Genomic DNA, 57,671 nt, shown 5'->3' with positions numbered 1-57,671 from the left:
TATCGACAGCTGCCGTGTTGGGCCGCTCGGAATAGGTGAACACGTGCAGATACGAAATCGGTAGTTCGTTCAAAAACGTGTACGTGTCCAGAAAGGCATCGTTTGTTTCGCCGGGATGCCCCACAATCACGTCGACACCGATGCAGGCGTCGGGCATCAACGACTTGATTTTGGCTACCCGGTCGGCATATAGTTCGCGTTTGTAGCGTCGACGCATCAGGCCCAGCACCTGGTTAGACCCCGATTGCAACGGTATGTGGAAGTGCGGCACAAACCGCTTCGACTGCGCCACAAACTCGATGATCTCGTCGGTGAGCAGGTTGGGCTCGATGCTCGAAATACGGAATCGGTCGATACCCTCAACCTCGTCCAGCGCCCGGACCAAGTCCAGAAACGTAGCCTGCCGCTGGCCGTCGATCAAGCCGAAATCACCGATGTTGACGCCCGTCAGCACGATTTCCTTGACGTTACGATCGGCAATTTCTCGCGCCATCTGCACAACGTTTGCTACCGTATCAGAGCGGCTTTTGCCCCGTGCCAGCGGTATCGTACAGTAGGCGCAGGGGTAGTCACAGCCGTCCTGTACTTTCAGGAATGTGCGTGTCCGGTCGTTGAGCGAGTAACTAGCGTGGTAGTCGATGGCGTGTTCGATGGGCGAGTTGAACACCTGCGCGGGCTGTCCGCTCGGTACCTTCGTAAAGGTCGGCATCAGCTCATGCAGCCGGAATTTCTCCGACGCCCCCAGCACCGCATCGACGCCCGGAATCTCCGAAATTTCCTGCGGTTTCAACTGTGCGTAGCAGCCCAGAATAGCTACGTATCCATCTGGATTAATTTTCTGCGCTTCCCTGACAATCTTCCGGCATTTTTTGTCGGCATTGTCGGTAACGGAGCAGGTGTTGATGATGAAGACGTCGGGCCGCTGATTGAACTCTACCCGCTCGAAACCCTGCTGTTCCATGAGTCGGGCCAGCGTTGAGGTTTCGGAGAAGTTGAGTTTGCAGCCGAGTGTATAGAAAGCTACTTTTTTCACGATCGATGGTACTGTCTGGCAAAAGTACAAAAAATAGCGGTGACGGGTTCCGCCGGTGAGGTAGGGTACCCGAGCGGTTTGGTAGTCAGCCCGGTAGGGGACAGTATGGCCGACAGCAACGATTTAACGCTCCGAAAAAGAGCGCAGAGAGTCTTTGTAGCGGCAAATTGCTGAAAAACAGGCTGAGTAGAAATACTAGCTGCTGTCGAGTTAAAATACGGTAAATTAAGGTATATTACGAATTAAAATTATAATTTTTCCGTAAAATCAGTAGTAAATAGGGCAATTGGTCAAAACCACCTTTATTAATTCTGTTATTGCCGCTTATATTTGTCGGACATTCTATTGTGTAGCCCAATTAAAAAATAATCCACCTGTACTCATGGCAAAGTCGAAGCTGGAATACATTTGGCTTGATGGTTATAAGCCCACTCAAAGCCTCCGTTCGAAGACGAAAATTGAAGACGATTTCTCCGGTGATCTGGACGATTGCCCTATGTGGTCGTTTGACGGTTCATCGACCGAACAGGCACCGGGTGGCTCGTCAGACTGTCTGCTGAAGCCTGTTTTCATCTGCCCCGATCCCCAGCGTAAAAACGGTTTCCTCGTTATGTGCGAAGTGCTGAACGCTGACGGTACGGCGCACGAATCGAACGGCCGGGCAACAATTCAGGACGACGATAACGATTTCTGGTTTGGTTTCGAACAGGAGTACTTCCTGTGGGATATGGCTATCAACAAGCCACTGGGCTTCCCGGCTGAAGGCTTCCCAACGCGCGGTCAGGGACCATACTACTGCTCGGTTGGTGCGCAGAACGCCTATGGCCGTTACATTGTAGAAGAGCACCTCGACGCTTGCCTGGAAGCAGGTCTGAACGTAGAAGGTATCAACGCCGAAGTAGCTACGGGTCAGTGGGAGTTCCAGATTTTCGCTAAAGGCGCACAGTCGGCCGGCGACCAAATCTGGGTAGCCCGCTATCTGCTGGAGCGCATCGGTGAGAAATATAACGTATCGATCAACTGGCATTGCAAGCCCCTGGGCGACACCGACTGGAACGGCTCGGGTATGCACGCTAACTTCTCGAATACAGCTCTGCGTACCGCAGGCAACAAGGCCACGTACGACACGATCTGCGCATCGTTCGGTCGCACGCCGGAAGTTATCAAAGAATGTATCGACGTGTACGGTGCCGACAATGAGATGCGTCTGACGGGTAAGCACGAAACCCAGTCGATCACGCAGTTCTCGTATGGTGTTTCTGACCGCGGTGCTTCGATCCGTATTCCTATCGCTACGGTAGAACGCGGCTGGAAAGGCTGGCTGGAAGATCGCCGTCCGAACTCGGCTGCTGATCCATACAAAGTAGCGGCTGTTATCATCAAGACCGTTAAGTCGGCCGAGGTGATGCAGGAAGCTTAGTCGAACCGGCTATCATAGAGAAGCCCGGCCCCGCAAGGAGCCGGGCTTTTTTCGTTGTGCCGTTGGAAAAGCGGTGGCCGGTCGCGTAAGTTTGAGCACATATTGTTCCGATACCCACCCCGCACACGTATACCATGTCTAACTTTCGTTTTAAGGCGCTTGAAATTGCACAGAGCCGCCAGGCTGTTACCGTAACGCCACCCTCTGAGCGGGTTGGCGATTTTTTTGGTACCAATACGTTCAACAGTGAAGTAATGCGCGGACTGCTGTCGCCCGAAGCGTATTTAAAGGTTACCGAAGCCATCTACACCAATGGCCCCATCGATCGCACGATTGCCGATGAAGTAGCCGGGGCCATGAAATCGTGGGCCGTGTCGAAAGGAGCAACGCACTATACGCACTGGTTTCAGCCGCTGACGGGTGAAACCGCCGAAAAGCACGATGCGTTCTTCGACATCTCGGCCGACGGCAAGGCGATGGAAAAATTCAAGGGTAGCGCGCTGGTGCAGCAGGAGCCCGATGCATCGTCGTTTCCGAATGGGGGGTTGCGCAACACGTTTGAAGCGCGCGGCTACACCGGCTGGGACCCTAGTTCGCCCGCTTTTCTGATGGACAACGGCGCGGGTGGTAAAACGCTCTGCATTCCGTCGGTCTTCATCAGCTATACCGGAGAAGCGCTCGATTATAAAACACCGCTGCTCAAATCGCTTAATGCCCTCGACCGGGCCGCGACGGCTGTTTGCCAGTACTTCGACCGCAGCATCACAAAGGTGACGCCGACGCTGGGGCCGGAGCAGGAATATTTCGTCGTCGACCGGGCGCTGTTCTACGCCCGCCCCGATCTGGTACTGACAGGTCGCACCGTATTCGGGCACCAACCCGCACGTGGCCAACAGCTGGACGACCATTACTTCGGCTCTATTCCGCCCCGCATCAACGCGTTCATGGTCGATTTTGAGTTTGAATCGATGAAGCTGGGCATGCCCGTCCGGACGCGGCACAACGAAGTAGCACCGGGGCAGTTTGAGGTAGCGCCGACGTTTGAAGAAGTAAACCTGGCCGTCGACCATAATGCGCTGCTGATGGACCTGATGGAAAAGGTAGCCGAGAAGCACAACCTGAAAGTGCTGTTTCACGAAAAGCCGTTTGCCGGTATCAACGGTAGTGGGAAGCACAACAACTGGTCGATGGGTACCAACACGGGCGTTAACCTGCTGGCCCCAACGAGCAAACCCAAAGAGATTCTGCGCTTCCTGACGTTTCTGGTCAACGTAATCAAAGCCGTGCATGACAACGCCGATCTGTTGCGGGCTACGATCGCGTCGGCGGGGAACGAATACCGGCTGGGGCCAACGAAGCGCCACCGGCTATTGTGTCGATTTTCCTAGGCGAAACGCTGACCAAGACGCTGGAAGACCTCGAAATCAAAAACGAAATCTCGATCAGCAAAGGCGACAACGTGTACTACAAGCTGGGCCTGAACCGGATTCCGAACCTGCTGCGCGACAATACCGATCGCAACCGTACATCGCCTTTCGCGTTTACGGGTAACAAGTTTGAGTTTCGGGCGGTGGGTAGTTCGGCCAATTCGGCTTCCACGATGACGGTGTTGAACGGTATCGTGGCCGATCAGCTCAGCAAGTTCAAAGGTGATCTGGATGCGCGAATTGGGCGGGGCGAAAAAAAGGAACTCGCCATCGTCGACATCCTGAAAGCCTACTACTCCGACAGCAAGCGGATTCTTTTCGAAGGAAATGGCTACTCCGACGAATGGGTGGCGGAAGCCGAAGCGCGCGGCCTGAGCAACGTTGCGTCAACGCCTGACGCGCTGAAGGTGTACGTGAAACCCGAGTCGACAGCCTTGTTTGAGCGGACCGGCATCATGAACCACGCCGAGGTGGAGTCGCGCTACGAGATTGAACTGGAGAAATACATCAAAAACGTACAGATCGAGTCGCGGGTGATGGGTGATCTGGCCATGAATCACGTGGTATCGACGGCGTTGAAATACCAACACAAACTCGCGGAAACGGCCCGGAACCTGATTGAACTGAGTATGACGGCCGAAGCCGAGCCGATTAAGGATATTCTACGCGAAATTTCGGCCCGGGTAATCGCCATCAAAAAGCAAACGGAGTCGATGATCGACGCCCGCAAACGCGCCAACAACGTGGTCGACACTACCGAACGGGCCCGGCTGTACGCGACCGAAGTAAAAGATCATTTCGATACGATTCGCTACGAAGTCGACAAGCTGGAACAGATTGTCGATGATGAAGACTGGCCGCTGGTAAAATACCGGGAACTGTTGTTTGTGAAGTAAGTAAACCGGGCAGGATGCCGGAATTGTGAGTCGAGTGTAAACAAAACGGGGCTTCCCTGTATTTTTAAACCATGGCAAATTATAAAAACGAGGGATTTGATCCCGAAGAAGTTAACGCACTCAAAGAAGAGTGTCAGGCGGCAGGCAAGTCGTTTATCTACGTGGAAGACGACGACCTTGAGGTGCTGGAGTCAGGTGAGTGCGTGCACATTCAGTTTCCGGGTCAGTACCAGGGTCAGGAAGTGATCTATGACGCGCTGATGTATACGCTGCGGTTGCATCACAGCAGCCTCGTTTATGAAATGGCGGTTGAGGAAGTACAGAAAACGTACCCTGATTACATTCCGCCCGAAGAGCGCGAAGCTGGCTACAAAATCGCACCCGACCGCGAAGAGGAAGCCGAAACGGCGCTGACCGAAATCATCGGTGAGATCGAAGACACAGAAACCGTTAAAGTGCAGGAGCACATTGAAACGGATACCGATTCAGATTACGGCATCGCACTGGATGTGTGCCTGAACGCGGAAGATATTACGGATGAAGTTATCGAAAACTTTATTCGCCAGTTCAAAGCTAACTCGCTGTCGCTCGATACCACACTTTACTCGTTTACGAGTGAAGATGATGAATAAAGTGTATGAATACTGGTTTTTGCTTTATAGTTTGTAGTTTTCGGCGACAACTCCAGAACTACAAACTATAAGCGTTAACCACTATGCCATCGTTTACGGGTACCAATACATACGTAGCAACACATGAGTTAAGTATTGCCGTCAACGCAGCGATTGAGTTACAAAAGCCGCTCTTAATCAAGGGAGAACCAGGCACCGGTAAGACGTTGCTGGCCTTTGAAATCGCGCAGGCTCTTGGTAAAACGCTTTATACCTGGCACGTCAAATCAACAACAACGGCGCAGCAGGGGCTCTATGAATACGATGCTGTCTCGCGCCTGCGCGACTCCCAGCTGGCCACTGGCGGTAGCGAAGAAGCTAATCGGGTTACTGACCTCGCCAACTACATCCGGAAAGGAAAAATCTGGGACGCTTTTGAGGCCGATCAACAGGTTGTGCTGCTGATCGACGAAATTGACAAGGCTGATATCGAGTTTCCCAACGATCTGCTTCAGGAACTCGACCGGATGGAATTTTACTGCTACGAATTGCAGCGAACGATTTCGGCCCGACACCGGCCCATCGTAATAATCACGTCGAACAACGAAAAAGAACTGCCCGACGCCTTTCTGCGCCGTTGTTTCTTTCACTTCATCCGCTTTCCCGACCGGGCCACGATGCACCGCATTGTAGCGGTACACTACCCCAAGCTTTCGCACGAGCTGATGCTGCGGTCGGTATCAGTGTTTTACAGTATTCGTGACATCAAAGCGCTCCGCAAAAAACCATCGACCAGTGAACTGATCGACTGGATACGGTTGCTACTGGCGTCCGGCGTTACGGAAGAAGATCTGGTCGATTTAGACGCGCTCAATGAAATGCCTCCGTATATGGGAGCGTTACTAAAAAACGAACAGGATACCAATTTGATGCTTGCGCTAAAACATAAGGGTAATCGGCCTTATTGATTGGCATTCTGGCAAGTGTTTTGTGGTTTTTTCGCAGGTCGTTTGCTGTACTGAGCGACTGCCCGATAACCCAGACGAGCCATGTTTCTAGATTTTTTTCTGCTATTGCGGCAGCATGCCATTCCGGTCACCGTACCGGAATACCTGACGTTGCTGGCTGCGTTACGGAGCGACGTCGGCGGTAGTAGTATCGACGGATTCTATGCGCTTAGTAAAACGATACTGGTCAAACATGAGCAGCAACTTGACCTGTTCGACCGGCTGTTCGAGCAGTACATAAATCAGCGGGATGCCGGGTTATCGGCCCCCGTGCCCGTTGCTCCCCCCGACTGGTTTACGCAGCTTTTCGACAGGTCGGCCAACCCGGACGATCTGGCGGCTGTCGATGCAGCTGGCGGGTCGGAGGCACTCTGGACCCTGCTACGCGATCAGCTGGAGCGCCCGCCTGTCGAACGGCTGAACGGTGCGGGCGATAACGACGGCGACTTAAAGTCGGGGCAAGGCGATAAGCCCGACGAACAGGGGGCATCCAACAAGCAGGAGGGGGCGTTGAAGGTTTGGGAAAACCGCGACTACCGCAACCTGGACGATGGCCTGGAACTGAACACGCGCAACCTGAAAATGGCCCTGCGCCAATTGCGCATCCTGACCCGTGAAGGTGCCAAATCTGAACTCGACATCAACAGCACCATCAGCCAGACAAGTCGCAACGCGGGCATGCTCGATATTCGGATGCAGCCCGTGCGGCAGAACCGCGTGAAAGTGTTACTGCTGCTCGACGTAGGCGGATCAATGGACGATCATATCGAATTGTGCTCTCACCTGTTTTCGGCGGCCCGCTACCAGTTTCAGCAGCTGGAGTTTTTTTACTTCCACAACTGTGTCTACGAAACGCTCTGGCGGGACAACACCCGTCGGCGCGAGCGCGTACCGACCTATGAAGTGCTGCACAAATACAACCGCGATTACAAAGTGATCTTCGTAGGCGACGCCAGCATGTCGCCCTACGAACTGACGTCGCCGAAGGGTAGCGTCGAACATTACAACGAAGAAGCCGGGCTGGTGTGGCTCGAACGATTTCGGCAGCAGTACCCCAGTCTGGTGTGGCTGAACCCGGCCACGGCTGGTCACTGGCGGTATTCGCAGAGTATTCAACTCATTCGCGACTGGTCGGGCAACCGGATGTTTCCGCTGACGCTCAATGGGCTCGAACAGGCCATGAAAAGCCTGAAAAACCCGAAAGTGGTGTTTGACGAATAACGGATTAATTCTCCGGTACGTACCAGAACGGGATGGTGATGATGGGCGTTTCTGCGGTCGCAGAATCGGGTTGTATACCGATCTTCAGCAGGTTTTTGCCTGTTTTGAGGTTCGTTGGTATCAACACCGTTTGCCAGCCCTGTTGCTGCTTCGTTCCTATCTGAGCAAACAGCAGGTCGGGTTTTTGGTACAACGAGTCGTTGAGGTCAATCCGCACAAATCGGCTGATCTGGTTGATACTCCACTCGGTTTGCAGGCGTCTTCGCTCGTCACGGGGCAGCGCGTCGTCCCACTCAGGCTTCGGTGACAGCCGGGTCAGCAGGGTGTCCAACGCCTTCGGATACGCAACGTACAGCCGGATAAACGGCTCGCGAATCACGTCCGACTGAATGGATGCCGCGTCGATATACGCGTCCTCGGCTCGTTGATCGTTGTAATCATTCGCGTTTACGGCATGACCAACAACGTGGTTTGGAAACAGATGGCGCAGGTTGGGTGAAATAGCATGCCCGTAAATACGGTCTGCATTGGCAATCAGCTCGACAGTTAGTAGCAGCATGAAGCCTACAAACATGACAAGGGTCATCTGTCCCAATCTTTTCTTCGGCAGATTAGTCCGGAACGTATTCAGAATGAACGCAGAGGGTTTGGATGTCCCCAGCGAAATAAGCTTTGGCAGCGAATTCAGCCGGTCGTGCATCGCATCGACGCGTGGATTCGCTCTGATCTTCGGTAAGCTCGATACAATAGCAGTAACCACGAATAGGCCCGCCAGTGCAAAGAGTACAACCCGGACGACTGGCCAGTACGCATCTGGAATTATAGGTCGCAGCCCAAAATAAAACAGGAAAAGCAGCATGTAAATAAGCGCGATCCCCAGCATGAAGGAGACAAAAAGAAAAGAGACGGCGAAGACGATATTACAGCGCTGATCCAGGCGTAGAATGTAAGCATTGAGCGGCCCCAGCTCAGCCGCCATCCGATCCTTTGCGCTTTTGGTACTGAACGGAAGCTGATCGTACTGAATGCCGCCGGGGTATACCGCCAGCAAACCAACCAGACTCACCCAGAAAGCGCGCATGACGAAGTTGGTCAGAAACGCCAGAAACAGCACATAACACATGCCTTTCATCAGGCTGTAGGCCAGACCCGGCAGGATGACCGCAACACCTGCGGTTTGGGTCATCAGGTTGTACCGTATGTAATCGAGTCCTTCATCCATCAGGTCAGGCAATTGAAGGACCGTAAACATAGCGGCCCCCGAAATTACCAGTTCGAGGTTCCAGCTCTGGGCGGTTAGCTCCCGTAATTTTTGTTCGTGTTCGTCAGAAAGTGGTGTAACGGATAGAGGTTGTTGAGACATAAATTGGAGGAAGGGAACGAGCGGGAGGTATGGCGACGTGATTCGGTCAACTGGCTATTCTCCGGCAGAATACGGTGGGTAATTGTTGGTTACAGACCGTAGCCGGGCGGTTGAAGTTGCTGGTGTGAACCGAAACGCTCACTTTTGCGAACCTATGCATTTATTTTATCAACCCCGCGTAGACCCGGCAGCGTCTGTTCTTTTTTTGCCCGAGGATGAATCGCGCCATGCCGCCAAGACGCTTCGCCTGAACAATGGCGACCCCATAACTGTCACCGATGGGCAAGGAAACGCCTATTCTGCCGTTATTACTGCGACTGATCCGCGTCGGTGTGCGTTCCGGGTTTTGTCTGTCGAGTCTGCAATGCCCCGCCCGTTTTCGGTGCGGGTTTGTGTAGCGCCGACCAAAAGTCCGGATCGCATCGAATGGTTCGTGGAAAAGGCAGTGGAGGTCGGCATCGAGCGGATCAGTTTCTTTTTTGGGCAGCACTCCGAACGTCGTCATCTCAAACTCGACCGGCTTGAGAAGATTGCCGTAGCCGCCATGAAGCAGTCGTTACAAACCTACCTGCCGCAACTCGACGAACCCGTCTCGTTTGGCGAACTGCTGAAAACTGTAGGGGAGGCCCAGCGGTTTATCGCCCATCTGCCCGACAATGAACCACCGGTTGGTCTGGCCAAAACCGCTACACCGGGCGGGCAGTATGCCGTGCTGATCGGCCCAGAAGGTGATTTTTCAACGAACGAAATTCAGCAGGCACTGAACGCCGGTTTTCGGATGGCAACGCTGGGCAACACCCGGCTCCGCACCGAAACTGCCGCGTTGACCGCCTGCCAGTACCTCAACTTTCTGAATCAATGAAACGGATTCTGTTAACCCTGCTCGGACTGACTGCCGCACTGAACCTGTCGATGGGGCAGCAGTATGCTTATAAAATTGCCAAGCTGAAGTACAACGGCGGGGGCGACTGGTACGCCAACAAAACCTCGCTGCCGAACCTGATCAAGTTTGCCAATGCCAACCTGCGGATGAATATTTTTCCGGAGGAAGACATTGTCGAACCCGGCAGCCCCGACCTGTTCAGCTATCCGTTTGTGCACATGACGGGCCACGGCAACGTTAATTTCAGCGATGCCGACGTGCGAAACATGCGCCGGTATCTGCTGTCGGGTGGGTTTCTGCATGTCGACGATAATTACGGGATGGACAAATTCATCCGGCGGGAGATGAAGAAAGTATTTCCTGAACTGAACTTCGTCGAGCTGCCGTTCAACCACCCCGTTTATCAGCAGCGGTTCAAGTTTGCGAATGGGTTGCCCAAAGTACATGAGCACGATGGCAAAGCTCCACAGGGGTTTGGTCTGATTTATCAGGGGCGGCTGGTCTGCTTTTACAGCTACGAATGTGATTTGGGGAACGGCTGGGAAGATCAGAGCGTTTATAATGATCCAGAGCCGGTACGTCAGCAGGCCCTTCGCATGGGAGCTAACCTGCTACAATACGCCACGACGGTCGATTAAGCCGTCCGCAAAACAACGACGTAAGCGCCTGGATTAGCTGATTGATGGCAAACCCAGCAATGACCTGTGTTTTGTTTTTCGCTGATTAATAACATCAGTATTATTTTTAGGAACAAGTCTAAATAGCCTAAAATTACGTTAGTTTTGTAGGAGTATTCATAGTTGCTCCGTGCTTAGCCACTATAACCAATTGTTCTCGTGATTTACGTTTTAATCGCCTTTGTTGCTCACTGGTATCTGTCGTTGTTCTGCCAGACATTCTTCCTGCACCGCTACTCGGCGCACAAGATGTTTTCGATGAGCAAATTCTGGGAACGCTTCTTTTACGCCCTGACGTACGTATCGCAGGGATCGTCGTACCTAAGCCCTCGGGCGTACGCCGTGTTGCACCGGATGCACCACGCCTTCAGCGATACCGAGCGTGATCCACACTCGCCCCACCACACGAAAAACATCTTCACGATGATGTGGAAGACGAAAGATATTTACAACGCGGTACTGCACCGCCGGCAGCCCGTCGAGCGGCAGTTCGATCGTAACTACCCCGAATGGTCGTTCATCGAAAAGGTGGGTGATTCGTGGTTTTCGCGCGCTGGCTGGTTGGTTGTCTATAGTCTGTTCTACGTTTTTGCGTTTATTTATCTGGACATGCACTGGGCGTTTTTCTTCCTGTTGCCGGTTCACTTCGTGATGGGACCTGTTCACGGCGCAATTATCAACTGGAGCGGTCACAAATACGGCTACTCGAACTTCGACAATCAGGATCAGTCGAAAAACTCGCTGATTCTGGACGTGGTGATGATGGGTGAGCTGTTCCAGAACAACCACCACAAGCGCCCCAACGCGGCCAACTTCGGCGCGAAGTGGTTCGAATTCGATCCAACCTATCCGGTTATCACGCTGTTGCACAAGCTGCACATCGTCCGGCTACGTCCGTCGGCTGAAGCCAAGAAAGCCCAACAGGAAGTCGGTCATGATCGCCGGGTAGATGAGAAAGTCGAAGCGTAACCGCTGATTATATTCTTCAAAAAGGGGTGCCTGATACAATCAGGCACCCCTTTTTCTTGAACCGTGATTTTTTTGATTAGTTGATTTCGCTGATTGCACGAAGAAAATCATAGTCTGTCTGTGTAATCAGACTGTTCTGAACTGTGATTTATGTGATTAGTTGATTTCTCTGATTACAAAAGAAAAATCACAGTCTGTCAGCGTAATCAGAAGAATCACGGTTCAAGATTGTCTGAACTGTGATTCGACTGATTGTTTGATTGCCCTGATTCAAAAAGAAAATCATAGTCTATCAGCGTAATCACACGAATCATAGTTCGAAAAATCACAACAGCACCTTTGCTATATCCTGCCACGATTTTACGCGTTTGAACTCGTTGTCGTCGCGGTTGTGGAGCGCGTCGAAGAGCAGGCCGTCGCCCTGAAACGTGCGGAGGTTGCGGGGGAGGTCGTCAATCAGGTAATCGGTGTTCAGAACGCTCTTGTCGCCTAAGAACACGTAGTTGCGCCATGAAATAGCGGGGAAATGTTCCTGGAGCCAGTCCCACTTCTCGCGGAGTGAGTTCGGGAATTCTTGGGCAGCTGTCGCGATAAAGATGTCGTATTTCGTCATTAGGTCGGCGATGACGTCCTGTGCGCCTTCCATCACGGGAATATCACGGAAGAACCCGACTTCGTAAACCCGGTTGGAGATAGCTGCGTACTCGTTCTCGTCGAATAGTTCGTGAAACGATTTTTCTTTCAGTTCGTCCAGCGTGTAGCGGGGTGTTTCGCCTTCCAGATACAGACGAATAAACTTGGCGTGCGTATCCGCCATTACGTCGTCCATATCAATGGCAATGCGTTGTTTCATATTGTAACGTATGCTTTTGTAATGAGTAGTGATTAGTCTTGAACTGTGATTCTTCTGATTACGCTGATGGACTGTGATTCTTCTTTTTAAAATCAGCGAAATCAACTAATCAAATAATCACAGTACAGACAATCTTGAACTGTGATTATTTGATGGACTATGTTTTTTTTTGAAATCAGCGAAATCAAATAATCAGCGTCAATCACAGTTCAAGACAATCAGAACGACTCGGGGTTAAATTGCTCCAGATAGTCAGCGACACGGCGGACGAACTGACCACCCAGCGATCCATCGACCACGCGGTGATCGTAGGAGTGCGACAGGAACATCAATTGCCGGATGCCGATGAAGTCGCCCTGTGGCGTTTCGATGACTGCTGGTTTTTTGACGATAGCACCGAACGCCATGATGGCCACCTGTGGCTGCACGATGATCGGCGTGCCCATCAGGTTGCCGAACGTGCCGATGTTCGAGATTGTGTAAGTGCCGCCCGCCAGGTCGTCGGCGGTGAGCTTGTTCTCCCGGGCACGCTTGGTTAGGTCGTTGACTTTCTTGGTCAGGCCGAGCAAGTTGTACTGGGCAGCGTCGTGAATAACCGGAACGATCAGATTGCCACTCGGCAGTGCTACCGCTAGGCCGATGTTAATCGCTTTCTTGACCCGGATGCTGTCTCCTTCCACCGACACATTTATCATCGGGAAATCGCGGATCGCCCTTACCACTGCATCGACCAGAATTGGTGTGTAGGTGATGTTTTCGCCCGTCTGTTTCTTGAAGGACTCTTTCACCCGGTTGCGCCATTCGACAACGTTGGTCAGGTCGGCCTCGACAAACGAACTGACGTGGGGCGACGTCTGCTTCGACTCAACCATCCGCTGCGCAATCATCTTCCGCATCCGGTCCATCTGAATCAGGTCACTTTGCCCGTTTACCGAGCCGTTGATGGCGGGTGCCGGGGTGGGAGGTACAGACGGCGTTGCAGGTTTGGGGGCCGGGGCCGACGCTGGTGCGGTCACGGGGCGGGACCTTCGGCGCGGTCGAGGACATACGCGAGAATGTCCTTTTTCGTCAGGCGGTTCTCCGCGCCCGATCCCGGAATGCGGTCCAGCTCGTCGCGCGATACATTCTCCTCTTTGGCGATGTTCAACACAAGCGGGGAGTAGAACCGGTCGACAAAAGCTGGGGTGTCGCCGGCGAGTTGGGTAGGCGATACCGCCACGGCCTTTTCGGTGGTTGCCGGGCGGCTGCTCATCGATGAGATGCTGGCTTCCATCTCCCGCGCCGATTCGGTCACCTCCTCGTTTTCGGCCTGATTTACCTGTTCTGCTGCGGGCTGTGTAGGCTCTGGACCGTTGTCTAGTTCAGGCCGGGCAACATCGCCCACACCAACCGGACTTTGATCCGGCGACTCGGGTTGATCGGTGGGCGCGGGTTTGTCGACGGCAGCGCCTTCCGTTACTTCAATACGAGCGATGGGCGCACCCACTGCCACGACATCGCCATTGCTGACGAGCAGCTCACGCAGTATGCCATTGGCCGATGCCGGTACTTCCGTATCAACCTTGTCCGTTGCCACTTCCAGTACTGATTCGTCGATTTCAAGACGGTCGCCGGGCTGTTTGAGCCACGAAATGACCGTGCATTCCATAATGCTTTCGCCCATCTTGGGCATTACCATTTCAATGAGCATGGTTCATAGTTTAAGGGTTAAGGCTTAACGTTCAGCGTTTAAGGGCATCAATCAACCTTAAACCATAAACACTAAACCTTGAACTAGCCAGCCAACTGCTCGCGCAGGAGGTTCAGCAGGTATGTTGTCGTTAACTGGATATTCTGGTCGCGGTACTGCCCCAGCGTCAGCAGTCGTGTGCGGGTTTCGGTCGGTGTAGCAACGGCAATCCATACCGTACCAACGGGTTTGTCGGGTGTGCCGCCGTCGGGTCCGGCAATACCGCTCGTCGCGATGCCCACATCAGTGTTCAGTGCTTTTCGTACGCCCTCGGCCATTTGTCGGATAGTGTCTTCACTGACCGCACCGACCGTTGCCAGCGTGTCGGCCGACACACCTAGCTGCGCGATTTTGACATCGTTACTGTAGCTGACTACGCTCCCCGTGAAGTAAGCCGATGAACCCGGTACACTTGTGAGCCGGGCCGATACCGCCCCGCCCGTGCAGCTTTCGGCTGCGCTCAACGTCCAGCCTTTGGCTTTCAGCATCCGCCCGGCAATTGACTCAAGCGTGTCATCGTCATAGCCGTACACATACTGGGCAATGATGGGCAGCACACCGGCTACCTGCTGATCGAGTTCGCGGGTGAGCAGTGCGTCGTCGGTGCCGGTAGCCGTCAGGCGGAGCCGTACCCCGCCAAAACTGGGCAGATAGGCCAGTCTGATGTGGGGGGGCAGGGCGTCTTCCCAGTCTTCAATGCGCTCGGCCAGGAACGACTCGCCGATGCCCGCCGTCAGGATCATTTTGTGCTTGATGATCGGCGGGTTGAAGTGTTCGTGCAGTTTGGGCAGGAAGCGGTGCGTCATCAGACTTTTCATCTCAAACGGCACGCCCGGCAGCGAAATATAGACCCGCCCCTCATGCTCGAACCACATGCCGGGGGCCGTTCCCCAATCGTTCTGAATATACACCGCGTTGGCTGGCAGATCGGCCTGCCCCCGGTTTAGATCGGTCATCGGACGGCCGCGTTTCTCGAAGAAACCCGTCACGACGGCCAGTGCCGTTTCGTTGCGAACCAGGCCGACACCAAAGTAATCGCAGAGCGTTTTTTTCGTGATGTCGTCCTTCGTAGGCCCCAGCCCCCCCGTAATAATAATGACGTCAGCCCGGCCGTGTGCTTCGTGGAGAACGTCAAGAATGGCCTGCGCCTGATCGCCGACCGATGATTTGCGAACGACCCGAATGCCGATGTTGGTGAGTTCAGTACCAATCCATTGGGTATTCGTATCGGTAATCTGACCAAAGAGAATTTCGTCACCAATGGTAACTACTTCGGCCCTGATGGAGTTGCTCATAGTACGGATGTTGCCACAGTTGGCCGGTAAAAGGCGTTCTGTCAGCATAAAAACAGATTAAACGTTTCGCCGGTTAGGCGGTCAAAAGTACGTAAAACACGCAAGTACATGAACAAGATGATTTGTCTGGCGGTTTGCCTGACCCCGCTTTTTGTAACGCCCGCATTGGCGCAGGACTCCTCGAAAACGCAGCCCGCCAAGCGCGGTATACTTGGACAGATACTCGATCAGGTGACGGGCGGCAGCACGGCCTCTATCAGTGGGCTGAGTGCCAGTGAAATTGCGTCGGGGCTGAAACAGGCGCTGGAAATCGGGGCCAGCAATGGCTCGGCGCAGGCGTCGGCGACAGACGGTTTTTTCAAGAACTCACTGATTAAAATTGCCTTCCCCCCCGACGCGCAGAAGGTGGCGGCCCGGCTCCGGCAGATTGGCCTGGGGCCCCAGGTTGATAAGTTTGAACTGTCGCTGAACCGGGCAGCCGAAGATGCCGCCAAAAAAGCCAAACCTGTGTTCGTGAAAGCCATCACGTCGATGAGCATTCAGGACGCTGTGGGTATTCTGCGCGGTTCCGATACGGCTGCAACGGCTTACCTGCGCCGGACATCGGGGCAGGAACTGGTAGCCCAGTTTACGCCCATCGTCGACAGTACGCTCAAACTAAACCGGGCTACGCAATACTACGGCGATCTGGTTAACACCTACAACCGCCTGCCGTTTGTACAGAAAGTAAACCCCGACCTGACGCAGTACGCGACCGGCAAAGCCGTCGACGGTCTGTTTATTCTGGTCGCGCAGGAGGAGAAGAAAATCCGCGTCAACCCAGCCGCCCGCGTCACGGAACTGCTGAAGCGGGTGTTTAGTAAGCAGTAGTTTTTTGGGTTTAACGTTTGAAGTCTAACGTTCAAGGTTGCTGCTCGGTGCTTTCAACCTTAAACGTTAGACTTCAAACGTTAAACCCCATTTAAATACTCCAGCTTACGGTTCCAGACGACGGCGATCTGGGTGGCCCGTAGGCGGACGTCGTCGGCGGTTTGGCCCTCGAAGCGCTCGTCCAGCGTTTTTGTAAATAACTGGAGCCACCGCTCGAAATGCTCAACGCCCAGCGTGTGTTTCTGGTTGACGAGCAGATGCGGCTGAAACGGGTGGCCGTGATACGCGTTGTTGCCCAGAATGATGTTCTCCCAGAACGCATACATCTTGGGTAGGTGATGCGACCAGTCGACCTGCGCGACGTCGGTGAAGATCGGCCCCAGCAGCGGGTCGACCTGAATTTTTTCGTAGAAGGAATCGACTAAAAGCCGGATAGCTTCCGGCGAATCGAGCAGGCGTTTGGTCATGTTGAGGAGGGAGCTACACGAAGGCTTCCGTGTATTGCTCCGCTGAAAAACCCAACGCCACAACCCGCCCGTTTTGTTCGATCAGCGGCCGACGAATCACCGACGGTTTCGCCAGCATCAGGTCGATGGCGTCGTCGGCATTGGTGGGTCGTTCGGCCTCCGGCAGTTTCCGCCACGTTTGCCCGTTCTGATTGACAAGCTGTGTCCACGGCATCTGCGTCAGCCAGCGCACCAGCGTCAGCCGGTCGACACCCTGCTTTTTATAGTCGTGAAATTGGTAGTCGATGTCGTTTTCGGCCAGCCACGTCCGGGCTTTCTTAACCGTATCGCAGTTGGGAATGGCGTAAAGGGTGTACATGAACTTGGTTTAACGTTTCATGAATAAGGTTTAATGTCGCTTGCTGGAAAGCGGCACGATTTCAGTGTCAACGTTAAACGTTAAACACCAAACCTTAAACGAAACGACAAAACACGACATTCCTGTGCAGGTTCGGAAATAGGGTCGGGGGTTTTGGGTTGGGCTGCGTAAATTTGTGTCTATGAAAAAGTCAGACATTCACTTTACCGTCGAACTCGACAACCAGAATATTCCCGACAAAATCTATTGGGACGCCACCGAAAACCCCAACGAAGGGCTGAGCGATACCCGCGCTATCGCCATCGCGCTCTGGGATCATTATAAAACCGGTACGCTCAAAATCGATCTCTGGACCAAAGACATGGAAGTGATCGATATGAAGCGGTTCCTGATCGAAATCATGAGCGGTATTGCTGACACGGCCATCAACGCTACCAACGACAAGCAGATGGCGACCGACATCGAGAGCACCTGCCGGGTGCTGAGCAAGCGGCTCGACGAGGAAATCAAGCAGCAACGTCAACAGAACTAAACCCGGCTGATACAGCCAACCCTTTGCCTTCGCATGAAAAAAATCCTGATAATGCTTCTGCTGACGCATCTGGCGATGGGTCAGAAAACCGCGTCAAAGTCGGGTGGAATTCAGTTTAAGTCGACGCCGGTCGCCGGTTTGTTTCAGGAAGCCCGCCGGACGGGAAAACCGGTATTCATCGAGATCTTCTCGCCGACCTGCCATATCTGCCAAAGCTTCATACCGACGCTTGCCGACAGCCGGGTTGGCCGGTATTACAACGACAAGTTTCTAAGCACGAAGCTGGATATTGCTCTGCCGTCGACGCAGCAGTTTCTGGCCAGCCAACGGATTTTTGTGCCGTCGCTGCCGCTGTTTCTGTACTTCGACCCGCAGCAGAACATGGTCCACTTCGCGATGAGCAATAACTCGGTCGATGAGGTGATCCGGCAGGGGACGGTGGCGCTCAACCCGCAGACGCGCAGCCAGAATATGAAATCGCGCTACCAGCAGGGGGAGCGTGCCGCCAATTTCCTGATCGACTACGCCATGTTGTGCCGCATTACCAAAGACACGGCATCGGGTATCGCGGCCATGAACGACTACGCCAAAACACAATCGGCGGCCAACTACGCTAACCAGACCAACTATCTGGCGTTGCAAAAGCTGGTGCTCGATTTTGAGAACCCGATGGCGCAGTACATGATCGACAACTTGAGCAAGTACAAACGGTACGACAACGAGAACATAACGGCTTATAACGTGGCCGAGAATATTATCATGTCGTCGTTGTACAGCAGCCGGGGCGCGCAATACCCGGTTAGCAAAGTGATACAGGTCAAGCAGGATCTGATTAAGATCGGGGTCGACCCGAAACAGGCTGCCAACCGGACGCTGTTGCCCGAGGTGAACGCTTATTTCCGGGCGAAGCAGACCGCCAAAGCGGCTGAGCGGATGGATAATCAGGTGAACTCGAACCAGCTATCGGTGCCTGAATACATCTACATCGCGCACCTGTTCAACCGCTCCAGCCCCGACGCCAGCGACGTGCCGACCGTAGTGAAATGGACGAGCAAAGGCTTAGCCATGCGCCCACCGGCGAAAGAGCAGTCGGATCTGTATTACGAGCAGGCCGAAGCGTATCGCCGGGCCGGTAAAGCCGCCGACGCCCGCGCAGCCGCGCAGAAATCAATGGAGCTGGCCCGCACCAGCGGCATCAGCACCGCCCGCAACACCGAGCAACTGGGCCGGTTGAAGTAGGGGTATACGGTTTACAGTATCCGGTTTTCAGTCTATTGTCATTCCAAAGTAAAGGGGTTACCGATGTTCGGTAGCCCCTTTACTTTTTTGTGCGGCCACGGAGAGGTATTTGACGGGAAAGGTCGTGACGTTTTCCGGTGGGGCTGGTTATAGAACTGTCAGTGACTAATTACTTGACCAGACCAACACATGACCAAGATGCGATTACTTTTTACGGGCGGATCGGGCAAAGCCGGCAAACACGTCGTTCCCTACCTGCTCAATCAGGGGCATAAAGTGCTGAACGTCGACCTGACGCCCCTCGACCATCCCGGGGTTGAGAACCTAATTGTCGATGTCACGGACTCCGGACAGGTGTTCAATGCCATGAGTTCGTATGTTGGGTTTGCTGAACTGGAACCGGGTCATGGCGTGCCCAAATTTGACGCGGTGGTCCATTTCGCGGCCATACCCCGAATCCTGCTCAAACCGGACAACGAAACGTTTCGAGTCAACACGATAGGTACCTATAACGTGATCGAAGCGGCTGTGAAGCTGGGTATCAAAAAGATCATTATCGCGTCGTCGGAAACTACTTACGGTATCTGTTTTTCGGACGGGCAAACTGATCCCCACGTGTTGCCGCTCGAAGAAGATTACGACGTTGACCCCATGGACAGCTACGGCATGTCGAAGGTGGTCAACGAAAAAACGGCCCGCAGCTTCCAGCGACGGTCGGGGGTGGATATTTATGCCCTGCGCATTGGCAACGTGATCGAGCCGCACGAATACGCCGAACTGTTTCCTCACTATTTCGCGCACCCCGAAGTGCGACGCCGGAATGCTTTCTGCTACATCGACGCGCGGGATCTGGGGCAGATTGTGGATTTATGCCTGCAAAAAGACGGTCTTGGCTTTCAGATTTTCAACGCCGGAAACGATCATAACGGAGCCATTATTCCGACCAAAGAACTGGCGGCACGATTCTTTCCCAACGTACCTATCACGCGCGAAATGGGGGAGAACGAAGCGTTGTTTTCCAATCGTAAAATCCGGGACGTACTGGGCTTCAGGGAGCAGCACAACTGGCGGAAATACGTGAAAGCCGAGCCTGGGGAATAACCGGGCTTACTGAGCCACCCAGCCCCCGTCGACCGAGAAGCCCGCCCCTGTGACGTAGCCGGAGGCCCGGCTGGCCAGAAACAGCGCGATACCGCCAATCTCGTGCAGTTCGCCCCAGCGTCCCATCGGGATTTTGTTAACGAAGGCCTGGTACTTTTCGGGGTCGTTCAGCAGCGGCAGGTTTATGTCGGTCGCAAACGGGCCGGGCAGAATGGCGTTGACCGTGATGCCTTCTTTGGCCAATTCCATAGCCAGGGCGCGGGTCAGTTGCAGAACAGCGCCTTTGCTGGTGGCGTAGGGCGTGCGGTCGGTCATTGCCGTCAGTGCGAGCATCGAGCCCATATTGACAATCCGGCCGTAGCCCTGCTGTTTCATTACCGGCACTACCGCGCGGCAGGCCAGCCAGGTACCGGTGACGTTGACCTGTTGCACGCTGGTGAAATCGGCAGGCGAAAGCGTTTCGATGGGGCCTCTGATGTTGATGCCCGCCGAGTTTATCAGTATGTCAATTTTTCCGAACCGCTCCACGGCGCGGGCCACGGTGGCGTCGATGCTGTGTTCGTCTGTTACGTCGCACACCGTGCTGATGCACTCGATTCCGTAGCGCGCCGTGAGCAGTTCGACCGCCTGCTGGTTGGTGGCTGCATCGCGGGCGGCAATAACAAGGTTGGCTCCGGCTTCGGCCAGTGCCTGCGCCATAGACAGGCCCAGTCCTCGGTTGCCACCGATTATCAGTGCCGTTTGTCCGGTTAGCCGGAAGAGGTCTAAAACGCTTTGTGTTATCGGTAGTTCGTTCATCGCTAAAATTGGGTTCAGGTCGTTTGCCTGTGGTACAGTACCAGCGGGTACCGGTTTCAGAATCCGTCTCAGGCCGGGTTTGTTTGTCAATCACCAAAAATAGTTGGCGGATAGCCATAAAGCGATAAAGCGAAACGAAGCACGATGTATCTGGGAATAGATGGTTGCCGGGGCGGCTGGATTGTGGCTATGATCGACGAGGATAAAACGCTCAGTTACCTGTTTGTATCCTCGCTGGACGACCTGCCAGAAATGCCGATTCGGCTCGCCCTGATCGACATGCCGCTGGAATTTGCCGACCACGCGTATCGCCCCTGCGAGGTAGCGGCTCAAAAGCTGTTGGGACCGAAGAAGAGGTCATCTGTCTTTCTGACGCCACACCGCTCGGCCGTTTATGCCACTGACTATGCCGAAGCAAACCGCATGAATCGGCTCCATCTTGGTAACGGTTTGTCGATACAAAGCTGGAATATCTGCCCCAAGATTAAAGAAGCAGCCCGGTTTATCGCCACCCGCACCGACCTGCCGCTGGTCGAAGCCCACCCAGAACTCTGCTTTTACTTTCTCAACAACCGGCAACCGTTGCTGTCGAAAAAAGCACTGCCAGCGGGTACCGCTGACCGGCTGACACTTATTGCGGCCCAGGCTGCTGATTATCCGGCTGTAATCGCGAATACGATGCGCGTTACGAAACGAAAAGACGTAAAACCAGACGACATCATCGACGCAACAATCCTCGCCATACGGGCCAGCGCGTCTGACATTCAGGTGGTTCCGGCCGATAAGCGCATCGGCGACCGGGGAGCCATTCTGTACTAGGCCCGGCCACAGTCGTATTTATCCAGCAATGCTAAAGCACGAAGGATCGTAACGCTTATTTCCGGTGGTAAACCGGGCGGGTGAAGGGGGGCTGAAGCAGGAGGTGGAATGAGTTTTCGTCGCCCAGCATCACCGCCCGGCGCAGGTCGTTTTCAGCTTGTGGAAGCTGACGCACCTGAACCCGGGCCAGCGCACGCCAGCGGTACGCGTCGGGTTTTTCGTCGCGGAAGTGCCAGACGGCCTTGTCGAATTCGCGGAACGCTTCGGTAAACTCCTCTAGCTGATAGTAAGCTATGCCCCGGTCGAGGTAGCAGTCGGCCAGGGTGTTATCGCGGTTGAGGGCCTGCGTCAGGTCGAAGATGGCGGAATGGTGGTTTTCCTGCGCCAGCTGGCACTTGCCCCGGTACGCGTAAGCCAGGGCCGATTTCGGATTCTGCCGAACGGCATCATCAAAATAAGCATGAGCCGCCAGGTAGTCGCGCTCCTGTACCATGGTGATACCGGCTTCAAACCGTTTCCGATCCTTATCTGCCGGGGTATCATGGTCGATAAGGTAGTACCGGATGGTCAGGTACAGTACGAACATCGTACAGAGCAGTGCTACTTCCATAACCTGGCTGGTTCGTTTTCTGGCAACGCGAATTTACAAAATTGAGAGATGATGGCGCAAGTACCTACTGCGAATTAGTTGCCCGCTAACTCGGCCTGCGATGCTTTTGTCAGCGACTTTACCACCAGTTCATACGAGTGGTCGACCCACTCGTGGAGATCGCTGCTGCGGAGCGCGCTACCGAGCGTAACCGTGTTCCAGTGCCGCTTGCTCATGTGGAAGCCAGGCGCAACCGCCGGGTGCTCATCCCGCAACTGCACGGCCCGTTCAGGATCGCACTTAAGGTTGATCGTCGTGGGGCTGCTCTCAATGTCAAGCAGCGCGAACATTTTTCCACCGACCTTAAATACCAGCGTCGATTCGTCGAAGGGAAATGACTCCGTGGCACCCGGCTTACTGATGCAGTACTGTCGCAGCGTTTCGGTATTCATCGGACACAGTGCCGAACCGTGTAGACGATGACGGCGAAGAGAAACATAAGAATTGAGATGCGGTTGATGCCGTGCATCATCCGCAGGTTCACACTAGATGGTCGGTTCGGACCGGGTTTGCGAAACACGTTGATGAAGTACCGAAACACAGGACCAATACGGAAATAATCAATCAGTTTGTTCACGTCGTGCGTATTTGAGGTTTGGGTTTGACGGCCAGTACTGAGGCAATACTGGTGTCAGGCCCCTACACTTTAAACAGAAAATAAACCAATACAGGTCCCTAATCGGGCGTTAAATCCGAATGTTTTGGCCCTAGTTCGCCGGTGTCAGTTCGGGCTCGATCCAGCGGCTGTCCTCGCGAATCAGCTCGATCAGTTCATCGACGGCGCGGTCGGCAGGTACCGATTTCTTGATGACTTCCTGCCCGCGATAAAGCGCAATTTTATCACGCCCAATGCCGACGTAGCCATAGTCTGCATCGGCCATTTCGCCCGGTCCGTTTACGATACAACCCATGATCCCGATCTTGACGCCCTTCAGGTGATCGGTACGCTGCCTGATCATAGCGGTCGTTTCCTGCAAATCGAACAGCGTTCGGCCGCAGGACGGGCAGGAAATGTATTCGGTTTTGGTAATGCGCGTCCGAGCCGCCTGCAAGATGCCGAATGATAGTTCGTTGAGCCGCTTCCTGTCAGCATCGGTGATGCTGTCGGTCGATAGCATGATGCCATCACCTAGCCCGTCGATCAGCAGGCCGCCCGCGTCGGTTGCGGCAAACAGCGGCAGCTCAACATCGGACGCGTTGACGTAGCTGCGCCAGATCACGACGGGCGTACTGATGTGCTTATTCATCAGTTCAACCACCAGCCGCCGAAGTTCAGCCATCGCGTGGGCATTATCGGTCGAGATTACCAGCACGACCGTCTGCTCCGTCCGCAACTGATCGAGGAGATCGTCAGACAGATCGTCCCATGTGCAGCGGACAAAATTCAGACGCTCGTGTAGCGGCTCCTGCGACAGTTTGGCCGTCAGGTACTCGTTTGCCGTCAACATCGGAAGCGTGTTGACCGGGTCGGGAGCGGTTTGCCAGACGGTATAGTCCAGAACTTCTTTCAGCCCGTTCGGGAGCATAAAGGCTGCGGGTGTCAGGCCGGTGTAGATGTAGTCGGCACCCAGATCGTTCATGCGCCACTTGTCGGGAACGGGCAGGTAAAAATGACCGATGGGGTGGAGGTCGTCGTGCGTTGTAACGGGTGTCCGGCTGTAATCGGCGATGACGCGCGGCACATTTATCCCGCCGAAATTAGCCACTTCCTGCGTCGCCCGGCGGGTGTACTGGTAGGGGTTGATTGGGTAATCTGTAACGGCAGGAATTGGTTGACTCTGGGCCGCCCGGTTCGTGTACCGGTCGATTAGGGCCTGCGCCACGGGGGCTTCGCGTTCGGGCTCTTCTGTCAGTGATACCCGCACCGTATCGCCGATACCGTCTTCCAGCAGCGTACCGATCCCCAGCGCCGACTTGATCCGGCCGTCTTCGGCTTCACCCGCTTCCGTCACGCCCAGGTGCAACGGATACGGTTTCAGCCCTTCCTCGTCCAGCCGCTGCACCAATAGCCGGTACGCCTGTACCATCACCTGCGGGTTACTCGACTTCATCGACAATACGATATTGAAGTACTGCTCGTCTTCGCAGATGCGCAGAAACTCCAGTGCCGATTCCACCATGCCCACCGGTGTGTCGCCGTAACGGCTTAGAATCCGGTCGGAGAGGGAGCCGTGGTTGGTACCGATCCGCATAGCCGTACCGTATTCTTTACAGATACGCACCAGCGGCAGAAATTTCGCCCGGATGCGCTCCAGTTCGGCGGCATAGGCCGCATCGGTGTAGTCGATAAATTCAAACCGCTTGCGGTCGGCGTAGTTGCCGGGGTTGATCCTGACTTTCTCCACGATCCGGGCTGCCAGTTCGGCCGCGTTGGGTGTGAAGTGGATGTCGGCCACCAGCGGGGTTGTGTAGCCCCGCGCGCGTAGCCCATTGCGGATGTTCTCCAGATTCTGCGCTTCCTTCACGCTCGGGGCCGTGATACGGATGTATTCGCAGCCCGCTTCGATCATCCTGATCGACTGCTCAATCGACCCGGCCGTATCCATCGTATCGATGGTTGTCATCGACTGCACCCGGATGGGATAATCGGCCCCCATCGGTACGTCGCCGATGGTGACGGTGCTGGTTTTTCGACGGACGTATTCCGTCAGCGAAGGGGTATAGAAAAAGGATGAAGTGGCCGGGGCGGTAGTGCCGGATGAAGCGGTGAATGAGTCAGACATACGTCGGTCGGGCAGAGCCGGTTTATAACGCAAAGGTACGAAAAGCGTACGGACGAAACGGCCCCGCTACCCACTGGAAAACGAGGGGTTAGCGCGGTTGGTTCGCCTTCCCGTTTTCACCCTCATGGGCCAAACAAATCGATTATCAGGGCAGTTAAACGCTCGAACCAGGCCAGTCCATTGGCTGGCTGATGTAAACGAAGCTAATTCATTCACAACGTACCCATGAAAATCAACGTATTACTGGCTCTTGCGCTGAGCCTGGGCCTGACTGCCGGTGCCTACGCACAAGATTCGACGGCCATCAAGAAAGCAATGCGTAAGCAGGAGAAGGCTGAGCGTAAAGCCAAACTGAAAGAAGACCTGAAAGAAACCGGCAATGCCATAGGCGAAACCGCCAAAGAAGTCGGGCAGGGCGCAAAGCGGAAAGCGAAAGTAGCCGCTGAGGCCGTTGCTACGGGTGTTGACAAGACGGGTCAGGCAATCGACAAAGGCGTCGACAAAGCTGGTTACGCCATTCAGGGCGAAGCCGATAAGCTGAAAGCCAAACGCGATTCGTCGCGCGCCGAGAAAGCCCGTCGCGACTCGCTGTAATCCTGTCAAAAAAATCCTGTCCAATAAAAAAGGGACGCCGGTGGGTGTCCCTTTTTGGTATCAGGTCAGTTTGGGGTCGAGGAAGCTGTATTTGCCGCGCCAGTGCTTCCAGCGTTTGTGCGACCATAGCCAGTCGGACGGCTTCGCGCGGATGGTCTTCTCCAGCTGATCGCGGTAGTTATCGATGATGCTGCCAAGGGGCAGGTCGGCGTAGGGTGGCTCGGCCAGCGGGCGGAACGTCAGTTCGTAGTAGCCGCGCTTCACCCGTCGCAGGTCAGCATAAATAACGGGCAGGTTACGGCTTCGCGCCAAGCGTTCGGAGCCGGGGTAAAATGGCGTGTCGTGGTGCAGAAAGTCCGTCCAGTGGGCATATTCCGGGATGTCGGGCACCTGATCGGCCACCATACCAATCAGGCGGGGGGTATTTTTAGCCGCAACCAGTCGGCGGGGCAACTCTTTCATCGATACCGGCACAGCCCCGAACCGGCTGCGGATAATCTGCATCAGATCGTTGGCAAACGGACTGCTGAGCGTCTTGTAGATACTGTCGGATGGAAGCCCCTGCACTACCAGTGATGGAGCCGTCCACTCCCAGTTGGCGGTATGTGAGGTCATGACAAGAACGGGCAGTCCTTTCTGAAACCAGGCCATAGGTAGTTCGGTATTCAGGCAGACCATGCGTTTTTGCAGGTCGTCGGCCGCCAGCCCCGGCAACTTGATTGTCTCGACAATCAGGTCGGTGAAGTTGAGGTAAAAGGCTTTGGTGATGGCCTGAATCTCGGCGGGTGTCTTTTCCGGAAACGACTGCCGCAGATTCTCTTCGATAACTGCCCGCCGGTAGCGAACGAGACGGTGTAGCACTACCGACAGGAATGTCGACAGGCCGTGCAGAAACGAGAGGGGAAGGCGGGCCAGCAGGCGAAAAAAAAGCATAAGCGAATGATACGATCCGGGGTGTGTACTGGCGTTGATAGGATGCGCCTTCGCCGGAAATTAAAAAATAAGTAATTGCGGTCGGTCGTATTGTTTTTTTACTTTATTTGTGAGTAGATACCGTCGTTTCTATTGGAAAAATACCAATTGTCGAATCAAAAGACTGAACTGCTGATCGAGTTGCAGTACCTGCCCTGTCTAGACTATCTGGCGGGTATACAGCAGTTTGAGCGGGTCAGTATTGAAGCGAAGGAGCACTATCAAAAGCAAAGTTACCGAAATCGGTGCTACGTTCGGACGGCCAACAAGGTTGAAGCCCTGACTGTGCCGGTGTTGCGCGGTACCCATCATCTGCCCATCCGTGATCTGCGGATCGATACGGAGCAGCGCTGGCAGCAGCAACACTGGCGCACACTGACAGCCGCCTACGCCCGGTCGCCGTTCTTCGAGTATTACGCGCCCGAGCTAGCGCCGATCTACGAACGTAACTGGACGTTTCTGTTCGACCTTAACTGGGAGTTGCTGACAATTTGTCTGAAATTGTTCCAGATAAAGACAACAGTGAGCCTGACAGAATGGTACCAGACAGAGCCTGAACCGGGTCAGTTTGACGCCCGGTCAAGGCTTAGTCCGCAAAACCGGGCTTATGAGCATCTGTTTGGGCGTTCGGTGCCGTATATGCAGAACTTTGGTCCTGATTTTGTACCCAATCTGAGTGGCGTCGATCTTTTGTTTTGCCAGGGGCCGGCCGCTCGTGAGTACTTGGTAAGTCGTGAATCGCCCGATTTGTCTGCTGGCACCGACCAGCACTTTTTGGGCAGCAAACAGCCGGTAGAACCCTTAGAAAGGCACTGGCCGTAGGTGAACAAATCCTGGAAACTCTACGTTAAATTACTATTACGCTTACCTTAGGAGACCCTAAAATCGAATGGAAGCAAAATTCTCAAACCGCGTTAAGGAAGTTATCTCGCTGAGCCGGGAAGAAGCCTTGCGCTTAGGCCACGATTATATCGGCACAGAGCACCTGCTGCTGGGTATGATCCGTGAAGGCGAAGGTGTAGCAGTGGGATTGCTGAAAAAACTTGGTATCTCACTCGATGAACTCCGGGTAACCGTTGAGCAGGCGACGAAAGGAACGGCCACTAACAACGTGAAGAATCTGGCGAATATCCCGCTGACCCGTCAGTCGGAGAAGACGCTGAAGATCACGTATCTGGAAGCCAAAATATTTAAGAGCCCACTGATCGGTACGGAACATCTCCTGCTGTCTATTCTGCGCGACGAAGATCACGTTGCGACGCAGATTCTGAATAAGTTTAATGTTAACTACGAAATCATCAAGGAGATGCTGGAATATCAATCCTCCGGAAGCCGTCCTGTGATGGGCCCCGAAACCGATGATGACGATAACGAACGCAGCATGTTTAGCGGTGGCGGCAGCAGCGGTTCAGGTAAAGATCCGAAAGGGACGGAAAAGTCGCGGACACCTGTTCTCGATAACTTCGGCCGTGATCTGACCAAACTGGCTGAAGTCGGTAAGCTGGACCCGATCGTTGGTCGTGAAAAAGAAATTGAGCGTGTGGCTCAGATCCTGAGCCGCCGTAAGAAAAACAACCCGATTCTGATTGGTGAGCCGGGCGTTGGTAAGACGGCTATTGCCGAAGGACTGGCCCTGCGTATCGTACAGAAGAAAGTATCGCGGGTGCTGTTTGGCAAGCGCGTCGTTACGCTGGATCTCGCATCGCTGGTAGCTGGTACGAAATACCGGGGTCAGTTTGAAGAGCGCATGAAGGCCGTGATGAACGAGCTGGAAAAGTCGCCCGAAGTGATTCTGTTTATCGACGAGCTGCACACCATCGTGGGTGCGGGCGGTGCGTCGGGTTCGCTCGATGCGTCGAACATGTTCAAGCCTGCGCTGGCCCGTGGCGACATTCAATGCATTGGTGCCACAACGCTGGACGAATACCGTCAGTATATCGAGAAAGATGGTGCCCTGGCCCGTCGTTTCCAGATGGTGATGGTCGATGCTACGTCGATTGACGAAACCATCGAAATCCTGAACAACATCAAGGATAAGTACGAAGAGCACCACCACGTAAACTACACCCCCGAAGCTATTGAGGCTGCGGTGAAACTGTCGGAGCGGTATATCTCTGACCGGTTCCTGCCCGACAAGGCCATCGACGTAATGGACGAAGTGGGTGCCCGCGTACACATCTCGAACATCACGGTTCCTGAAGATATTCTCAAGCTGGAAGAGCAGATTGAGAACATCAAGAAGGAGAAAAACCAGGTTGTCAAGAGCCAGAAATACGAAGAGGCTGCTCAACTCCGCGACAAGGAGAAGCGCCTGATCGATCAGCTCGACCGCGCCAAGCAGGCGTGGGAAGAGGATACCAAGAAGCGTCGTTACACGGTAAACGAAGACAACGTGGCTGAAGTAGTCGCGATGATGACGGGTATCCCTGTAACGAGCGTGTCGAACGACGAAGGCCGGAAGCTGGTGAACATGGGCGAAGAACTGAAAGGCCGGGTTATCGGTCAGCAGTCGGCCATCGATAAGCTGGTGAAAGCCATTCAGCGGACGCGCGTTGGTCTGAAAGATCCGAAGAAGCCAATCGGTTCGTTTATCTTCCTCGGCCCAACCGGGGTTGGTAAGACGGAGCTGGCGAAAGTGCTGGCCACTTACCTGTTCGACAAAGACGACGCGCTGGTGCGTATCGACATGTCGGAATACATGGAGAAGTTCAGCGTCAGCCGGCTGGTTGGAGCCCCTCCGGGCTACGTCGGTTACGAAGAAGGCGGTCAGTTAACGGAGAAAATCCGCCGGAAGCCGTACTCAGTCGTACTGCTTGACGAGATCGAGAAAGCTCACCCGGATGTGTTCAACATCCTGTTGCAGGTGCTCGACGATGGTATCCTGACCGACGGTCTGGGTCGCCGGGTCGACTTCCGCAACACAATCATCATCATGACCTCGAACATCGGGGTGCGCGACCTGAAAGATTTCGGTGCCGGTATTGGTTTCTCGACCAAGAAATCGGCCGAAGCGCAGGACGAGATGATGAAGGCTACGATTCAGAGTGCGCTGCGTAAGGCGTTCTCGCCGGAGTTCCTCAACCGTCTTGACGATGTAATTGTGTTCAACTCGCTGCAACGCGAAGACCTGCACAAAATCATCGACCTGATGCTGGGCAAACTGTTGGGCCGTATTACGAGCTTGGGGTACACGGTTGAGCTGACGGAGAAGGCGAAAGACTTCCTGTCGGAGAAAGGGTACGATCAGCAGTACGGTGCGCGTCCGCTGAGCCGGGCCATCCAACGGTACCTAGAAGACCCCATCGCCGAAGAGATTCTGAAAGGTGAACTGAAGGAAGGCGACGTAATCGAAGCTGATTATCCGGGCGAAGGTGAAAGCCTGAGCATTACGGTACGTAAGCAGGAAACTGTTGCTGAATAATCGAATAAAGAAGTGATAAAAGCCGGGCAGCGATGTCCGGCTTTTTTGTTTTTGGTGGTATTAAACTTTGGCGCGTCACTACGACGTAGGGGCAATGGCCCTCCGGTGTTGCACGCCTATTTTACTGGTAAATTACCCGCTACCTTAATTCAGTTTTAATGGTCACAAATGGGTAACATTTGAATAACGATAGGGTAACATGGCTTGTGTCTCTTTGCAGTTGCATTGTATCAACATACAGCCAATGAAAAATCGTTACTCTCTCTTTTTATGTTTTGCGCTGCTGCTCAGCCTGTTGGGTGGGCAGACGTGGGCCCAAACAACACAGGCGTCTATCTCGGGGGTTATCTCCGAAGCCAACAATTCACCACTACCGGGCGCTACTATCCGTATCCGTAACGAATCAACGGGTTTCTCGACCGGGACCGTCACCAACGTGAAAGGTGAATACGTATTCAAGGAAATTCCACTTGGCGGGCCGTACACGGTTACAGCAACGGCCGTTGGTCTGGGTGAACAACGCCGGACGGGCTACCGGGTCAATCAGGGCGACGACATTAAGGTCGACCTGACCATGCAGGAAACCGGGCAGGACCTGGAGGTGGTGCAGGTGGTGGCGTCGGGTCTGAAAAACAAGACCGACATTCTGGGCGCAGCAACGGCTATCAATGCCAAAACGCTGGTGTCACTGCCCGTCAACGGCCGGAACTTCGTATCGCTCATCAACCTGTCGCCCCTGACTAACAACAGCGGTAGCCTGTCGGGTCAGCTCGGTTCGTCGACGAACTATACGATCGACGGGATGAACGCTAAAAACCCAACGTCGGCCGGTTCGACCACGAGCCGTAGTGGTGCGCCCTACACGATTTCGATCGAAGCCGTACGGGAATTTAAGGTCATCACCAACCAATACGACGTCGTGTACGGTCGGGCTGGTGGCGGTCTGGTGAGTGCCGTAACGAAAGCCGGTACAAACAAACTGACGGGTAGTGTATTCAACTACACCCGCGCCAACTGGCTGTCGAGTCAGTATGATATTCGGGGTAATCAGCGGAACGTGCCGTTCTCGACCAATCAGTTTGGTTTCTCGCTGGGTGGCCCGATCATCAAAGACAAACTGCACTATTTCGTTGTGTGGGACCATCAGCAGGATTCGCGCCCGCTGATTATCGCCGATATTCGGACGTCGCTGGATGAGAGCCGGTTCAACGTAACCAACACGACGCTTGAGCGTTATGTCGGTATCGCCCGCAGCAAATACGGCATGGCTGATACGCAGCAGTTTGGTACGTTTCCCAAGAACCGGGGTACCGATGCTGGCTTTGCCCGGATCGACTGGCAGATCAACGCAAACAACCTGCTGACCATCCGCGACAACTATACCAACGACCGCAACAAGCTTGGTCTGGCCGACAATACGGCGATCAACCTGTACGAATCGTACGGCAACGACTACAACGTCGACAACAGTTTGCTGGCCACACTCCGCACGACCTTCACGCCGAAGATCACCAACGAACTGAAGCTGCAACATCTGTATACGTATCAGAAGAGTAGCCCCGGCGATCAGTTGCCCGCTAACAACATTCCGCGTAACATCGTAGAAAACGTGATATCGACGGTTGACGGGCGTAACCTTTCGACCAATATTCAGATGGGCGGACACCGGTTCGCGCAGGAAGGCTTTACGAACAACGTACTGCAACTGGTCGATAACTTCTACTACAACACCGACCGGATTCAGTACACGTTTGGCGTCGACCTGATGTATACGCACGCTAAGTCGCTGTATGGCAGCGAGGTGAACGGCCGTTTCCACTACATCAACGATGCAAACGGCACGGCACTCGACAACTTCAACAACCAGCGGCCTTACCGGTTCTACCGCGAAGTACCCCTCGTGGCTGATCCAACGGTGTACAGCAACATTCTGAACATGGGTGCTTACGGACAGTTGAGCACCAGCCTGATGCCTGGTCTGGAGATGACCGCCGGTCTGCGCGTCGATTACTCGGCCTACCCAAAGGCGCAGTTCAATGAGCTGGTGTTCAGCGAGCTGGGCCTGCGGACCGACAATCAGATCAAAACGCTGATCGTTCAGCCGCGTGTCCAGTTCAACTGGGACGTTAACAACCAACACCGCGACTTCGTCCGCTTTGGGGCGGGTGTGTTTGCGTCGGACATCAACAACTACATGCTGATCAACAACCTGACCTTCGACGGTAAGCATTTTGCGACTGTCGACGTGCGGGGAGCTAACGTGCCGACGCCAAACTTCGCGGCTTACCGGCAGGATTACAGCAGCATCCCGACGCTGGCGCAGTTTCAGGTGCCAACCATCAACATGACCGGGCCGAACGCCAAAGTACCGACGCTGTACAAAGCCAACGTATCGTACTCGCGCTTCCTGACCGACAAACTGAAAGTGGGTATTTCAGGCTATATGTCGCTGGGTCGTAACAACTATATGTACGTCGACCGGAACATGGTGGCCGATCCGTTCTTCCGGCTGGCCAACGAAGCGAACCGGGGCGTGTACGTACCGCTGGCGTCGATGCCTGCCAACGGGGCTGGCGACTGGCAGCTGGGCCGTCTGAGCAACAAGCTGGGTCGCGTATTGGAGCTGAACAGCGAAGGCCGTGTCAACCAGTTTGCTGCCGTAGTCGATGCTACCTGGCAGTATTTCCGCGATGGTGAAATCACGGCAAGCTACACTTGGAACAGCACCCGCGACAACGTTACCTACAACGGTAACGTGGCCAACACGGCTACGCTGGTACTGCCGGTGAAAGATGATCCGCGCAACCTGAGCAACATCACGTACTCCGACAACCATTTCCGCAACAAGGTGGTATTCTACGGCACGCTGCCATCGTTCTACGGCATTACGCTGGGCGTTCGGTACACGGGCATCGGCGGAACGCGCTACTCACTGCTATCGGGTGCTAATACCAACGGTGACTTCGTATCGACCAACGACCTGGCATTTGTCTTCGACCGTAACAACGCCGAAGTACCGGCTAACGTCCGGACGGGGCTGCAAACGCTGATCGACAACCCCGATGCGAGCCAGAGCCTGAAGAACTACATCGACACGTACTCGGGTCAGATTGCCCAGCGGAACGGTGGTATCAACGGCTTCTACGGCATCCTCGACATTCGGGCGCTGAAGCGGTTCCGCATCTACAAAAACCACGCGATCGAACTGTCGGCCGATATTTTCAACTTCGCCAACCTACTGAATCGTAACCGGGGCACCAACCGGTCACTGTCGTCGCAGGCCCTGTATGCACTAGGCATTCCGGCCAGCGGTGGCAATGCTGCCGTTCCGAACTTCAGCCAGTCGACGCAGCAGTACAACTACCGGGTGAACAACACGGGTGCCGTTACACCAACCGGCGATCCGTTCCAGATTCAACTCGGCGCACGGTATAGTTTCTAAATTTTGGTTTAGTGTCTAAGGTCTGATGTTTAAGGTTGGCTACCGCCGACACTGGACATCAGACCTTACGATTAAGTAGCAAACCGCTTTATGATGAACAAACTAATTCTTTGCCTACTTGTGCTCAGCACCCAACCGCTGCTGGCGCAGACGAAACTGAACCGGCAGGGGCACCGGGGGACGCGCGGACTGATGCCGGAGAATACCATTCAGGCCATGAAAAAGGCGCTGGATATTGGCGTCGAAACGCTGGAGCTGGACGTGGTTATCTCGAAAGATAAGCAGGTCGTCGTGTCGCATGATCCGTACATGACGGCTGAGATTACCAACAAACCCGACGGGACGCCTGTAACGGCAGCGGAGCAGAAAGACATCAAATTGTACCAGCTGACCTACGATCAGATCAAGAAGTACGATGTTGGTAGCCGCAAGCACCCGCAGTTCCCGGAGCAGACCAACTTCCGGGCATACAAGCCGCTGCTGACGGAGTTGATCGATTCGGTCGAGGCTTATGTGAAGGCGAAAAAACTCCCGAAGCCGAACTACAATATCGAGATTAAGATGAGCCCGCAGCCGGATAGCGTGTACAATCCGGGTCCGGCGGAGTTTGTCGGGCTGGTGATGCCGATCTGTCAGAAGAAGCTGGCCGTCGGTCGCTACAACATACAGTCGTTCGATGCCCGGCCGCTGCAACTCATTCACAAGCAGTACCCAACTGTGATGCTGGCGTATCTGACGGCTAACCCGAAAACGGTGGCGGAGAACCTGACGACGCTGGGCTTTACCCCCAATATTTACAGCCCGTACTACAAAACCGTAACCGACGAGACGGTGAAATTCTGCCACGATAAAGGTATGAAAATCATCCCGTGGACGGTGAACACAAAGCCCGAAATCGACAGTATGGTGAAACTGGGTGTCGACGGTATCATCACCGATTACCCGAATCTGTTTTAAGCGATTATCACTACCTTCCTCTCCACACGTCCGGCCGTCTTATGATGGCCGGACGTTTTCGTTTTGCGCTGGATACCAACGGGAGATCGGCTGGCGACTATTCCGACCGTTGCGCTACCTTGCTGGCCAAACGGCTCCGGACATATGCTAACGCACGGCTATTATTTCCACGATCCCCAACCCGATGATAAGATCTGCACCTTGCTCAGCATCGGCCTGGTAGGAGTGGACGTACACGATGATGTGTTCGAGCGGGGCATCGGGCAGGTCGACCACATCGTTTGCCTGGGCGATCGTGACCGGCTACTGCAATCGCCTGTGTCGACAACGGTGTGCTCTGACAGGCTAACTATTTTCAACACTGCGAGGGAATTGCTGGCCCTGCTGCCTGATCAGCCGACGTGCTTCGTGCTTGGTCCCGATGCGCGCGACTTGCGAATTACGCTGGCCCTGACCGAAATTAAACCAGAGTTGCAGCGTCGTGGTGTATGGCTTGCCTTTGTGATTGCCCCCGCTGCACCTACGGAGGATTGGATGGCCCTGCTGCGCGAACTGGAAAAGCGGATCAGCCGGGTGTATCTGTTTGAACCGGCTATGGACGGAAGGATGCCCATACGGGAAACGGTTTCGATAGCCGTGTTTTCGCTGATTCGCTTTCTGGAAAATTATGATGCTGGAAGGGATATATGTGCCCCCTGGAAAAGAAGCGGCCGGTTACTGGTAAGTCAGTGCGAAAACACTGGGCCGGATAGTATCAGTCAGTTGATCGCGCAGATGCCGCAGCGCCTGACCGACGAACAGTGCAATCTGCTGGCCACGAATCATGCGCTGCTCGACGTTCAATCCAATCCTGAACAGTACATCACATTACATGAGTTTTCCACTATGCGTAAGGCATTGGTTGACCCCTTCGCTAATAAAAAATTTAACATGCAGGTCAGCATCGACGAGTCGTTGCCTGAGCCGACAATCCGGGCGGTACTGGTTCTGTGGAAAACCCTGTGGCCGGAGCGAGCCTGAGGTCAGCGCAACAGCGCGGCTATTCGATAAAGAAGCTGTGCCGACCCATAACCGGAAGCCGTTATAGCGGGTTGTAGCATCAGACGGCCACCGGCAGTGACAAATGCTGCCCGCTGTCGATAGTTTATCAATTATAACGTTATGATGTACTCTTTCTTTAAGCAGGTGGCTGTAGCTGGCCTGTTGTTTACGTCGGCACTGACCGCGTCTGCCCAAAACGCCAAACTCGAACCCGTCTTCAAAGACGACACCTATCAGCTGACGGGCGTAGCCGTGTCGAAAACGGGCCGTATGTTTGTCAACTACCCGTACTGGAGCGATACCTACAAGTACGCGCTGGTGGAGGTGATGAAGGACGGTACCAAAAAACCGTATCCCGACGAAAGCTGGAACAGCTGGAAAATGGGCCAGGATCCGACCAATAAATGGGTGTGCGTGCAGTCGGAGTTTGTCGATGACAAAGACCGGCTGTGGGTGATCGACCCGGCCAGCCCAAAGCAGACGGGTGTTTACCGCGATGCGCACAAGCTGGTCTGTTTCGATCTGGCAACCAACAAAGTCATTAAGAGCTATTCGTTCAAAGGCATTGTTGGCCCGCTGAGTTACCTCAACGACATCCGGGTCGATACGAAGCGCGAGATCGTGTACATCACCGAATCGCAGCAGGGCGGCATCGCTATTGTCGACATCAAAAGCGGCAAAATCCGGATGGCCCTGCAAGGCGACCCATCGGTGAAAGCTGATCCCAATTTTAAATTTATCATTGACGGTCGGGTGCTGCGCGACGACAAAGGCCCCGTCGTGTTCAACTCCGATGGTCTGGCCCTGACCCCCGATGGCAATATGCTGTATTACAAGCCCCTGTCGGACGACAAGCTGTACCGCATTGAAACGAAGTATCTGCTCGATGAGAATATGGGCGACAAAGACGTGGCTGGTAAAGTCGACACGCTGGGCCGTTATACGACCACCGACGGGATGATTATCGACGATAAAAACCGGCTGTACCTGGGCGATATTCTGAACTACACCATGCTCCGGCTCGACGCTGGTCCGGGCACGAAAGCCCCGCTGAAGCGCGAAAATCTGGTGACCGATAAAACGCTGCTGCAATGGCCCGACAGCTACGCCATTCAGAACGGCTACCTATACATCACAACCTCGCAGATCGACCATATGGCCAAAAACAACGGCGGCAAATCGACCCGCAAACGGCCATACGAGGTGTTCCGCATGAAGATTGACTAACGTAGAAATGCAAAAACCATCCGACTATCCGCTGGATAGTCGGATGGTTTTTGCAGACGCTTGTAGAGACGCGAACGGTCCGGCGTCCCGGCCTTCGCGTCTCAGCACCCGGATGGTTATCACACCGGACGACTATTGCTGACGCGTGCTGAGACGCAAAGGATTGCGTCTCTACAAAAAAAACGGGCCACGGTTCTGAAACCGTGGCCCGTTTGCTATAATCGAATTGCTTACGCGTTGGCTTTTACGCCGGTGGCAAACAGCTCGATCATGCCTTTGTTAAATGCCGGAATATCGTCGGGATTGCGGCTTGTCACGAGGTTACCGTCCGTAACGACTTGCTCGTTGACCCAGTTGGCACCCGCGTTTTTCAGATCTGTTTTGATCGACGGAAACGATGTCATCGTTTTGCCATCAACTACGTCAGCTTCGATCAGCATGATCGGTGCGTGACAGATAGCCGCTACGGGTTTCTGTTCGCTGAAAAAATGCTTTACGAAAGCAACTGCCTTTTCGTCCTGACGCAGATTGTCGGGGTTGATAACACCGCCGGGCAGCAGCAGGGCATCATATTGTGATGGGTCGGCCGCGTCAAGGGCCAGGTCTACATCGTATGTATCGCCCCACTCGGTCATGTCCCACGCTTTCACATCGCCACCTTTCGGGGCAATGACGTGAGCCGTTGCGCCTGCTTCCTGTAGCGCCTTCCGGGGCTTGGTCATTTCTACTTCTTCGAAGCCTTCCGATAGCAGGATGGCTACTTTCTTACCACTCAGATTTTGTTCGGTGTTCATATAGTATTGAGATTAATTCCGCTCACACGGCTACCAGAATAACCACTTTGTTTGTCTATGGTTTATTAAAAAGTAGGTCTGGTCCTGGGTGGCGAAAGACCGGTTGCGCGTTGGTTTATCGTTATTTTTGCCGGACAAGCTTACTGTGCTTATGCTCGAAATTGGCCGAATCAACAAACTTATTGCCCTGCGTCAGACCAGCGTCGGGTTTTTTCTGGGGCATCCCGACGACGATCGTGACGACGTCCTGCTGCCCAACAAATACGTACCGGACGATCTGCGGGTTGAAGATGAAATCGACGTGTTTGTGTATACCGATTCGGAAGATCGCCCCATCGCGACTACGCTGACGCCCCACATCATGCGCGACGAGTTTGCCCCGCTGCCGGTGGTGGCCGTGTCGAATGTGGGTGCTTTCCTGAACTGGGGGCTGGAAAAAGATCTGCTCGTACCTTACCGGGAACAGAGCAAACCCATGCAGGAAGGGGAGTGGTACGTCGTTTTTCTGTACCTCGACGAAAGCACCGGCCGACTGGTGGCGTCGAGCAAAGTCAGTCGCTTTCTCGACCCCGACCCATCCGATCTGGTCGGAAATGATCCTGTCGATCTGCTGGCTTACGAAATTACCGATCTGGGCGTCAACGTGATTATCAACGATCGGTATCAGGGGCTGCTGTACCACAACGAGCTATTCCGGCCGGTACAGGTGGGTGATCGGATGCCGGGTTTCGTCAAACGCGTTCGCGACGATAACCGGGTCGATGTGAGTTTGCAGCAGATGGGTTTCGAGAACGTCGAGCCCAGCGCGCAGCGGATTCTGGAGGTGCTGCGCCAGGAGAAAGGCTTTCTGCCGTTGAACGACAGCAGCGCGCCGGAGGAGATTCACCGGGTACTGGAGATGAGTAAGAAAACGTTTAAAAAAGCAATCGGTACCCTGTACAAAGACCGCCGGATCGAGATTCGCGACGACGGTATTGCGCTGTTGTAAAGATGTTTTCCCTGTTTTATCCATTCGGTTCACGAGCTTACGTTTATGCCCACCCCTGATGCAATACTGATTGGCTACACTGTTCTTATCGTTGTCGTTTCGTTCATCAACCTCATTCCGCTCGACTATTGGTGGATTCGCATTTGGGATTTTCCGCACCTGCAACTGACCGTACTGGCGGCTGCGGGGCTGGTTGCCTGGGGCTGGTTTGGTAACCATTATTTCAATGACTGGCTGGTGCTGGTGCCGATTGGTTTGCTGGCAACGCTCTGTTACCAGTCGTGGCTGATTTACCCGTTCACCGCGCTGGCCAAAAAGCAGGTCGTCCGGCGCACGAATAGCGCCCCATCAGACCCCGACAATACGATCCGGCTGCTGGTGTCCAATGTGTTTCAGTACAACCGGGAGTATGACAAGGTGCTGTCGCTGATTAACCAGTACGAACCGGACGTGGTGATGCTGCTGGAAACGAATCAGCGGTGGAAAAACGACATGCAGTCCATCGAAAGCCGGTATCCGCACCAGGTTCTGCACCCGCTGGAAAACACCTACGGGCTGCTGCTGTACTCGAAACTGCCGATGACGCACCACGAACTACGGCACCTGATTCAGGACGATATTCCGTCGGTGTACATCCAGTTCAAACTACCGTCGGGCATACCGATTCACTTCTACGGCGTTCACCCGATGCCGCCCAGCCCCACCGAACACTACCGCTCAACAGAGCGCGATGCCGAACTGGTGCTGGTGGGTCGGGAAGCGCGAAAGCAGTCGGAGCCCGTTATCGTAGCGGGTGATCTGAACGACGTGGCCTGGTCGCACACGACGCGACTGTTTCAGCGCATCAGCGGTCTGTTCGATCCGCGTATCGGGCGGGGGCTGTTCAACACGTTTCACGCCAAATACCCCCCGCTGCGGTGGCCCCTCGACCACGTATTCGTGTCGTGCCACTTTCAGTTACAGCGCATCAAACGGCTCCCCAGCGTCGGTTCTGATCACTTCCCGATGTTTATCGAACTGACCTACGTCCCCGACGCCGAACGCCCCCACATCGAGAAGCCCCAGCCCGAAGGCAACGACCTCGACGAAGCCCAGGAAACGGTGGAGGAAGCGAAGTAGTTTGAGGTTTAACGTTTAATGTCTAATGTTTAAGGTTGCTTCGCGGTAGCCAACCTTAAACATTAGACATTAAACGTTAAACTATCCATTCAATCGCTCGATCACTTTGCCGATGTCGCTGCTGACCTGCTGCACGAAGTTGAGGTGCTCGCTCAGTTGGGCGTCGTCGGGTGGGGTTTTGCCGGGCGACGAGTCCAGCGCGGGTTGTTCGGGCGTTGGACCGATGCGGGGTTCGCCGAGCCGGTATAGGCCGTCGGTCAGGCTGACGATGGCGCGCCGAACCGGGCGCTGCACCGGAGCGGGGTATGTTTTCGACGGTTCGTTGAGCAAATCCGAGGTTAGCGTCGCGACGTTGGCCGACAGGATGTGGTTCAGCACCACAAATTCGTAGATCAGCTTTTCGTTGCGCTGTTTGTGCTTGGGTTCCGACAACATCCGGTCGAGGGCTGCCGAGAGGTTTGCCGAGGACACGTACACATCTTTGCGCGCCAGCTTGTACTCGACCAGACTGGGCGTTCGGCTCGTCAGGCAGTTGAGCAGCACCTGTACGTAGCGTAGATTGGCCCGCAGCGTGTTCCGCATGGGTAGTTGCAGCTGATCGGATTCCCAGCGGGGAAACAGCACATAACCCGCTGCCAGCGCCAGCAGGCCACCCATGAGCGTATCGAGAAACCGCTCTTCGACCACGCCGAGATAGTTGACACCCAGAAAATTGAGCAGAATCAGGATGTAAGGCGTCAGGAAAAAAACCATGACGATGTAATTGACCCGCTGCGCACTATAGGCCCCGACCATAAACACGATCATAAAGCCAATCTGCACCGGTCGATTGTTTACGAACGTCAGAATGAGCGCGCCGACGATACCCCCGGCCAGCGTACCGCCGATTCGCTCGAAATTGCGCTGACGCGTCAGGCTGAAGGCAGGCTTCAGAATCACCGATATCGTCAGCAGCACCCAGTAGCTGTGGTGTCCGTAGGCCAGCAAACGGGTCAGGACGAAGCCCATCAACATCGTCAGGGCCAGCCGCAGCGAATGACGAAACACCGACGAATTGAAGCTCAGATTATTACGAATCGACTTGAAATCAATTTCCTGATGCGACACAAACCGCCCGAACTCCAGGTCGTCGTTGTTTTTCGACAGCACAGAAGCGGGTGCTTTCATGTTGTTGCGGATCGTGCTGATGCGCTGCCCCAGATTCCGCAGGTTGATCAGAATCTTTTTCAGCACGAGCGTGCTGCCCTCCCGATCGCCCAATTCGTCGATGGCCTGTTTGAGCGTTTCCAGTTGGGGCGTCAGGTCGAAAGCCGGGCGGCTCGGTACGGCTACCGGCGATTGCACGGCCAGCCCGATATGATCGAGTTCGTTGGCCAGTTGCCGGATCAGACCCGCAATCATCGGCAGAATATCGGTATGGCCGAAGCGTTTACGCAGGGCCTCGTAGTCGTAATACATCGCCACCATCTGCTCGTACAGATCGACAATGTCCACGAACGTCAGCACCAGCAAACGGCCCGTTCGGGTGGTTTCGGCGACAAACCGGCGGCTTTTGAACAGCACTTCCCGAACGGCATCCTGCTTCTCACTCACCGCCACCTGCTGACTAACCAGATGCCGGTAATCGGTGTCGAGTTGAGTGCTGAGCGTGTAAAACTCCGATTTGACGTGCAAAAATTTAGCGACCTCGTGAATACACTGCCCCAATGTCTGTTGCGCCAGTCGGTAAGGCTGGAGCCGCGATGCCAGCAGGCTGATACCGGTGTACCAAAGGCCACCGGCCAGAATCAGACCACTTTCCTTGACGACGCCGACCGCATCGAGCGGGCGTTCCATCATCAGAATCATAATCAGAATCGCCCCTGTCCCCACCGATGTAGCGCGGGTGCCGTAGACGGCCAGCATGGAAAAAACGAAACTGACAACCAGAATCTCGATCGCCAGCGTGTAGTCGTTCAGGCGGGCAAAGCCGGTAAGCAGCGTGACCAGTACGGTCGACAGAACGGTTGCCAGCATGCCGTTTCGCCGGTGCATAACCGGCCCCGGCGCATCGCTCAGGCTAACCCCCAGCGCCCCAATCGACATCGCCATGCCGGTCGTGAGCGCATCGAACTGCGCCAGCACGAGCGACGGCAACAGAATAGCCAGCGTCGTGCGCAGCCCGTCGGAAAAATACTGGCTGGATAAAAAATAACCGACCTGACGGGTGGGTCTGTTCATGGCAGGAGTAGGTGGGCGTGGCTCATCGGGGTCTGCTGAACCTCGAGCCTACTGATCCAGTTCCTGAATCCGGGCGAGGTGACGGCCCCCTTCAAAGGGTGTATCGAGCCAGATTCGTACCAGTTTAAGCGCCGTGTCCTGATCCATCATCCGTTCGCCCAGCGAAATCACGTTGGCGTCGTTGTGCTGCCGCCCCAGCCGGGCCGATTCCTCATTCCAGCACAGAGCCGCCCGCACACCCTTGATCCGGTTAGACGTCATGGCCTCGCCGTTGCCCGATCCGCCCAGCACAACGCCCCGCTCGACCTCTCCAGCGGCCACGGCTTCGGCTACGGGCCGGATAAACAGCGGATAATCAACGGAAGGTGTCTCGGCGTAGGTGCCTTTGTCGACAACCGTGTGGCCGAGTTCGGTCAGCATAGTTTTTATGGCTTCTTTGTAGCGGAAGCCAGCGTGGTCGGAACCGATTGCAATGGTCATGGGCGTTATAGTATGAGTCGTGACTGTAAAACAAACACCGGGTCGGGTAGGAGTGTTTGTTGGAAAGGTCGGTATCTTGCGCCGACCTTTAGTCAGATATACAACCTGCTAATCTATGATTCCTGCAACGAACCAGCGGCCGGGACCCACCGTCCTCTTCATTTTTGGCGGTAGCGGAGACCTGAACCTGCGTAAGCTGACGCCCGCCCTTTACAATCTATTTATTGAAAAATATTTGCCCGAGCAATTTGCCGTGGTAGGTCTGGGCCGTAGCGAATACAGCGATGAGAGCTTTCGCGAACGGCTGCTCGACGGGGTGAAAAAATTCTCCCGCCGTAAAGACGGGCCGTGGGATGAGTTTGCACCCTGCCTGTCGTACCTGCAAATGGACGCGGGTGACGCCAATGCCTATCAGCTGCTGGCCGACTACGTGGGTAAGAAAGAGCAGGAGTGGGGCGAACGGCCAAGCGTGCTGTTTTACCTCGCCGTGGCGCCCCAGCTTGTGCCCGGGATCGCCGAAAATCTGGGTAAACTGGATCTCTGCACCGACAAGGCCCACGTTCGGATCGTGGTTGAGAAACCGTTTGGGCACGACCTGAAAACGGCGCAGGAACTCAACACGCTGCTTGGTGGGCTGTTTGCCGAAGAGCAGATCTACCGGATCGACCATTACCTCGGCAAAGAAACGGTACAGAATATTCTGGCGCTGCGCTTCGCCAACTCCCTCTTTGAACCCATCTGGAACCGGCAGTACGTAGAGTCGGTACAGATCACGGCGGCCGAAACCGTCGGGCTGGAAGGGCGGGGCGGCTACTACGAGGAGTCGGGCGCGCTGCGCGACATGATTCAGAACCACCTCTTGCAGGTGATGTGCATGGTCGCGACGGAAGCCCCCATTTCGTTCGATGCCAACGAAGTGCGGAACAAAACAGTGGAAGTGCTCAACGCTATTCGGCCCATCGACCCGTCTCATGCGGTGCGCGGTCAGTACGGCCCCGGTAAAGTCGATGGCAAGGACATTCCGGGCTACCGCGAAGAAAAAGGCGTCGACCCCGAATCAGCGACAGAGACGTTTGCCGCTGTGAAGCTGTACGTCAACAACTGGCGGTGGGAGAACGTACCGTTTTACCTGCGGACGGGGAAAGTGCTGCCCGAAAAAGCAACGGTGATTACCATTCAGTTCAAACCCGCTCCGCACTACGCTTTCCCCGAAGAAGCGTCGAAAGAGTGGCGGGCTAACCGACTGATTATTGGTATTCAACCCAATATGGACATCCGGTTGCAGTTCCAGGCCAAGCGTCCGGGCCAAACGCTCGCCATCGACCCGGTTGAGATGGTGTTTAGTTACAAAACGGCCTATGAAGGGCAGGAGCCGGAAGCCTACGAAACGCTGCTGCTCGACGCCATGACTGGCGACGCGACGCTGTTCATGCGGGCCGATCAGGTCGAAGCGGCCTGGAAGGTGGTAACGCCAATCATTGAAAACTGGGACAACACGAAGCCAACCGATTTTCCGAACTACGAGCCCGGTACCTGGGGCCCCGAAGCGGCCATGAAGCTGATCGAGAACGACGGTTTCCACTGGACGATGAAGTAAGGCCGACCAGATTTGGCAGTAGATTTTGTAGAGACGCAATCGCACCGGTGACCCGGACGTTGCGTCTCTTTTTTTGCGCCAGCCTAGATCACACTGGGCTGGGAGTAGGTAGTGCCATCCAGTTGTGTAGAGACGCGATCCTTCGCGTCTCAGCACGCGTCAGCCCGGATGCGTCAGCAACAACGCCATCCGGTGCAAAAACCATCCGGGGGCTGAGACGCGAAGGGTCGCGTCTCTACATATATCAATCGTGCCATCCGACAGTAAAAGACAACGATCGGCCGTTATATTTGTGAAAATATAACGGCCTTTTCTATGAATGGCTCACGGGCAAAAATTCAACTTCTGTTTACTGTTGTCGCGCTGCTGCTGACGACGATTTCATTTGCCCAGACGATCACGATTTCGGGCGAACTTACCAAACCGCTGACCCTGAAACCAGCCGACATCAAGGCCATGTCGCACACTGCCGTCACCACCACTGACCGCGACGGTAAGGAACATACTTACTCGGGCATCCCCCTGATTGCGCTGCTGAATCAGGCGGGGCCAGTACGGGGACTGCGCTGAAAGGGAAGAACCTGACCAAATACGTCGTCGTGAAAGCTGCCGATGGCTACGAAGTCGTATTTGCACTCGCCGAGCTTGATCCCGACTTTTCGACGCGCACGATTTTACTGGCCGACAGCGTCGATGGGGCTCCGCTGGCCGATGGCATGGGGCCGTACCGGGTGGTGGTGCCCGGCGAAAAGAAACCTGCCCGCTGGATTCGTCAGGTGACGGAGATGGCCGTAAAACTGGCGAAGTAGGTCCGGCGGAAGCAGAGCCAGATAAGTTGGCCGGTGTAGGTGCATCCTACGAATTTTGTTAGTTTGCCCTCTCACTTTTCCCGGATAAGACGGCGCATGACCGGTGCGCTCCGGTTTTTCGCATGAATCGACGTTCGTTTATTAGTCAACTGTCTGCCGTTGGCGGAACAGCCCTGACAACCTCTCTGCCCGCGTTTTCTGCCACAAAGCATGACACAACGCGCCGTGCTACGGCCACTGGTTATACGGCAGACGTGGTTATTGCGGGCGGAGGTGTGGGTGGTTGCGCGGCTGCGCTGAGTGCCCTGCGTACCGGGAAAACGGTTGTGATGACCGAAGAAACAGACTGGATTGGCGGGCAACTGACGCAGCAGGGCGTTCCGCCCGACGAACACCAGTGGATTGAAACTCACGGGGCTACCCGCCTGTATCGACAGTACCGGAACGCCGTCCGCGACTTCTATCGGCAGTATTACCCGCTGACCGAAACGGCCCGTGCGCAACCGTACCTGAATCCGGGTGACGGTGCCGTGTCGCGACTCAGCCACGAACCGCGTGTATCGCTGATCGTATTGCAACAGCTGCTGGCTCCGTATCTGAGTGCGGGTAAGCTGACGCTGTTGCTCGACCACAAAATCAGCGGGGCCGACGTGCAGGGCGACCGGGTGCGTGCCTTAACCGCCCGAAATCGCCAAACCGGGCGCGAACTTGTGCTGACGGCCCCGTACTTCGTCGACGCTACCGAACTCGGCGATCTGCTGCCGATGACCAAAACCGAGTTTGTGACCGGGGCTGAATCCCGTGCCGATACCCGCGAACTCCACGCCCCCGAACAGGCCGACCCCAAAAATGTGCAGGCGTTCACGATGTGCTTCGCGATGGACTATGTTCCTGGTGAAAATCACATCATCGATAAGCCGCGTGAGTACGATTTCTGGCGTAACCACACGCCCGTGCTGAAACCAGCCTGGTCGGGAAAACTGCTGTCGCTGTCGTACTCGAACCCGAAAACACTGGACCCCAAAACGCTGGGCTTTCAGCCCGAGGGTGCCAAAACTGGCGATGCGCTAAACCTCTGGAATTACCGGCGCATCATCAGTCGGGCGAATTTCGAGTCGGGGTTCTATAAGGGCGACATCAGCAGTGTCAACTGGCCACAAAACGACTACGCGCTGGGGAATCTAATTGGTGCGTCGGAGAAAGAATTCGCCCGACACGTCGACCGGGCAAAGCAGCTGAGTCTGTCGTTACTGTACTGGCTGCAAACCAAAGTGCCGCGCCCCGATGGTGGGCAAGGCTGGCCCGGCCTTCGACTCCGCCCCGACGTGATGGGTACCACCGATGGGCTGGCCAAATACCCGTACATCCGGGAAGCCCGGCGCATCAAACCCGTCTTCCGCGTATTGGAAGAATACGTTGGAGCCGATAACCGGGCGCTGATTACGGGGCAGAAAACCGGGAATAAAGCCGCGCCCTTCGCCGACAGTGTTGGTATCGGCTACTACCATATCGACCTGCACCCCAGTACCAGCGGCAACAACTACATCGACTTTGGGTCGTTGCCGTTTCAGATACCGTTGGGGGCTTTACTGCCGCAACGAATGGAAAATCTGCTGCCCGCCTGTAAAAATATCGGTACGACACACATCACCAACGGCTGTTACCGACTGCACCCCGTCGAGTGGAGCATCGGCGAAGCGGTTGGGGCGTTGATTTCGTTTGCCATCGATAGAAAGGTGCCACCCCGTGCCGTGCGCGAAAAGCAAAACCTGTTGGCCGACTTTCAGCAACTGATTCGTTCGCAGGGTATCGATACGCAGTGGCCTGCCTAGTCCGGTCATCAGCGAGTGGGGCAGCAAATCTCGTCGACCGACGGTTTTGCCAGAAAAAATCTGGTCGGATAAGCGTTTGAGGGTCAGGCGGCAACACCGGGCTATGACCTGCGCGGCCAGTCTGCTTACGGTGGGCCGGGTGCGTCATCGTTGTGATTGTCCGGCCAATGCGACTAGCTTTGCCCCAACGTTCTTTGTTTTCCGTCAAACAGGCTATTGGTTTTCCTGAGAGGTTCAGGAGATTAAAAAGGAATCGTGTGAAATTCACGAGCAGACGTTGCTACTGTCAGTGACCATCAGAAAAGGGTTTGCCCTCGATGTCCATTGTCCCCGTTACCAGGGGATGAGAAGGACGGCAAATACCGTCACAAGCCAGGAGACTTGCCCTTAGCCTTGCTGATTACGCCCACACGGCCCTGGGTTCTATCACGTATTGACCACTTTTTCCCGTTTCATTTTTCCGCTCCATCACCGGGGCCGGGTGTGGTGTGTCGTATCGATAGAGTTTGGAGTTGGGTAGGCGTATGGAGTTCGGCATCGAACGCGATCAACCATTTTTCAAACCATTTTTATGATCGCACACAATCTCGGCTATCCACGAATTGGTAGCCACCGCGAACTCAAACGGGCCTGCGAACAGTTCTGGGCCAACAAAATCACGTGTCAGCAGCTAGAGGACGTCGGGCGGCAAATCCGCACCGATAACTGGCTGACCCAACAGCAGGCGGGCATCGCGCTCGTTCCCTGCAACGACTTCTCGTTCTACGATCAGGTGCTCGACCTGTCGCTGACGGTAGGGGCCATTCCACCCCGTTTCCAGCCGCTGCTCGACAGTGCCGAACCGGACGATGACCACCTGACGCTGTACTTCGCCATGGCGCGGGGTTATCAGCAGAACGGCCTCGACCTGAAAGCGATGGAGATGACCAAGTGGTTCGACACAAACTACCACTACATCGTTCCGGAATTCTCGAAAGACCAGTCGTTTACGTTGCTGTCGGAACGCATCTTCACCCAGTTCGATGAAGCCCGGCAGACGCTTGGCGTGGTGCCGAAACCGGTGCTGATTGGCCCCGTGACGTATCTGTTGCTGGGCAAAGAGAAAGACGTCGACTTTGACCGGCTGGACCTGATCGACCGGCTGCTGCCCGTCTACGAACAGATACTGAGTCGCCTTCAAACGCAGGGTGCCACTTGGATTCAACTGGATGAACCGGGTCTGTCGCTCGACCTGACCGATGCCCAACGCGCGGTGTTCGCCAAAACCTACGCCCGGCTACGCGGACAATTCCCCGACCTGAACATCCTGCTGGCGTCGTATTTCGACTGCTACGGCGACAACCTGAACCTGGCCCTGCAACTGCCCGTCGACGCGCTGCACCTCGATCTGGTCCGCTGCCCAAGCCAACTGGACGACATCCTCCAAACTGATTTTGCCAGCAAGTCGACGCAGCTTTCAATAGGCGTCATCAACGGGCGGAATATCTGGATCAATGATCTGGAAAAGTCGCGACAGACGATCCAGCGGGTTGTCAATGCTATTGGTAGTGAGCGGGTTATGCTGGCACCATCGTGTTCGCTGCTGCACGTTCCCTGCGATTTGGCTAACGAAACGGCCGAGCAGGGCCTGACGCCCGAAATCAAGCAATGGCTGGCCTTCGCCCGGCAAAAACTGGACGAACTGGCCACGCTCACGACGCTGTTCAACGACCCCGCCAATGCGTCAGCGAATGCGGTTCTGGCGGCAAACCAGCAGGCCATCACCGCCCGGAAAGAGTCAGCGCTGATTAATCGACCGGCGGTGCAGAACAGGGTGCGCCAACTGACGGAGCAGGATGCACAGCGTAATGCGTCGTTCGTAGACCGGCAGGCGGAGCAGCACGCGCATCTGCAATTGCCCCTGTTCCCGACGACGACAATCGGTTCGTTTCCGCAGACGGACGCCGTGCGGGCCAACCGGGCGAAGTGGAAGAAAGGCGAGAAGACGCTGGCGCAGTACGACGATTTTATCCGGCAGGAAACTGAACAGGCTATTCGCTGGCAGGAAGAAATTGGCCTTGACGTACTTGTTCACGGCGAATTCGAGCGCAACGACATGGTCGAATATTTCGGTGAACTGCTCGACGGTTTTGCGTTCAGCGAAAACGGCTGGGTACAGAGCTACGGGTCCCGTTGCGTGAAACCACCGATCATTTACGGCGATGTACACCGCCCCGAACCCATGACGGTGCGCTGGGCACAGTACGCGCAGTCGCTGACGCCGAAGCCGGTAAAAGGAATGCTCACCGGCCCCGTCACGATCCTGCAATGGTCATTCGTGCGCGACGATCAGCCCCGGCGCGACACCTGCCTGCAAATCGCGCTGGCGGTGCGCGATGAGGTGGTCGACCTGGAAAAAGCAGGTATTCAGGTGATTCAGATTGATGAACCGGCCCTGCGGGAAGGCCTGCCCCTGCGTCGGGAAAACTGGGCGGCTTACCTCGACTGGGCGGTGCGGGCGTTCCGCGTATCGGCCTCGGGCGTACAGGACCGGACGCAGATTCACACGCACATGTGCTACGCCGAATTCAACGACATCATCCAGTCCATCGCCGACCTCGACGCCGACGTGATTACGATTGAAACGTCGCGTTCGCAGATGGAACTGCTCGATGCTTTCGCCCGCTTCAACTACCCCAACGAGATCGGGCCGGGCGTGTACGACATTCATAGTCCCCGCGTCCCGACGACGGCCGAAATGATCGACCTGCTGCAAAAAGCGGGCGACGTGCTGCCCGCCCGCAACCTGTGGGTCAACCCCGACTGCGGCCTGAAAACCCGCCATTGGCCCGAAACCACCGAAGCCCTGCGCAACATGGTGCAGGCCGCGCAAACCGCGCGGGAATCAATAGTTATCTAGTTTGTAGTTCGTGGTTTGTGGTTGCGCCAGTCCCGGCGGGGCATCGCAACTACAAACCACGAACTACAAACCGCAAACCCAATTTCATGTCCCAACTCACATTTCCCACGCTGGCGGACCGTATCGATGCGGCTGAAACCCGCGTGTTCAAGGCCGTTTTTCCGAGTACGACTAACCATTACGACACCCTGTTTGGCGGTACGGCCCTGCAACTGATGGATGAGGTCGCGTTTATTGCCGCGACTCGGTTTTCGCGCAAACGCATGGTCACAGTGTCGTCCGACAAGATCAATTTTACCAAGTCGATACCGGCCGGAACGATCATTGAACTTATCGGGCGAGTTGAGCACGTGGGCAATACGAGCATCCGCGTGGCCGTCGAAATTTTCGTCGAAGAGATGTACTCGATGGAGCGGCACCCGGCCATTCACGGCACGTTCACGTTTGTCGCGCTGGACGAAAACAAGAAACCCATCCGCATTCTGGACCCGACCGATTCACCCGAACCATGATCTGCAAAGCCAGTACCACGCTTAAAAAAACGGACACAGACGGACGGATTCCCGCCTACACGCTCGATCAATACGTTCGTAGTGAACTGAGCAAACAGTTGATCGAAGCCGTAAAACCGACCTTGTCGGTGAGCCGTGACAATACCGATGCGCCAACCGTCGATTTTAAGACCGAACTGGTCCTGCTGACGTCAGCGCAGTGGCAGTACCTGAAAGACGTATTTCTGTTTACATCAGTCCAGTTGCCCAAAGCACAAAAAACGGTCATTCAGCAGCTAATTGACCGGATTGAAAGCCGGACCACCTAAAACCGGCCGGGCTGAATGGTGTAAATGGTTTTGGAATCGACGTTCTTTTTCTTCGCCGGTAGGAACGTACTGACGTTGTAAACCAGGCCTAGCGCCAGTGTCTGCTGAAGTTGCAGCCGGTTGCTGAAGTCGCGGTCGTAGAGGCCAATCAGGTTAAACGTCGTACTCATGTACCGGTTGATTTTGGCGGTAAACGTCAGGTCGAGCCGGTGAACGGCGTAGCTCAGCCGGGCGTATTCGGAGAAAAACTGGTAGCGGGCATTGAGCGAAATGTTTTCGGTCAGGTCGCGGTTGAGCACCGCCTGTAGCTGAAACGCCAGCACCTGCCCCCGCAGATTCCGACCGGGCGGCACGCCGTAAACGGTAGCCGTGGGGTCGGGTCTGTATAAGCCGGCCGAATCCTGCCGGACGCGCACGCTCTGATCGGCAATGTACGTCAGGCGGGGAGCAAACGGACTCATCCGGATGGCAAACCAGGTCGTTGGTTTGTAAGAAACGCCGAGGGCAAGGGTTAGTTGAGCGGGCGTCAGGAAATTGGCGATTTGCAGCCGGGTCCGGTCGGCGGGGAGGGCGTCGTAGCGATAGCCGGGCGCGAAAAACGTGTTGAAGTACCCCCAACCAATGATATCCCACTTCGGAGCGACTTTGACCCCAACCACCGAAATCAGCACAACCTGATCCGCCGTTTTGAGCGTCGACCCGGCCTGTCGGCTGTAACCCAGTTGCAGGTCGGCGGTGTTGTCCCACGAGATGTTTTTTCGCAGGTAGAGGGCGCGGGCCGTGATGACGCCCCCCAACGCAATCGAATTGGTGCCGCCCCCCGACCAGTTGCTGAAACTGGCCTGATTAAAGTTCAGATTACCCACAAACGACCGCTGCCAGTAGGTCGTGTCGGGTTTTTTGAGGACGGTTTTGAAATTGGTCTTGACCTGAACCGAATCGCTTTTCGGCACGACGATGTTGATCGAATCGCGGTGGGGCGTTACCACCTGAATGGTGTCCTGCGCGATAGCAGAGGTAACGCTTGATACAAGTAACAGCAGCCAGTAGTTGTAGCGCATGGTAAGTACGAAGTAAGATACGGTAGTCATCGGATTGGTTACCGACGGATTCAGGATACATACTACCGAAGCCCGGTGGTTGTTTTGAGCCGGGCCAGCCGACGAATTAACTAGCCTGTTTTCGTGTTTTACGGGTGATGAAAAAACGCACGAAAACCAGTCTGTTTGCCGCCCTGACCGTTCTGTTACTCGGTTGTTCGATGGGACAGGCTCCCGACAATAGGCCCGCTAAACTACCCGCTTTGAAGCCAGGGGAAGTAGTCGCTACGTTTGCGGGTGGCTGCTTCTGGGCGACGGAAGAAGCCTTCGACCGGTTGAAGGGCGTAAACGAAGTTGTGTCGGGCTACGCGGGCAGCGACTACCCCAGCCCGACCTACGCCGATGTCAGCACCGATCAGACCGACCACGCCGAATCGGTGCAGGTGTATTATGACCCCAAACAAATCAGTTACGGGCAGTTGCTCACGGCTTTCTTTGCCGCCCACGACCCCACGACGCTCAACAAGCAGGGACCGGATGTGGGGAAGCATTACCGGTCGATGGCGTTCTACCGCACTGAGTCGGAGCACCGACAACTAGTGAATGCAATTCAAAAATTGGATAAGTCCGGCCAGTTCAAAGACCCGGTCGTAACGGAGGTTGTGCCGTTTAAGGCGTTTTACCCTGCCGAAGGGTACCACCAGAATTACTGCAAAGCTCACCCCTGGCAGCTATACATTCAGACGGTTTCAATGCCCAAGATTCATCATATGGAAAAGGCAATGGACGGGCAGTTGAAGGCTGAATGAAGGGTGTAAACCGGGCAGAACGCAGCGGTGGTCTGGGTAGACCGTTTTGACTATTAGGCTTATGATCCATCTGATAAGCCACAAGAACATGTTCAGTCCCATCTTATCTGAACGAGTAGTTTTAAATTGGCTGGTCGTTAAGTAAGTAGCAAACTACGCGGTTTATGGTTTGATTATGAATCACTTACTTGACGAACATATGAAAATGCACTTTCATCAATTTGCTCCTGCATTGGTTGTTTTTGCGATTGCAGGTTGTCAGTCGAAGGAACCCGCAACGGAGTCATGCCAGCCGCCCCAGACGCTGATCGCCCAAGCACCCTGCGAGAGCGGTTACCCAGGCGTCTTGCTGATCGCTTCTGATTTTGAATCGGAGTCGAGTCCTTTTTTATTCGAGGTATTCCCCCAGGAAGATACGCTGTCGAACAACCTGTCGGTTCGGGCGTACAAGAACGGAGCCGATACGCGTGAGCGATTTTTGGTCGATGCCGCCGTCCTGAAAAACGCGCCCAAATTTATCGCTCAAGTGAGCCTGAACTGTCAGGGTAAAGAACGTAAATCGGCTTACTTCGCTTTCGTCAAACGCACTACCAGCAATCCTGGATGCTACGTCTGGGCGCAACAGAGACTATAGATCAGAACTACAGACTAGGCAAACGTCCGGCGTATTATTGAAATGGTAATGAATTAGGAGTTGGCTATATGATCATTGACGTACTTTGATGATGCGGAAGAACAGGTCGACCCGATGGCTTCTGATGCCATCACGTGGTCGGATGTAAAACAACGAATTAAGCAGGCGGTCCGGCAACTCGTATAGAATCAACCGGTTGCAGGACGGGGGTAAATTTTCTGACTACAGCATACCCATCTGCCCGTTGGATTAAGCTATTTTTATCGACGCGAATCCAATTAACCATCGGACAAACTGGTAAGCTGAGCAATCAGGCAATCAGAAAAATCCCGGCTCAGATCTATGCAGTTTTCCCACCTCCACACGCATACCCAGTACTCGCTGCTCGACGGGCAGGCCGACATCAAGAAGCTGATTAAGAAGGCTAAAGGCGATAATATGCCCGCCGTTGCGATCACCGACCACGGTAATATGTTCGGGGTGTTCGAGTTCGTGGCCGAAGCCGCCAAACAGGGTATCAAGCCCATCGTTGGCTGCGAATTCTATGTCGTGGAAGATCACACGATCAAGCAATTCACGAAGGAGAAAAAAGATGTCCGGTACCACCAGCTGCTGTTGGCAAAAAACGCGCAAGGATACAAAAACCTGGCGAAACTTTGCTCGCTGGGGTACATGGAGGGGCTGTACGGCAAGTACCCCCGCGTCACGAAGGCCCTCATCGATCAATACAAGGAAGGATTAATCGCGACGACCTGCTGCATCGGGGCCATCGTACCGAAAACGATTCTGAAAAAGGGCGAGGAAGCCGCCGAAATCGAGTTTAAGTGGTGGCTCGACCGCTTCGGCGAAGACTACTATGTCGAGTTGCAGCGGCACGAGATTCCCGATCAGATCAAGGCCAACGAGGTGCTGGTGAAGTTTGCGCGCAAGCACAACGTCAAAATCATCGCGTCCAACGATTCGCACTACGTCGACCGCGACGACTGGGTGGCGCACGATATTCTGCTGTGCGTCAACACGGGCGAGAAGCAGAGCACACCGTCGATGAAGGAGTTCAGCGACGACGAAGCGATGCCCAAAAATACCCGCTTCGCCTTCTTCTCCGATCAGTTCTATTTCAAGAACACGCAGGAGATGACGACGCTGTTTCACGACCTGCCCGAAGCCATCGACAATACCAACGAGATTGTCGACAAGGTCGAGACGCTGAAGTTGAAACGCGACATTCTGCTGCCCAACTTCCCCATTCCGGGTGAGTTCAAGCTACACACCGACGACGTAGCGAACCAATGGGAATTTCTGAAGCACCTGACCTACGAGGGTGCGCGGAAACGGTACGGTGAGATCGAAAGTCATGTACAGGAACGGCTTGACTTCGAGTTGTTTACCATTAAGACGATGGGCTTCGCCGGTTACTTCCTGATCGTGGCCGACTTCATTCAGGCCGGGCGCGATTTGGGTGTGATGGTCGGGCCGGGGCGGGGGTCGGCGGCTGGGTCGGCGGTGGCGTATTGTATCGGCATCACCAACATCGACCCCATCAAATACGACCTGCTGTTCGAGCGGTTCCTCAACCCCGACCGGAAGTCGATGCCCGATATTGATACGGACTTCGACGACGAAGGCCGGCAGCGGGTGATCGATTACGTCGTGCAGAAGTACGGCAAGCAGCAGGTCGCGGCTATCGTGACCTACGGTACAATGGCGGCTAAATCGGCCATCAAAGACGTGTCGCGGGTGATGGATTTGCCCCTGTCCGACGCCAACGCCCTCGCCAAGCTGGTGCCTGATAAGCCGACGTACAACATGACCCTGCGCCGGATTTTCGAGGACCCCATCGAAGGGCCGGGTGGGCTGGCGAACGTGATTCAGCCGGAAGAGGTTGAGAACGTCCGGCGGATGCGCGCGCTCGAACTGGGCGATCAGAGCGTGGGCCGGACGATGAAGCTGATCGATACCGAGAAGGTGCAGAACGTGCTGCAACAGGCGCGTCGGCTGGAGGGTACGGTGCGGAACACGGGCGTTCACGCGGCCGGGATCATCATCGCCCCCGACGACCTGAGCAACATCGTTCCCGTCTCGACCTCGAAAGATACCAACCTGATTATCACCCAGTACGAGGGTAAGGTAATCGAGGATGCGGGGGTTATTAAGATGGACTTTCTGGGGTTGCGCAACCTCACAATCATCAAGGAGTGCCTGCGGCTCATCAAGCAGAACCATGGCGGTTTAATCATCAACGGTGTCGAAACCGACATCGATGATATTCCGCTCGACGACCCGAAAGCCTACGAACTGTTTCAGCGCGGGGAAACGAACGCCATTTTCCAGTTCGAATCCGACGGGATGAAGAAGTACATGAAGGACCTCCGGCCCGACCGGTTCGAGGACCTGATTGCGATGAATGCCCTCTACCGCCCCGGCCCGATTCAGTACATCCCGACGTTCATCAAGCGGAAACACGGACTGGAAGAAGTCAAGTACGACCTGCCCGAGATGGAGGAGTATTTGGCTGACACCTACGGTATTACGGTCTACCAGGAGCAGTTGATGCTGCTGTCGCAGAAGCTCGGCAACTTCACCAAAGGCGACGCCGACGTGCTGCGGAAGGCGATGGGTAAGAAGGACCGCGCCACGCTCGACAAGATGAAGGGCAAGTTCATGGACGGCTGCGCGGCCAACAAGCTGAACCTGAAAGTCTGCGAAAAAGTCTGGACTGACTGGGAAGCCTTCGCGTCGTACGCCTTCAACAAATCCCACTCGACCTGCTACGCGTTCGTCGCCTACCAGACGGCCTACCTCAAGACCTATTACAAGTCGGAGTACATGGCGGCCGTACTAACAAGCTGCCTGGGCAACATCGAAAAAATTACGTTCTTCCTCGAAGAGTGTAAGAACATCAACATCCCAGTACTTGGCCCCGACGTCAACGAATCGGAGCGGGTATTCGGCGTGAACAAAAAGGGCGAAATCCGCTTCGGCCTGGCTGGTATCAAAGGCGCGGGCGATGCGGCCGTAGAAGCTATTATCGAAGAGCGCACTGCCGGTGGCGACTACAAAGACGTCTTTGATTTCATTATTCGGGTCAACCTGCGGACGGTGAACAAGAAAACGCTCGAATCGCTGGCTTACGCCGGTGCGTTCGACGCGCTGGAGCCCGATTATCACCGGGCGCAGTATTTTGAAGTCCCACCGACAGAAACCAGCCCGTTCCTGGAAAAGATTATTCGGTACGGCAACAATTACCACTCCGAAAAAGCAGCCGCGCAACAGTCGCTGTTTGGGGCGATGATGGGGGCGAACCGATGCTGGCGCGGCCCAAGCCGCCAACGGTAACGGTCTGGAATCAGATCGAGAAGCTGAAATTTGAAAAGGAAGTCGTCGGGTTTTACATCACCGGTCACCCGCTCGATGAGTTCCGGCTCGAAATGGATGGCTTCTGCAACTGCACCCTCGACAAGCTCTACGAAACCAAAACGCCCGAAATCAAGGTGGCCGGTATTGTGTCGTCGATGCAGGTTCGCATGACCAAGACGGGTAACCCGTTCTGTCTGTTCAAGCTGGAAGATTACAACACATCCATCGAACTGGCCCTGTTCGGCGACGACTACGTCCGGCTGGGGCAGTATGTCGACGTGGGCCGCTTCCTGCACATTACCGGTAAGACGCAGAACAAGTGGAACTCCGATCAGCTGGAATTCAAACCCGCATCGATCCGGTTGCTCAACGAGATGCGTGAAAAGATGTGCAAGGAACTCCGCGTGTCGCTGACACTCGACGTGCTCAATGCGCAGCTTATTAGTCAGATCAACGAGCTATTGAACGCCCATCCCGGTACCTGTAACCTATCGCTGAACGTGGTCGACCCCGACGAGCGGCTGGAAATCAGCCTGCAATCGCGCACGCTCAAAGTCTCCCCCGCCAACTCGCTCCTTCGCGCACTGGACAGCCTGGCAGGCGTAAGTTACAAGGTGGCGTAAGGGGATGCGGGACTACTACCATAAAGCGGCCCGGACGGCGCTGGAAAACGATGGATGGGTTATCACAGATGACCCGCTGGATTTGACGATTGGCGATGTAACGCTTTTCGCCGATTTAGGGGCCGAGCGAGTAATTGGGGCAGTGCGGGGGAAAGAACGTATCGCGGTAGAGCCGGGTCGCCGGTGCGATCAAGTCGTTTCTCGATCAATCACCCGTATCAGAGTTTCACAAAGCACTGGGACAGTATGAAAATTACCGGTTATCTTTAGAAGAACTCGACCCGGAACGAACCCTTTGGCTGGCTATACCGGAGGAAGCGTGGGAAAACTTCTTTCAACGTCCGTTCATTCAGAAAGCCATTAGTCGTTACCGCATCGAATTGATTGTCTTTAATCCTGAATCATTAACCGTCGTGCAATGGATACGCTAAGTCGTTACCGCGCTATTCTTAAAGAATTACTGGAGGAATACGCGTCGCTTCGGAAGAGTGCTACGCCCGATATCAAAACACAACTGGTGACCGATACGGTACATGACCACTATCAGCTGCTGGCGATAGGATGGCACAACAACAGGTTCGTATACAACGTCATGCTACACTTCGACCTGATCGACAAGCAGGTATGGATTCAACAGAATAATACCGATGCGCTCATCGCAGACGAGTTGGTCCAACGCGGTGTTGACCCAGACGATATTGTGCTTGGCTTTATTTCTGAACAGGCCCGCCGGCACAGTAAACTACACCGGGCCTGATCCCGGATATTAAACGAACAGCCCCGAATTCGATGAATCCGGGGCTGTTCGTTTAACAAACGTTGACCTACTTACTTCTTCGCAATCCGGTATAGTCGTCCCTGATCGGTGACGGCGTAGAGCGCACCGTCGTTGCCCTGCGTTACGTCGCGGAAACGCTGGTATTCGTCGGGTAGCAGTCGCTCTTCGCCCACCACTTTGCCGTTTTCGATGACGAGCCGGGCAATGTGCATACTACTCAGGCCACCGATAAACAGGTTATTTTTCCACTCGGGCATCATGTCGCCGGTGTAGAAAGT

Annotated in this window: 48 protein-coding genes, 5 pseudogenes and 1 riboswitch (2 of these 54 only partly in view); of the genes and pseudogenes, 35 read left to right on the top strand and 18 right to left on the bottom strand. The window is 54.9% G+C overall.

Going from position 1 to position 57,671, the window contains the following annotated elements:
• Positions 1-1,033, bottom strand: a pseudogene (gene mtaB, locus HH216_RS20790) (tRNA (N(6)-L-threonylcarbamoyladenosine(37)-C(2))-methylthiotransferase MtaB); it reaches 295 nt to the left of the window's first position.
• A 382-nt stretch (positions 1,034-1,415) separates the two neighbouring features.
• Between mtaB and HH216_RS20785 the strand changes: the two are divergent.
• From HH216_RS20785 to HH216_RS20765, 5 genes and pseudogenes are all read left to right on the top strand, one after another.
• The gene (locus HH216_RS20785; RefSeq protein ID WP_169552549.1) at positions 1,416-2,453 is read left to right on the top strand and encodes a glutamine synthetase beta-grasp domain-containing protein; all 1,038 of its coding nucleotides are present in this window, start codon (positions 1,416-1,418) and stop codon (positions 2,451-2,453) included.
• Positions 2,454-2,587: 134 nt separating this feature from the next.
• Positions 2,588-4,776: pseudogene (locus tag HH216_RS20780) on the top strand (glutamine synthetase III family protein).
• A gap of 71 nt (positions 4,777-4,847) precedes the next feature.
• On the top strand, positions 4,848-5,408 hold the full coding sequence (locus tag HH216_RS20775) for a hypothetical protein (RefSeq protein WP_169552547.1): 561 nt from the start codon (positions 4,848-4,850) through the stop codon (positions 5,406-5,408).
• Positions 5,409-5,491: 83 nt separating this feature from the next.
• Positions 5,492-6,355: an AAA family ATPase gene (locus tag HH216_RS20770; RefSeq protein WP_169552546.1), complete on the top strand. Its 864-nt coding sequence runs from the start codon at positions 5,492-5,494 to the stop codon at positions 6,353-6,355.
• An 81-nt stretch (positions 6,356-6,436) separates the two neighbouring features.
• Positions 6,437-7,615, top strand: a complete 1,179-nt coding sequence (locus HH216_RS20765) for a vWA domain-containing protein (protein WP_169552544.1) — start codon at positions 6,437-6,439, stop codon at positions 7,613-7,615.
• A gap of 4 nt (positions 7,616-7,619) precedes the next feature.
• On the opposite strand, the gene HH216_RS20760 is transcribed toward HH216_RS20765, so the two are convergent.
• The gene (locus HH216_RS20760; RefSeq protein WP_169552543.1) at positions 7,620-8,978 is read right to left on the bottom strand and encodes a hypothetical protein; all 1,359 of its coding nucleotides are present in this window, start codon (positions 8,976-8,978) and stop codon (positions 7,620-7,622) included.
• A gap of 154 nt (positions 8,979-9,132) precedes the next feature.
• Between HH216_RS20760 and HH216_RS20755 the strand changes: the two genes are divergently transcribed.
• From HH216_RS20755 to HH216_RS20745, 3 genes are all read left to right on the top strand, one after another.
• Positions 9,133-9,840, top strand: coding sequence for a 16S rRNA (uracil(1498)-N(3))-methyltransferase (locus HH216_RS20755; RefSeq protein ID WP_169552541.1), 708 nt, complete (start codon positions 9,133-9,135; stop codon positions 9,838-9,840).
• Complete coding sequence (locus tag HH216_RS20750) at positions 9,837-10,499, top strand: DUF4159 domain-containing protein (RefSeq protein WP_169552540.1); 663 nt, start codon at positions 9,837-9,839, stop codon at positions 10,497-10,499. Before HH216_RS20755 ends, HH216_RS20750 begins: the two co-directional genes overlap by 4 nt.
• 201 nt (positions 10,500-10,700) lie before the next feature.
• Positions 10,701-11,507 carry an acyl-CoA desaturase gene (locus HH216_RS20745; protein WP_169553466.1) on the top strand — a complete coding sequence of 269 codons (807 nt, stop codon included), beginning with the start codon at positions 10,701-10,703 and terminating at the stop codon, positions 11,505-11,507.
• Between the two features lie 325 nt (positions 11,508-11,832).
• On the opposite strand, the gene HH216_RS20740 is transcribed toward HH216_RS20745, so the two are convergent.
• The 3 genes and pseudogenes from HH216_RS20740 to HH216_RS20730 all read right to left on the bottom strand — a co-directional run bounded on the left by HH216_RS20740 (position 11,833) and on the right by HH216_RS20730 (position 15,384).
• Positions 11,833-12,360 carry a 5' nucleotidase, NT5C type gene (locus HH216_RS20740; RefSeq protein ID WP_169552538.1) on the bottom strand — a complete coding sequence of 176 codons (528 nt, stop codon included), beginning with the start codon at positions 12,358-12,360 and terminating at the stop codon, positions 11,833-11,835.
• A gap of 218 nt (positions 12,361-12,578) precedes the next feature.
• Positions 12,579-14,038, bottom strand: a pseudogene (locus HH216_RS20735) (dihydrolipoamide acetyltransferase family protein).
• 95 nt (positions 14,039-14,133) lie between these two features.
• Complete coding sequence (locus HH216_RS20730; RefSeq protein WP_169553465.1) at positions 14,134-15,384, bottom strand: competence/damage-inducible protein A; 1,251 nt, start codon at positions 15,382-15,384, stop codon at positions 14,134-14,136.
• Positions 15,385-15,492: 108 nt separating this feature from the next.
• Between HH216_RS20730 and HH216_RS20725 the strand changes: the two genes are divergently transcribed.
• Positions 15,493-16,254 (top strand): DUF4197 domain-containing protein, encoded by a 762-nt coding sequence (locus HH216_RS20725; RefSeq protein ID WP_169552536.1) that lies wholly within the window; start codon positions 15,493-15,495, stop codon positions 16,252-16,254.
• Positions 16,255-16,334: 80 nt separating this feature from the next.
• On the opposite strand, the gene HH216_RS20720 is transcribed toward HH216_RS20725, so the two are convergent.
• Both HH216_RS20720 and HH216_RS20715 read right to left on the bottom strand, forming a co-directional pair.
• A complete protein-coding gene (locus HH216_RS20720) occupies positions 16,335-16,721 on the bottom strand; it encodes a group III truncated hemoglobin (protein WP_169552534.1) in 387 nt (128 codons plus the stop codon).
• A 13-nt stretch (positions 16,722-16,734) separates the two neighbouring features.
• Complete coding sequence (locus tag HH216_RS20715) at positions 16,735-17,079, bottom strand: ArsC family reductase (protein ID WP_169552533.1); 345 nt, start codon at positions 17,077-17,079, stop codon at positions 16,735-16,737.
• Between the two features lie 181 nt (positions 17,080-17,260).
• On the opposite strand from HH216_RS20715, the gene gldC reads away from it, so the two are divergent.
• From gldC to HH216_RS20700, 3 genes are all read left to right on the top strand, one after another.
• Complete coding sequence (gene gldC, locus HH216_RS20710; protein WP_169552531.1) at positions 17,261-17,611, top strand: gliding motility protein GldC; 351 nt, start codon at positions 17,261-17,263, stop codon at positions 17,609-17,611.
• 33 nt (positions 17,612-17,644) lie between these two features.
• Positions 17,645-18,850 (top strand): thioredoxin domain-containing protein, encoded by a 1,206-nt coding sequence (locus tag HH216_RS20705; protein WP_169552529.1) that lies wholly within the window; start codon positions 17,645-17,647, stop codon positions 18,848-18,850.
• Between the two features lie 189 nt (positions 18,851-19,039).
• Positions 19,040-19,951 carry an NAD-dependent epimerase/dehydratase family protein gene (locus HH216_RS20700; protein ID WP_169552528.1) on the top strand — a complete coding sequence of 304 codons (912 nt, stop codon included), beginning with the start codon at positions 19,040-19,042 and terminating at the stop codon, positions 19,949-19,951.
• A 6-nt stretch (positions 19,952-19,957) separates the two neighbouring features.
• Here HH216_RS20700 and HH216_RS20695 read toward each other — a convergent pair whose 3' ends face one another.
• Positions 19,958-20,749, bottom strand: coding sequence for an SDR family NAD(P)-dependent oxidoreductase (locus HH216_RS20695; protein WP_169552526.1), 792 nt, complete (start codon positions 20,747-20,749; stop codon positions 19,958-19,960).
• 144 nt (positions 20,750-20,893) lie between these two features.
• Between HH216_RS20695 and HH216_RS20690 the strand changes: the two genes are divergently transcribed.
• Positions 20,894-21,568 carry a DUF429 domain-containing protein gene (locus HH216_RS20690; RefSeq protein ID WP_169552525.1) on the top strand — a complete coding sequence of 225 codons (675 nt, stop codon included), beginning with the start codon at positions 20,894-20,896 and terminating at the stop codon, positions 21,566-21,568.
• A 55-nt stretch (positions 21,569-21,623) separates the two neighbouring features.
• On the opposite strand, the gene HH216_RS20685 is transcribed toward HH216_RS20690, so the two are convergent.
• The 4 genes from HH216_RS20685 to ispG form a co-directional block, all read right to left on the bottom strand.
• Entirely contained in the window at positions 21,624-22,178 is a 555-nt protein-coding gene (locus HH216_RS20685; RefSeq protein ID WP_169552523.1) for a tetratricopeptide repeat protein, read from the bottom strand.
• Positions 22,179-22,252: 74 nt separating this feature from the next.
• Positions 22,253-22,609, bottom strand: coding sequence for an MmcQ/YjbR family DNA-binding protein (locus HH216_RS20680; RefSeq protein WP_169552522.1), 357 nt, complete (start codon positions 22,607-22,609; stop codon positions 22,253-22,255).
• The gene (locus tag HH216_RS20675; RefSeq protein ID WP_169552520.1) at positions 22,606-22,794 is read right to left on the bottom strand and encodes a DUF6728 family protein; all 189 of its coding nucleotides are present in this window, start codon (positions 22,792-22,794) and stop codon (positions 22,606-22,608) included. Before HH216_RS20675 ends, HH216_RS20680 begins: the two co-directional genes overlap by 4 nt.
• 130 nt (positions 22,795-22,924) lie before the next feature.
• Positions 22,925-24,940, bottom strand: a complete 2,016-nt coding sequence (gene ispG / locus HH216_RS20670) for a (E)-4-hydroxy-3-methylbut-2-enyl-diphosphate synthase (protein WP_169552518.1) — start codon at positions 24,938-24,940, stop codon at positions 22,925-22,927.
• A gap of 225 nt (positions 24,941-25,165) precedes the next feature.
• Here ispG and HH216_RS20665 point away from each other — a divergent pair, with 225 nt between their 5' ends.
• A complete protein-coding gene (locus HH216_RS20665; protein ID WP_169552517.1) occupies positions 25,166-25,534 on the top strand; it encodes a hypothetical protein in 369 nt (122 codons plus the stop codon).
• 60 nt (positions 25,535-25,594) lie between these two features.
• On the opposite strand, the gene HH216_RS20660 is transcribed toward HH216_RS20665, so the two are convergent.
• On the bottom strand, positions 25,595-26,467 hold the full coding sequence (locus HH216_RS20660; RefSeq protein ID WP_169552516.1) for a lysophospholipid acyltransferase family protein: 873 nt from the start codon (positions 26,465-26,467) through the stop codon (positions 25,595-25,597).
• 132 nt (positions 26,468-26,599) lie between these two features.
• On the opposite strand from HH216_RS20660, the gene HH216_RS20655 reads away from it, so the two are divergent.
• The 6 genes from HH216_RS20655 to HH216_RS20630 all read left to right on the top strand — a co-directional run bounded on the left by HH216_RS20655 (position 26,600) and on the right by HH216_RS20630 (position 36,594).
• Positions 26,600-27,328 (top strand): WbqC family protein, encoded by a 729-nt coding sequence (locus HH216_RS20655; RefSeq protein WP_169552515.1) that lies wholly within the window; start codon positions 26,600-26,602, stop codon positions 27,326-27,328.
• A 67-nt stretch (positions 27,329-27,395) separates the two neighbouring features.
• Positions 27,396-29,927, top strand: coding sequence for an ATP-dependent Clp protease ATP-binding subunit (locus HH216_RS20650; protein WP_169552514.1), 2,532 nt, complete (start codon positions 27,396-27,398; stop codon positions 29,925-29,927).
• A 244-nt stretch (positions 29,928-30,171) separates the two neighbouring features.
• The gene (locus tag HH216_RS20645; protein WP_169552513.1) at positions 30,172-33,369 is read left to right on the top strand and encodes a TonB-dependent receptor; all 3,198 of its coding nucleotides are present in this window, start codon (positions 30,172-30,174) and stop codon (positions 33,367-33,369) included.
• Positions 33,370-33,459: 90 nt separating this feature from the next.
• Positions 33,460-34,326, top strand: coding sequence for a glycerophosphodiester phosphodiesterase family protein (locus tag HH216_RS20640; protein ID WP_254448544.1), 867 nt, complete (start codon positions 33,460-33,462; stop codon positions 34,324-34,326).
• A gap of 144 nt (positions 34,327-34,470) precedes the next feature.
• Positions 34,471-35,346, top strand: a complete 876-nt coding sequence (locus HH216_RS20635) for a hypothetical protein (RefSeq protein ID WP_169552512.1) — start codon at positions 34,471-34,473, stop codon at positions 35,344-35,346.
• 141 nt (positions 35,347-35,487) lie between these two features.
• A complete protein-coding gene (locus HH216_RS20630) occupies positions 35,488-36,594 on the top strand; it encodes a major royal jelly family protein (protein ID WP_254448543.1) in 1,107 nt (368 codons plus the stop codon).
• Positions 36,595-36,824: 230 nt separating this feature from the next.
• Here the strand turns inward: HH216_RS20630 and HH216_RS20625 are convergent, their stop codons facing one another.
• Positions 36,825-37,388, bottom strand: a complete 564-nt coding sequence (locus HH216_RS20625; RefSeq protein ID WP_169552511.1) for a type 1 glutamine amidotransferase domain-containing protein — start codon at positions 37,386-37,388, stop codon at positions 36,825-36,827.
• Positions 37,389-37,539: 151 nt separating this feature from the next.
• Here HH216_RS20625 and HH216_RS20620 point away from each other — a divergent pair, with 151 nt between their 5' ends.
• Together HH216_RS20620 and HH216_RS20615 are read left to right on the top strand one after the other, a co-directional pair.
• Positions 37,540-38,376, top strand: coding sequence for a CvfB family protein (locus HH216_RS20620; RefSeq protein WP_169552510.1), 837 nt, complete (start codon positions 37,540-37,542; stop codon positions 38,374-38,376).
• A gap of 45 nt (positions 38,377-38,421) precedes the next feature.
• Complete coding sequence (locus HH216_RS20615; RefSeq protein ID WP_169552509.1) at positions 38,422-39,495, top strand: endonuclease/exonuclease/phosphatase family protein; 1,074 nt, start codon at positions 38,422-38,424, stop codon at positions 39,493-39,495.
• A gap of 81 nt (positions 39,496-39,576) precedes the next feature.
• Here HH216_RS20615 and HH216_RS20610 read toward each other — a convergent pair whose 3' ends face one another.
• Positions 39,577-41,715 (bottom strand): FUSC family protein, encoded by a 2,139-nt coding sequence (locus HH216_RS20610; RefSeq protein WP_169552508.1) that lies wholly within the window; start codon positions 41,713-41,715, stop codon positions 39,577-39,579.
• Positions 41,716-41,763: 48 nt separating this feature from the next.
• On the bottom strand, positions 41,764-42,195 hold the full coding sequence (gene rpiB / locus HH216_RS20605; RefSeq protein WP_169552507.1) for a ribose 5-phosphate isomerase B: 432 nt from the start codon (positions 42,193-42,195) through the stop codon (positions 41,764-41,766).
• Between the two features lie 115 nt (positions 42,196-42,310).
• On the opposite strand from rpiB, the gene zwf reads away from it, so the two are divergent.
• The 7 genes from zwf (at position 42,311) to HH216_RS20575 (ending at position 50,152) form a co-directional block, all read left to right on the top strand.
• A complete protein-coding gene (gene zwf, locus HH216_RS20600) occupies positions 42,311-43,792 on the top strand; it encodes a glucose-6-phosphate dehydrogenase (protein ID WP_169552506.1) in 1,482 nt (493 codons plus the stop codon).
• A 315-nt stretch (positions 43,793-44,107) separates the two neighbouring features.
• Entirely contained in the window at positions 44,108-44,362 is a 255-nt protein-coding gene (locus HH216_RS26260; protein WP_254448542.1) for a molybdopterin-binding protein, read from the top strand.
• A gap of 29 nt (positions 44,363-44,391) precedes the next feature.
• Complete coding sequence (locus HH216_RS26255; protein ID WP_254448541.1) at positions 44,392-44,601, top strand: hypothetical protein; 210 nt, start codon at positions 44,392-44,394, stop codon at positions 44,599-44,601.
• A 122-nt stretch (positions 44,602-44,723) separates the two neighbouring features.
• Positions 44,724-46,433 (top strand): FAD-dependent oxidoreductase, encoded by a 1,710-nt coding sequence (locus HH216_RS20590; protein WP_169552505.1) that lies wholly within the window; start codon positions 44,724-44,726, stop codon positions 46,431-46,433.
• Positions 46,434-46,633: 200 nt separating this feature from the next.
• Positions 46,634-46,836: riboswitch (cobalamin riboswitch) on the top strand.
• A gap of 168 nt (positions 46,837-47,004) precedes the next feature.
• On the top strand, positions 47,005-49,332 hold the full coding sequence (gene metE, locus HH216_RS20585) for a 5-methyltetrahydropteroyltriglutamate--homocysteine S-methyltransferase (RefSeq protein ID WP_169552504.1): 2,328 nt from the start codon (positions 47,005-47,007) through the stop codon (positions 49,330-49,332).
• Positions 49,333-49,418: 86 nt separating this feature from the next.
• Complete coding sequence (locus tag HH216_RS20580; protein ID WP_169552503.1) at positions 49,419-49,844, top strand: acyl-CoA thioesterase; 426 nt, start codon at positions 49,419-49,421, stop codon at positions 49,842-49,844.
• Entirely contained in the window at positions 49,841-50,152 is a 312-nt protein-coding gene (locus HH216_RS20575) for a hypothetical protein (protein ID WP_169552502.1), read from the top strand. Before HH216_RS20580 ends, HH216_RS20575 begins: the two co-directional genes overlap by 4 nt.
• Here HH216_RS20575 and HH216_RS20570 read toward each other — a convergent pair.
• Positions 50,149-51,243, bottom strand: coding sequence for a DUF3078 domain-containing protein (locus HH216_RS20570; protein ID WP_254448540.1), 1,095 nt, complete (start codon positions 51,241-51,243; stop codon positions 50,149-50,151). The genes HH216_RS20575 and HH216_RS20570 overlap by 4 nt on opposite strands.
• A gap of 107 nt (positions 51,244-51,350) precedes the next feature.
• Here HH216_RS20570 and msrA point away from each other — a divergent pair, with 107 nt between their 5' ends.
• From msrA to HH216_RS20545, 6 genes and pseudogenes are all read left to right on the top strand, one after another.
• A complete protein-coding gene (msrA, locus tag HH216_RS20565) occupies positions 51,351-52,001 on the top strand; it encodes a peptide-methionine (S)-S-oxide reductase MsrA (RefSeq protein ID WP_169552501.1) in 651 nt (216 codons plus the stop codon).
• 199 nt (positions 52,002-52,200) lie between these two features.
• Positions 52,201-52,635, top strand: a complete 435-nt coding sequence (locus HH216_RS20560) for a hypothetical protein (RefSeq protein WP_169552500.1) — start codon at positions 52,201-52,203, stop codon at positions 52,633-52,635.
• Between the two features lie 342 nt (positions 52,636-52,977).
• Positions 52,978-56,615: pseudogene (gene dnaE, locus HH216_RS20555) on the top strand (DNA polymerase III subunit alpha).
• Between the two features lie 4 nt (positions 56,616-56,619).
• Positions 56,620-56,865, top strand: coding sequence for an element excision factor XisH family protein (locus HH216_RS26950; protein ID WP_408641740.1), 246 nt, complete (start codon positions 56,620-56,622; stop codon positions 56,863-56,865).
• On the top strand, positions 56,804-57,046 hold the full coding sequence (locus tag HH216_RS26945; RefSeq protein WP_408641803.1) for an element excision factor XisH family protein: 243 nt from the start codon (positions 56,804-56,806) through the stop codon (positions 57,044-57,046). Before HH216_RS26950 ends, HH216_RS26945 begins: the two co-directional genes overlap by 62 nt.
• Complete coding sequence (locus HH216_RS20545; RefSeq protein WP_169552499.1) at positions 57,034-57,372, top strand: XisI protein; 339 nt, start codon at positions 57,034-57,036, stop codon at positions 57,370-57,372. The genes HH216_RS26945 and HH216_RS20545 overlap by 13 nt, the downstream gene beginning before the upstream one ends.
• Before the next feature lie 71 nt (positions 57,373-57,443).
• On the opposite strand, the pseudogene HH216_RS20540 reads toward HH216_RS20545, so the two are convergent.
• Positions 57,444-57,671 (bottom strand): annotated as a pseudogene (locus HH216_RS20540) (PQQ-dependent sugar dehydrogenase) (it continues 1,013 nt past the right edge of the window).

The organism is Spirosoma rhododendri, from assembly GCF_012849055.1.
GTDB classification, from domain to species: domain Bacteria; phylum Bacteroidota; class Bacteroidia; order Cytophagales; family Spirosomataceae; genus Spirosoma; species Spirosoma rhododendri.
Note: the sequence above shows the minus strand (reverse complement) of the source record. Positions and strands in the feature narration are given on the sequence as shown.

Excerpts from the sequence above, each read along its gene's own strand:
- HH216_RS20665 (WP_169552517.1), top strand. The coding sequence starts at position 25,166 with ATGAAAATCAACGTATTACTGGCTCTTGCGCTGAGCCTGGGCCTGACT.
- gldC (WP_169552531.1), top strand. The coding sequence starts at position 17,261 with ATGAAAAAGTCAGACATTCACTTTACCGTCGAACTCGACAACCAGAAT.
- HH216_RS20705 (WP_169552529.1), top strand. The coding sequence starts at position 17,645 with ATGAAAAAAATCCTGATAATGCTTCTGCTGACGCATCTGGCGATGGGT.
- HH216_RS20575 (WP_169552502.1), top strand. The coding sequence starts at position 49,841 with ATGATCTGCAAAGCCAGTACCACGCTTAAAAAAACGGACACAGACGGA.
- ispG (WP_169552518.1), bottom strand. The coding sequence starts at position 24,940 with ATGTCTGACTCATTCACCGCTTCATCCGGCACTACCGCCCCGGCCACT.
- msrA (WP_169552501.1), top strand. The coding sequence starts at position 51,351 with ATGAAAAAACGCACGAAAACCAGTCTGTTTGCCGCCCTGACCGTTCTG.
- HH216_RS20590 (WP_169552505.1), top strand. The coding sequence starts at position 44,724 with ATGAATCGACGTTCGTTTATTAGTCAACTGTCTGCCGTTGGCGGAACA.
- HH216_RS20635 (WP_169552512.1), top strand. The coding sequence starts at position 34,471 with ATGCTAACGCACGGCTATTATTTCCACGATCCCCAACCCGATGATAAG.
- HH216_RS20660 (WP_169552516.1), bottom strand. The coding sequence starts at position 26,467 with ATGCTTTTTTTTCGCCTGCTGGCCCGCCTTCCCCTCTCGTTTCTGCAC.
- HH216_RS20755 (WP_169552541.1), top strand. The coding sequence starts at position 9,133 with ATGCATTTATTTTATCAACCCCGCGTAGACCCGGCAGCGTCTGTTCTT.
- HH216_RS20570 (WP_254448540.1), bottom strand. The coding sequence starts at position 51,243 with ATGACTACCGTATCTTACTTCGTACTTACCATGCGCTACAACTACTGG.
- zwf (WP_169552506.1), top strand. The coding sequence starts at position 42,311 with ATGATTCCTGCAACGAACCAGCGGCCGGGACCCACCGTCCTCTTCATT.
- HH216_RS20770 (WP_169552546.1), top strand. The coding sequence starts at position 5,492 with ATGCCATCGTTTACGGGTACCAATACATACGTAGCAACACATGAGTTA.
- HH216_RS20560 (WP_169552500.1), top strand. The coding sequence starts at position 52,201 with ATGAAAATGCACTTTCATCAATTTGCTCCTGCATTGGTTGTTTTTGCG.
- HH216_RS20625 (WP_169552511.1), bottom strand. The coding sequence starts at position 37,388 with ATGAACACCGAACAAAATCTGAGTGGTAAGAAAGTAGCCATCCTGCTA.
- metE (WP_169552504.1), top strand. The coding sequence starts at position 47,005 with ATGATCGCACACAATCTCGGCTATCCACGAATTGGTAGCCACCGCGAA.
- HH216_RS20580 (WP_169552503.1), top strand. The coding sequence starts at position 49,419 with ATGTCCCAACTCACATTTCCCACGCTGGCGGACCGTATCGATGCGGCT.
- HH216_RS20765 (WP_169552544.1), top strand. The coding sequence starts at position 6,437 with ATGTTTCTAGATTTTTTTCTGCTATTGCGGCAGCATGCCATTCCGGTC.
- HH216_RS26950 (WP_408641740.1), top strand. The coding sequence starts at position 56,620 with ATGCGGGACTACTACCATAAAGCGGCCCGGACGGCGCTGGAAAACGAT.
- HH216_RS20645 (WP_169552513.1), top strand. The coding sequence starts at position 30,172 with ATGAAAAATCGTTACTCTCTCTTTTTATGTTTTGCGCTGCTGCTCAGC.
- HH216_RS20610 (WP_169552508.1), bottom strand. The coding sequence starts at position 41,715 with ATGAACAGACCCACCCGTCAGGTCGGTTATTTTTTATCCAGCCAGTAT.
- HH216_RS20715 (WP_169552533.1), bottom strand. The coding sequence starts at position 17,079 with ATGTACACCCTTTACGCCATTCCCAACTGCGATACGGTTAAGAAAGCC.
- HH216_RS20750 (WP_169552540.1), top strand. The coding sequence starts at position 9,837 with ATGAAACGGATTCTGTTAACCCTGCTCGGACTGACTGCCGCACTGAAC.
- HH216_RS20630 (WP_254448543.1), top strand. The coding sequence starts at position 35,488 with ATGATGTACTCTTTCTTTAAGCAGGTGGCTGTAGCTGGCCTGTTGTTT.
- HH216_RS20685 (WP_169552523.1), bottom strand. The coding sequence starts at position 22,178 with ATGGAAGTAGCACTGCTCTGTACGATGTTCGTACTGTACCTGACCATC.
- HH216_RS20725 (WP_169552536.1), top strand. The coding sequence starts at position 15,493 with ATGAACAAGATGATTTGTCTGGCGGTTTGCCTGACCCCGCTTTTTGTA.
- HH216_RS20640 (WP_254448544.1), top strand. The coding sequence starts at position 33,460 with ATGATGAACAAACTAATTCTTTGCCTACTTGTGCTCAGCACCCAACCG.
- HH216_RS20545 (WP_169552499.1), top strand. The coding sequence starts at position 57,034 with ATGGATACGCTAAGTCGTTACCGCGCTATTCTTAAAGAATTACTGGAG.
- HH216_RS20720 (WP_169552534.1), bottom strand. The coding sequence starts at position 16,721 with ATGACCAAACGCCTGCTCGATTCGCCGGAAGCTATCCGGCTTTTAGTC.
- HH216_RS20740 (WP_169552538.1), bottom strand. The coding sequence starts at position 12,360 with ATGAAACAACGCATTGCCATTGATATGGACGACGTAATGGCGGATACG.
- HH216_RS20760 (WP_169552543.1), bottom strand. The coding sequence starts at position 8,978 with ATGTCTCAACAACCTCTATCCGTTACACCACTTTCTGACGAACACGAA.
- HH216_RS20785 (WP_169552549.1), top strand. The coding sequence starts at position 1,416 with ATGGCAAAGTCGAAGCTGGAATACATTTGGCTTGATGGTTATAAGCCC.
- HH216_RS20730 (WP_169553465.1), bottom strand. The coding sequence starts at position 15,384 with ATGAGCAACTCCATCAGGGCCGAAGTAGTTACCATTGGTGACGAAATT.
- HH216_RS26260 (WP_254448542.1), top strand. The coding sequence starts at position 44,108 with ATGAATGGCTCACGGGCAAAAATTCAACTTCTGTTTACTGTTGTCGCG.
- rpiB (WP_169552507.1), bottom strand. The coding sequence starts at position 42,195 with ATGACCATTGCAATCGGTTCCGACCACGCTGGCTTCCGCTACAAAGAA.
- HH216_RS20695 (WP_169552526.1), bottom strand. The coding sequence starts at position 20,749 with ATGAACGAACTACCGATAACACAAAGCGTTTTAGACCTCTTCCGGCTA.
- HH216_RS20775 (WP_169552547.1), top strand. The coding sequence starts at position 4,848 with ATGGCAAATTATAAAAACGAGGGATTTGATCCCGAAGAAGTTAACGCA.
- HH216_RS20650 (WP_169552514.1), top strand. The coding sequence starts at position 27,396 with ATGGAAGCAAAATTCTCAAACCGCGTTAAGGAAGTTATCTCGCTGAGC.
- HH216_RS20620 (WP_169552510.1), top strand. The coding sequence starts at position 37,540 with ATGCTCGAAATTGGCCGAATCAACAAACTTATTGCCCTGCGTCAGACC.
- HH216_RS20690 (WP_169552525.1), top strand. The coding sequence starts at position 20,894 with ATGTATCTGGGAATAGATGGTTGCCGGGGCGGCTGGATTGTGGCTATG.
- HH216_RS20700 (WP_169552528.1), top strand. The coding sequence starts at position 19,040 with ATGACCAAGATGCGATTACTTTTTACGGGCGGATCGGGCAAAGCCGGC.
- HH216_RS20615 (WP_169552509.1), top strand. The coding sequence starts at position 38,422 with ATGCCCACCCCTGATGCAATACTGATTGGCTACACTGTTCTTATCGTT.
- HH216_RS20680 (WP_169552522.1), bottom strand. The coding sequence starts at position 22,609 with ATGAATACCGAAACGCTGCGACAGTACTGCATCAGTAAGCCGGGTGCC.